The organism is Pseudomonas sp. GW821-FHT09E04 (genome assembly GCF_059416185.1).
In genome coordinates this window covers 1-55,522 of record NZ_JBWKOR010000005.1, presented here as the reverse complement: position 1 = coordinate 55,522, position 55,522 = coordinate 1, and the positions used below count along the sequence as shown (strand labels likewise).

The 55,522-nt window shown below is 61.7% G+C and carries 51 protein-coding genes and 1 pseudogene; 23 read left to right on the top strand and 29 right to left on the bottom strand.

The annotated features are described in order from the left end of the window. The first annotated feature begins 136 nt into the window (after nucleotides 1–136). Nucleotides 137–2,125 carry a pilus assembly protein TadG-related protein gene (locus AC07N4_RS19100; RefSeq protein WP_102620073.1) on the top strand — a complete coding sequence of 663 codons (1,989 nt, stop codon included), beginning with the start codon at nucleotides 137–139 and terminating at the stop codon, nucleotides 2,123–2,125. Here the strand turns inward: AC07N4_RS19100 and AC07N4_RS19095 are convergent. Together AC07N4_RS19095 and AC07N4_RS19090 are read right to left on the bottom strand one after the other, a co-directional pair. Further along, nucleotides 2,122–4,869, bottom strand: coding sequence for a PAS domain-containing sensor histidine kinase (locus AC07N4_RS19095; protein WP_493065773.1), 2,748 nt, complete (start codon nucleotides 4,867–4,869; stop codon nucleotides 2,122–2,124). The genes AC07N4_RS19100 and AC07N4_RS19095 overlap by 4 nt on opposite strands. Then, nucleotides 4,866–5,312 carry a TadE/TadG family type IV pilus assembly protein gene (locus AC07N4_RS19090; protein ID WP_096819724.1) on the bottom strand — a complete coding sequence of 149 codons (447 nt, stop codon included), beginning with the start codon at nucleotides 5,310–5,312 and terminating at the stop codon, nucleotides 4,866–4,868. The genes AC07N4_RS19095 and AC07N4_RS19090 overlap by 4 nt, the downstream gene beginning before the upstream one ends. Nucleotides 5,313–5,387: 75 nt before the next feature. Here AC07N4_RS19090 and AC07N4_RS19085 point away from each other — a divergent pair, with 75 nt between their 5' ends. Together AC07N4_RS19085 and AC07N4_RS19080 are read left to right on the top strand one after the other, a co-directional pair. Further along, entirely contained in the window at nucleotides 5,388–5,858 is a 471-nt protein-coding gene (locus AC07N4_RS19085) for an A24 family peptidase (protein WP_493065772.1), read from the top strand. 125 nt (nucleotides 5,859–5,983) lie between these two features. Then, on the top strand, nucleotides 5,984–6,760 hold the full coding sequence (locus AC07N4_RS19080; protein ID WP_102620221.1) for a response regulator transcription factor: 777 nt from the start codon (nucleotides 5,984–5,986) through the stop codon (nucleotides 6,758–6,760). Nucleotides 6,761–6,782: 22 nt separating this feature from the next. On the opposite strand, the gene AC07N4_RS19075 is transcribed toward AC07N4_RS19080, so the two are convergent. The 3 genes from AC07N4_RS19075 to AC07N4_RS19065 all read right to left on the bottom strand — a co-directional run bounded on the left by AC07N4_RS19075 (nucleotide 6,783) and on the right by AC07N4_RS19065 (nucleotide 7,790). Then, on the bottom strand, nucleotides 6,783–7,190 hold the full coding sequence (locus tag AC07N4_RS19075; RefSeq protein WP_102620071.1) for a response regulator: 408 nt from the start codon (nucleotides 7,188–7,190) through the stop codon (nucleotides 6,783–6,785). Between the two features lie 63 nt (nucleotides 7,191–7,253). Then, nucleotides 7,254–7,466, bottom strand: a complete 213-nt coding sequence (locus AC07N4_RS19070; RefSeq protein WP_096819713.1) for a Flp family type IVb pilin — start codon at nucleotides 7,464–7,466, stop codon at nucleotides 7,254–7,256. A gap of 114 nt (nucleotides 7,467–7,580) precedes the next feature. Then, a complete protein-coding gene (locus AC07N4_RS19065; RefSeq protein ID WP_255261910.1) occupies nucleotides 7,581–7,790 on the bottom strand; it encodes a Flp family type IVb pilin in 210 nt (69 codons plus the stop codon). A gap of 341 nt (nucleotides 7,791–8,131) precedes the next feature. Between AC07N4_RS19065 and cpaB the strand changes: the two genes are divergently transcribed. From cpaB to AC07N4_RS19025, 8 genes are read left to right on the top strand one after another with little or no spacing between them, the layout of a single operon-like run. Continuing rightward, the gene (gene cpaB / locus AC07N4_RS19060; protein WP_493065771.1) at nucleotides 8,132–9,073 is read left to right on the top strand and encodes a Flp pilus assembly protein CpaB; all 942 of its coding nucleotides are present in this window, start codon (nucleotides 8,132–8,134) and stop codon (nucleotides 9,071–9,073) included. Nucleotides 9,074–9,093: 20 nt separating this feature from the next. After that, complete coding sequence (locus AC07N4_RS19055; RefSeq protein ID WP_096819716.1) at nucleotides 9,094–10,317, top strand: type II and III secretion system protein family protein; 1,224 nt, start codon at nucleotides 9,094–9,096, stop codon at nucleotides 10,315–10,317. Next, the gene (locus AC07N4_RS19050; protein ID WP_102620069.1) at nucleotides 10,314–11,525 is read left to right on the top strand and encodes a CpaE/TadZ family protein; all 1,212 of its coding nucleotides are present in this window, start codon (nucleotides 10,314–10,316) and stop codon (nucleotides 11,523–11,525) included. Before AC07N4_RS19055 ends, AC07N4_RS19050 begins: the two co-directional genes overlap by 4 nt. Then, nucleotides 11,522–12,790, top strand: a complete 1,269-nt coding sequence (locus tag AC07N4_RS19045) for a TadA family conjugal transfer-associated ATPase (RefSeq protein WP_493065770.1) — start codon at nucleotides 11,522–11,524, stop codon at nucleotides 12,788–12,790. The genes AC07N4_RS19050 and AC07N4_RS19045 overlap by 4 nt, the downstream gene beginning before the upstream one ends. An 18-nt stretch (nucleotides 12,791–12,808) precedes the next feature. Continuing rightward, the gene (locus AC07N4_RS19040) at nucleotides 12,809–13,693 is read left to right on the top strand and encodes a type II secretion system F family protein (RefSeq protein ID WP_273535410.1); all 885 of its coding nucleotides are present in this window, start codon (nucleotides 12,809–12,811) and stop codon (nucleotides 13,691–13,693) included. Between the two features lies 1 nt (nucleotide 13,694). Then, a complete protein-coding gene (locus AC07N4_RS19035) occupies nucleotides 13,695–14,579 on the top strand; it encodes a type II secretion system F family protein (RefSeq protein WP_102620067.1) in 885 nt (294 codons plus the stop codon). A 22-nt stretch (nucleotides 14,580–14,601) separates the two neighbouring features. After that, nucleotides 14,602–15,324, top strand: a complete 723-nt coding sequence (locus AC07N4_RS19030; protein WP_096819721.1) for a tetratricopeptide repeat protein — start codon at nucleotides 14,602–14,604, stop codon at nucleotides 15,322–15,324. Between the two features lie 16 nt (nucleotides 15,325–15,340). Next, nucleotides 15,341–15,610 carry a DUF3613 domain-containing protein gene (locus tag AC07N4_RS19025; RefSeq protein WP_192559683.1) on the top strand — a complete coding sequence of 90 codons (270 nt, stop codon included), beginning with the start codon at nucleotides 15,341–15,343 and terminating at the stop codon, nucleotides 15,608–15,610. A 40-nt stretch (nucleotides 15,611–15,650) separates the two neighbouring features. On the opposite strand, the gene AC07N4_RS19020 is transcribed toward AC07N4_RS19025, so the two are convergent. From AC07N4_RS19020 to AC07N4_RS19005, 4 genes are all read right to left on the bottom strand, one after another. After that, nucleotides 15,651–17,321, bottom strand: a complete 1,671-nt coding sequence (locus AC07N4_RS19020; RefSeq protein ID WP_493065769.1) for a ShlB/FhaC/HecB family hemolysin secretion/activation protein — start codon at nucleotides 17,319–17,321, stop codon at nucleotides 15,651–15,653. Nucleotides 17,322–17,455: 134 nt separating this feature from the next. After that, entirely contained in the window at nucleotides 17,456–18,985 is a 1,530-nt protein-coding gene (locus AC07N4_RS19015; RefSeq protein WP_493065768.1) for a collagen-like triple helix repeat-containing protein, read from the bottom strand. A gap of 348 nt (nucleotides 18,986–19,333) precedes the next feature. After that, nucleotides 19,334–20,188, bottom strand: coding sequence for a MaoC family dehydratase (locus AC07N4_RS19010; protein WP_102620063.1), 855 nt, complete (start codon nucleotides 20,186–20,188; stop codon nucleotides 19,334–19,336). Nucleotides 20,189–20,190: 2 nt separating this feature from the next. Further along, the gene (locus tag AC07N4_RS19005; RefSeq protein ID WP_096819707.1) at nucleotides 20,191–21,543 is read right to left on the bottom strand and encodes a 3-oxoacyl-ACP reductase; all 1,353 of its coding nucleotides are present in this window, start codon (nucleotides 21,541–21,543) and stop codon (nucleotides 20,191–20,193) included. Between the two features lie 177 nt (nucleotides 21,544–21,720). Between AC07N4_RS19005 and AC07N4_RS19000 the strand changes: the two genes are divergently transcribed. Further along, on the top strand, nucleotides 21,721–22,998 hold the full coding sequence (locus AC07N4_RS19000) for an acetyl-CoA C-acetyltransferase (protein WP_085711264.1): 1,278 nt from the start codon (nucleotides 21,721–21,723) through the stop codon (nucleotides 22,996–22,998). Between the two features lie 205 nt (nucleotides 22,999–23,203). On the opposite strand, the gene AC07N4_RS18995 is transcribed toward AC07N4_RS19000, so the two are convergent. Beyond that, nucleotides 23,204–23,932 (bottom strand): methyl-accepting chemotaxis protein, encoded by a 729-nt coding sequence (locus tag AC07N4_RS18995; RefSeq protein WP_371858331.1) that lies wholly within the window; start codon nucleotides 23,930–23,932, stop codon nucleotides 23,204–23,206. A 129-nt stretch (nucleotides 23,933–24,061) separates the two neighbouring features. Continuing rightward, a pseudogene (locus AC07N4_RS18990) lies at nucleotides 24,062–24,994 on the bottom strand (cache domain-containing protein); the annotation flags it as partial. A gap of 600 nt (nucleotides 24,995–25,594) precedes the next feature. Here AC07N4_RS18990 and AC07N4_RS18985 point away from each other — a divergent pair. Beyond that, a complete protein-coding gene (locus tag AC07N4_RS18985) occupies nucleotides 25,595–26,491 on the top strand; it encodes a PA4780 family RIO1-like protein kinase (RefSeq protein WP_493065767.1) in 897 nt (298 codons plus the stop codon). A 56-nt stretch (nucleotides 26,492–26,547) separates the two neighbouring features. Next, nucleotides 26,548–27,765, top strand: a complete 1,218-nt coding sequence (locus AC07N4_RS18980; RefSeq protein ID WP_493065766.1) for an MFS transporter — start codon at nucleotides 26,548–26,550, stop codon at nucleotides 27,763–27,765. On the opposite strand, the gene cueR is transcribed toward AC07N4_RS18980, so the two are convergent. The 3 genes from cueR to AC07N4_RS18965 all read right to left on the bottom strand — a co-directional run bounded on the left by cueR (nucleotide 27,719) and on the right by AC07N4_RS18965 (nucleotide 30,994). Further along, nucleotides 27,719–28,132 carry a Cu(I)-responsive transcriptional regulator gene (gene cueR / locus AC07N4_RS18975; RefSeq protein ID WP_096819703.1) on the bottom strand — a complete coding sequence of 138 codons (414 nt, stop codon included), beginning with the start codon at nucleotides 28,130–28,132 and terminating at the stop codon, nucleotides 27,719–27,721. The two genes, AC07N4_RS18980 and cueR, sit on opposite strands and share 47 nt — an antisense overlap. Further along, on the bottom strand, nucleotides 28,129–30,519 hold the full coding sequence (locus tag AC07N4_RS18970; protein ID WP_493065765.1) for a heavy metal translocating P-type ATPase: 2,391 nt from the start codon (nucleotides 30,517–30,519) through the stop codon (nucleotides 28,129–28,131). The genes cueR and AC07N4_RS18970 overlap by 4 nt, the downstream gene beginning before the upstream one ends. A gap of 91 nt (nucleotides 30,520–30,610) precedes the next feature. Beyond that, the gene (locus AC07N4_RS18965; RefSeq protein ID WP_096819701.1) at nucleotides 30,611–30,994 is read right to left on the bottom strand and encodes a hypothetical protein; all 384 of its coding nucleotides are present in this window, start codon (nucleotides 30,992–30,994) and stop codon (nucleotides 30,611–30,613) included. 148 nt (nucleotides 30,995–31,142) lie between these two features. On the opposite strand from AC07N4_RS18965, the gene AC07N4_RS18960 reads away from it, so the two are divergent. Both AC07N4_RS18960 and AC07N4_RS18955 read left to right on the top strand, forming a co-directional pair. Then, the gene (locus tag AC07N4_RS18960; RefSeq protein ID WP_096819700.1) at nucleotides 31,143–31,340 is read left to right on the top strand and encodes a heavy-metal-associated domain-containing protein; all 198 of its coding nucleotides are present in this window, start codon (nucleotides 31,143–31,145) and stop codon (nucleotides 31,338–31,340) included. Between the two features lie 117 nt (nucleotides 31,341–31,457). Continuing rightward, nucleotides 31,458–32,660, top strand: a complete 1,203-nt coding sequence (locus tag AC07N4_RS18955) for a multidrug effflux MFS transporter (protein ID WP_493065764.1) — start codon at nucleotides 31,458–31,460, stop codon at nucleotides 32,658–32,660. A gap of 10 nt (nucleotides 32,661–32,670) precedes the next feature. On the opposite strand, the gene AC07N4_RS18950 is transcribed toward AC07N4_RS18955, so the two are convergent. From AC07N4_RS18950 to AC07N4_RS18940, 3 genes are all read right to left on the bottom strand, one after another. Continuing rightward, on the bottom strand, nucleotides 32,671–32,844 hold the full coding sequence (locus AC07N4_RS18950) for a hypothetical protein (protein WP_173861408.1): 174 nt from the start codon (nucleotides 32,842–32,844) through the stop codon (nucleotides 32,671–32,673). Nucleotides 32,845–33,010: 166 nt separating this feature from the next. Continuing rightward, the gene (locus AC07N4_RS18945) at nucleotides 33,011–34,024 is read right to left on the bottom strand and encodes a zinc-binding alcohol dehydrogenase family protein (protein WP_493065763.1); all 1,014 of its coding nucleotides are present in this window, start codon (nucleotides 34,022–34,024) and stop codon (nucleotides 33,011–33,013) included. A gap of 32 nt (nucleotides 34,025–34,056) precedes the next feature. Then, complete coding sequence (locus tag AC07N4_RS18940) at nucleotides 34,057–34,350, bottom strand: putative quinol monooxygenase (protein ID WP_102622770.1); 294 nt, start codon at nucleotides 34,348–34,350, stop codon at nucleotides 34,057–34,059. Between the two features lie 116 nt (nucleotides 34,351–34,466). Between AC07N4_RS18940 and vimR the strand changes: the two genes are divergently transcribed. The 3 genes from vimR (at nucleotide 34,467) to AC07N4_RS18925 (ending at nucleotide 37,942) form a co-directional block, all read left to right on the top strand. After that, on the top strand, nucleotides 34,467–35,396 hold the full coding sequence (vimR, locus tag AC07N4_RS18935; RefSeq protein ID WP_273535436.1) for a transcription regulator VimR: 930 nt from the start codon (nucleotides 34,467–34,469) through the stop codon (nucleotides 35,394–35,396). A gap of 306 nt (nucleotides 35,397–35,702) precedes the next feature. Beyond that, the gene (locus AC07N4_RS18930) at nucleotides 35,703–36,437 is read left to right on the top strand and encodes an ArsR/SmtB family transcription factor (protein WP_096819695.1); all 735 of its coding nucleotides are present in this window, start codon (nucleotides 35,703–35,705) and stop codon (nucleotides 36,435–36,437) included. Nucleotides 36,438–36,562: 125 nt separating this feature from the next. Beyond that, nucleotides 36,563–37,942, top strand: coding sequence for an MFS transporter (locus tag AC07N4_RS18925; protein WP_493065762.1), 1,380 nt, complete (start codon nucleotides 36,563–36,565; stop codon nucleotides 37,940–37,942). 49 nt (nucleotides 37,943–37,991) lie between these two features. Here the strand turns inward: AC07N4_RS18925 and AC07N4_RS18920 are convergent, their stop codons facing one another. The 3 genes from AC07N4_RS18920 to AC07N4_RS18910 all read right to left on the bottom strand — a co-directional run bounded on the left by AC07N4_RS18920 (nucleotide 37,992) and on the right by AC07N4_RS18910 (nucleotide 41,240). Next, nucleotides 37,992–38,945, bottom strand: a complete 954-nt coding sequence (locus tag AC07N4_RS18920; RefSeq protein WP_011332312.1) for an adenosine deaminase — start codon at nucleotides 38,943–38,945, stop codon at nucleotides 37,992–37,994. Between the two features lie 80 nt (nucleotides 38,946–39,025). Beyond that, nucleotides 39,026–39,991, bottom strand: coding sequence for a 2-oxoglutarate and iron-dependent oxygenase domain-containing protein (locus AC07N4_RS18915; protein WP_493065761.1), 966 nt, complete (start codon nucleotides 39,989–39,991; stop codon nucleotides 39,026–39,028). Between the two features lie 175 nt (nucleotides 39,992–40,166). Beyond that, a complete protein-coding gene (locus AC07N4_RS18910; RefSeq protein ID WP_192559694.1) occupies nucleotides 40,167–41,240 on the bottom strand; it encodes a BMP family ABC transporter substrate-binding protein in 1,074 nt (357 codons plus the stop codon). Between the two features lie 285 nt (nucleotides 41,241–41,525). Between AC07N4_RS18910 and AC07N4_RS18905 the strand changes: the two genes are divergently transcribed. Then, entirely contained in the window at nucleotides 41,526–42,617 is a 1,092-nt protein-coding gene (locus AC07N4_RS18905; protein WP_102622760.1) for a calcium:cation antiporter, read from the top strand. A 121-nt stretch (nucleotides 42,618–42,738) separates the two neighbouring features. Here the strand turns inward: AC07N4_RS18905 and AC07N4_RS18900 are convergent, their stop codons facing one another. From AC07N4_RS18900 to AC07N4_RS18890, 3 genes are all read right to left on the bottom strand, one after another. Next, a complete protein-coding gene (locus AC07N4_RS18900; RefSeq protein WP_249482458.1) occupies nucleotides 42,739–44,097 on the bottom strand; it encodes an 8-oxoguanine deaminase in 1,359 nt (452 codons plus the stop codon). Nucleotides 44,098–44,280: 183 nt separating this feature from the next. Further along, the gene (locus tag AC07N4_RS18895; RefSeq protein WP_273535468.1) at nucleotides 44,281–44,967 is read right to left on the bottom strand and encodes an SDR family oxidoreductase; all 687 of its coding nucleotides are present in this window, start codon (nucleotides 44,965–44,967) and stop codon (nucleotides 44,281–44,283) included. Between the two features lie 36 nt (nucleotides 44,968–45,003). Then, on the bottom strand, nucleotides 45,004–45,354 hold the full coding sequence (locus AC07N4_RS18890; RefSeq protein ID WP_096819687.1) for a MerR family transcriptional regulator: 351 nt from the start codon (nucleotides 45,352–45,354) through the stop codon (nucleotides 45,004–45,006). A gap of 83 nt (nucleotides 45,355–45,437) precedes the next feature. Here AC07N4_RS18890 and AC07N4_RS18885 point away from each other — a divergent pair, with 83 nt between their 5' ends. Beyond that, nucleotides 45,438–45,854, top strand: a complete 417-nt coding sequence (locus AC07N4_RS18885; protein WP_493065760.1) for a hypothetical protein — start codon at nucleotides 45,438–45,440, stop codon at nucleotides 45,852–45,854. Here AC07N4_RS18885 and AC07N4_RS18880 read toward each other — a convergent pair. The 6 genes from AC07N4_RS18880 to AC07N4_RS18855 form a co-directional block, all read right to left on the bottom strand. Beyond that, the gene (locus AC07N4_RS18880; protein ID WP_493065759.1) at nucleotides 45,851–46,777 is read right to left on the bottom strand and encodes an ABC transporter permease; all 927 of its coding nucleotides are present in this window, start codon (nucleotides 46,775–46,777) and stop codon (nucleotides 45,851–45,853) included. The two genes, AC07N4_RS18885 and AC07N4_RS18880, sit on opposite strands and share 4 nt — an antisense overlap. Beyond that, nucleotides 46,777–47,883 carry an ABC transporter permease gene (locus AC07N4_RS18875; protein ID WP_096819684.1) on the bottom strand — a complete coding sequence of 369 codons (1,107 nt, stop codon included), beginning with the start codon at nucleotides 47,881–47,883 and terminating at the stop codon, nucleotides 46,777–46,779. Before AC07N4_RS18875 ends, AC07N4_RS18880 begins: the two co-directional genes overlap by 1 nt. An 11-nt stretch (nucleotides 47,884–47,894) precedes the next feature. Then, nucleotides 47,895–49,445: an ABC transporter ATP-binding protein gene (locus AC07N4_RS18870; protein WP_493065758.1), complete on the bottom strand. Its 1,551-nt coding sequence runs from the start codon at nucleotides 49,443–49,445 to the stop codon at nucleotides 47,895–47,897. 537 nt (nucleotides 49,446–49,982) lie between these two features. After that, nucleotides 49,983–50,564, bottom strand: coding sequence for an IMPACT family protein (locus AC07N4_RS18865; RefSeq protein ID WP_102622765.1), 582 nt, complete (start codon nucleotides 50,562–50,564; stop codon nucleotides 49,983–49,985). 8 nt (nucleotides 50,565–50,572) lie between these two features. Further along, entirely contained in the window at nucleotides 50,573–51,223 is a 651-nt protein-coding gene (locus AC07N4_RS18860) for a TetR/AcrR family transcriptional regulator (RefSeq protein WP_102622766.1), read from the bottom strand. Between the two features lie 95 nt (nucleotides 51,224–51,318). Further along, nucleotides 51,319–52,239, bottom strand: coding sequence for a LysR family transcriptional regulator (locus AC07N4_RS18855; protein ID WP_102622767.1), 921 nt, complete (start codon nucleotides 52,237–52,239; stop codon nucleotides 51,319–51,321). Nucleotides 52,240–52,378: 139 nt separating this feature from the next. On the opposite strand from AC07N4_RS18855, the gene aptA reads away from it, so the two are divergent. Both aptA and AC07N4_RS18845 read left to right on the top strand, forming a co-directional pair. Next, a complete protein-coding gene (gene aptA / locus AC07N4_RS18850; RefSeq protein WP_096819679.1) occupies nucleotides 52,379–53,728 on the top strand; it encodes an omega-aminotransferase AptA in 1,350 nt (449 codons plus the stop codon). Between the two features lie 77 nt (nucleotides 53,729–53,805). Further along, nucleotides 53,806–55,299: a CoA-acylating methylmalonate-semialdehyde dehydrogenase gene (locus tag AC07N4_RS18845; protein WP_096819678.1), complete on the top strand. Its 1,494-nt coding sequence runs from the start codon at nucleotides 53,806–53,808 to the stop codon at nucleotides 55,297–55,299. Nucleotides 55,300–55,522 lie beyond the last annotated feature (223 nt).

The window sequence follows — 55,522 nt, the reverse complement described above, 5'->3', positions numbered from 1 at the left end:
CAGTGCAAAAAAACGGGAGCCATGGGCTCCCGTTTTTTTTGCATGGCGCGTTGCCAGCAGTCTCGTTGTGCCACGTCTACACTGACACCCACCCATGGAGGTTGCGCCCGGCTGTGCGCCGGCAAAGGAGTGCGCCATGTCGCGTCATTCACAGTGTGGCGGCCCGGCCCGGCAGCGGGGGGCCATCGGCTTGATGGCGGCTGCCACCCTCAGCCTGGCGCTGATATTGATGCTGCTGGTGGTGGACACCGGCCGGTTGTACATGGAGCAACGCAAACTGCAGCGACTGGTGGATACCGCCGCCCTGGAAGCCGTCAGCCGTGGCGGCAATTGCCTGCCGGGACTCACCGCCGCCAGCTACGCCGGGCAAAGTGCGACCCGCAACGGGTTTACCGCCGATGCCAACAACGTCATCGTGGTCGATTGCGGAACGCTGGTGACCGCTGCCAGCGGCCTGCGCACCTTTACGGTGGATGCCACGCAATCGGCGGCGGTCAAGGTCGCGGTCAACCACACCGTGACCACCAGTTTTGCCGGGGGCGTGCAGGCGCTGTTCAGTAGCACGCCGGTCAGTCTCAACACTGTGCTCTACGCCTCGGCGGTGGCCGCCCTGCCAAAGCCGACCGTCGCCCAACTGAATATCCGCAGTAACCTGGCCAGCATCAACACCGCCCAGTCGAACATCCTCAACCCGCTGTTTTCCGGATTGCTCGGCGGCAACGTCAACCTGACGGCCCTGGGCTGGAACGGCTTGCTCAACACCGACATCAACCTGCTCAGCTACCTGAATCAACTGGCGATCAACCTCAACGTGGCCGCTGGCAACTACACCCAGTTGCTCAATACCCAGGCCACGGTGACGCAACTGATTCAGGCTGCTGTCTCGGTGGTGCAACTCAATGGCGCGACAGCCGACGTGATCACTGCGTTGGGCCAGCTGCAAGTGGCGGCGACCAATGCCGCGCCGGTAAAGCTCGGTGACATCCTGCAACTGCAGACCGGCACCACGGCGGCCGGACTCGACGCCAATCTGCAATTGCTGCAACTGGTCCAGGGGGTGATTCAGTTGGCCAACAGCAAAAGTGCGGTGGCCGCGACCTTGCCGATCAGTGTGCTGGGGTTGGCGAATGTCACGGTTAGGGTCAAGGTCATCGAGCCGCCGCAGTTCTCGGCGATTGGTGATCCGGCGCTGGCGAAGGCCAACCCCTTGGGACCGAACCGGATTTATGTGCGTACCGCGCAGATTCGCACGATGCTCTCAGTGAATCTGCCGGTGTTGGCCGGGGTGACCGGGCTGAGCAACGCGGTATTGGGTTTAGTCGGCACTCTGAGCACGACCGTCAATCAGCTGTTGACCCTTAATCTGGTCTCGTTGGCTAACTCACTCCTTTGCCTCAGTTGCCAACGAATGGACCCGTTGTTGTTGCAGTCACCGACAATCGACATCAGTCTGGATGCCGGCGGCGCCATCAGCTACGTCACCGACTACAGCTGCCCGACCGACAATACCGGCACCAAAAGCCTGACGGCCCACACCATCACGTCGGTTGCCGACCTCAAACTGGGCAAGATCGACCCGACCAACGCGTTTTCATCCTCTGCCGAACCCACGGTCACCCCGTTGCCTCTGGTGGACCTGGGCATTGTGACCTGCCATACGATTTTGGGCATTGGTGGCTGCGATCCGAGTACCCACGTTCAATACGCCGCCGGCGGCATTGCGATCATGGTCAACACCAGCGTGGTGCAGAATACTCAGGATCTGGTGTTTTCCAGCGGCACGCCGTTCCCCACGCCGCCAAACCTGAAACTGCCGCCGAGCGTGATTTCCGCTGCGCCCTCCAGCAACATCGTCAACAGCCTGGCGAGCACCCTCGCCGGGATCAATCTGATCGTCTACCAACCGGTCGGCAGCAATCCCCTTGGCGCCGTTGTCGCTGGTGTGGCGGGTCTCATCAGCAGCGTCACGGCGATCCTGCAGCCGCTCATTACCAACCTCGTGAGTCCGCTGCTCGACCCGCTGCTCAACAATTTGCTCAGCGGGCTGGGGATCAATCTGATGGATGTCGACGTCGGCGCCAACATGACCTGCGGCCAGACCGGCAAGGCGTATCTGGTGATCTAGTCGTCGGGGGCGATCGGCAGTTCGATGCAGAACCGTGCGCCGTCCACCGAGTTACGCACACTGAGATGACCGCCCATGTTGTCGATGATCCCGTAACTCACCGACAACCCCAGACCGGTGCCGACACCCACCGGTTTGGTGGTGAAGAACGGTTCGAAAATCCGCTCCAGCAGTCGCGGGTCGATACCGCCGCCGTTGTCCTCGACCCACAGTCGTATCTTCGACTCGTCACGTTCGGCATAGATCGAGATCCAGGGTTTGAACCCTGAGTCGGACTCACGCTTGCCCAACAGCGCATCCCGAGCGTTGACCATCAGGTTGATCAATACCTGCTCAAGCTGATCGACATAACCGCGTACCTGAACCTCAAACGCGGTTTCACTGATGCGCAAATCCACGCCTTTGCCACGCATGCCTTCGGCCAGCAGCGACAGCGTGCCTTCGATGGCGCTGGCCGGGTTGAACAGTTGCTGCTCGATCTCGGAACGGCGGCCGAACACCCGCATGTGGTCCACAACCTTCGCGGCGCGCTGGACCTGCGCGTCGATGCGGTTGAGTTTGTCGGTCAGGTAATCGATCTGCACATCGCCGTTGCTCAGGCGCTTCTGCACGTTGACGATGGCCATGCGCATGACGTTCAGCGGCTGATTGATTTCGTGGGCGAGACCTGTGGCCATTTCGCCGAGGGTGGCCATTTTCGCGCTTTGCGTGAGTTGTTGTTGGGAGCGGCGTACTTCGGTGTTGTCGCGGCCCACCGCCTGCACTTCGATCAGTTTTCCGTGCTCATCGAACACCCCGCGATCCGACCACACCCACCACGCATGTTCGCGCCCCGGCAATTGCAGGTTGATTTCCGCGGTGCTGACGGGTGATTGCGGGGTCAGCAACGCCAGGCGCTCAACGAAGGCGGCGCGCTGAACGTCGGACATCCAGCTGCCCAGATCGACGCCCGCCAGGGCTTGCGGGGCGCATTCCAAGTACGTCGCCAGCGGCCGGTTGCCGAACGTCAGGATCAGGTCCGGGCGATAGCGGCAGATCATCGCCGGAGAGTCTTCCACCAGAATCCGGTAGCGTTCTTCACTCTGTCTGACCTGTTCGGCGGCCAGCGTCGCTTCGGTGACGTCCAGCCACAAACCGACGGCTTCCACCGGCAGGCCGAGGTCATTGCGCAGCAGCCGGGCTTCGTCGAGCAGCCAGTGATAATCGCCGCGACTGTCGCGCAACCGATAACGGGCGCGCACCGAGCCTTCGCGCAGCAGTTGTCGGGTTCGTTCGAAATACAGGGTCCGGTCATCCGGATGAATCCGCTCTGCCAGCGCACCGGCGTCGCAGTCTTCCAGGCTCCAGCCCATTAACGGTTGCAGACTGGCGCTGAAGAACGCTGGCAGCAAGGCCCCTTCGACGTAGTGCTGGACGTAAATGACCGCCGGCGAACTGGCGATCAGGTTGTCCAGCCGCGCATGGGCTGCAGCGGCCAGTTGCTGCTGGTTCTTGATGTCGCTGATGTCGAGCATGAAACCCACCAGCCGGCGGTGATCGCCGGTGCCGGTGACTTGCCCCTGAAGGCGATACCACGCCGGCATCTGACCGGCGTCGGGATGATGCAAACGCACGCACAGGTCGAGGATTTCCCCGTGCAGTTGCAGGGCTTGCAGGCGGCTGCGGACTTCTTCGCGGTCAGCGGGATGGATCAGCATCAGCCAGTTTTCCAGCGTCAGTGTCAGCCTGTCCTGTTGCAGGAGGGCGGCCAGCGTCGGAGCCAGATGAATCTGGTCGCCATTGCCGATTTCCCACCAGCCGGTGCCGAGCAATGTCTGCAAGGATTCCAATCGCTCCAGTTGCAGCTGATGCTGCTGTTCACGCAGGCGCCCGAGCAGCGGCCCTGCCAGTGCACCGGCCAGCATCAGCCAGTCGCGATCGGTCAGATACGGCGCGGTCTTGTCCACCGCATAAAAGCCGCAGAGCAACCACGCCATCACGCCTCGGTCATCGCTGTAAGGCACGGCGAAACCTTCGGCATTGCCGAACAGGCCCTGGACCCGTGAGTGTTCATACTGGCCGTAATGCGCACCCAGGCGCTGCGGGCCGGTGCCATTGAGGCTATCGAGCGGCGTGCCCAGACGCTGGCCGTCATGCCACAGCGCCGGTGCGTCATGGGCGTGGAATTGCTGGTGGATCAGCCAGCCTTGTTCCTGTTCATCGAGCAGTGCGAGTGCCAGGCACGGGATCTGCCAGCGCTGGGCGATCACTTGCAATTGTTCGCTGACAAGCATCGGCAATCGTCCCAGGCTGCAGCTGCGCAACTGTTTGCTGATCTGCTCGGCGATCAGATGGCACGCTTCGCGCTGACGTGATTGCTGGCGTTCGAGCAACAGGTCGGCAATGTCCATCAGTTGCAGCAGCCAGCCGCTGCCCAGCGGCTGGACCCAACCCCGAAGGTGCAAGGTCTGGTCGCTCAGGCCTGGGAAATCCAGATCCAGCAGTTGCCCTTGCCAGTCCAGCGGCCGGCCCTCGATGGCCAGCGTGCTGTGAGGCAGCAGGTAGTCGTGCAGTGGCAACGGTTTGTCACGGGGCGTCTGTTGCGCCAGCAGCAGGCGCAGCGGGCCGGCCATTTGCAACACGCCGCCTTCGCTGTCGAGGTGGATATGCAGGCCCGTCAAAGGCGAACCGAGCACGTCCGGCAAATCGTTGGCGAGCATGCCCCGCTTCATCAGGCGGCCGAGCAGGTTGTCACCCGGGGTCAAAATTTCAGGCTCGAGATGGCGGTCAGGTTGGTGGGCAGGCTGGGCACAGTGCCGACGCCCGGCAACACCAGAAACGGGATGACCTGATTCAGTTTGCTGACCGGGTAATTGACGCTGACGGTGAGGGTGCCAAGTGTCGGGTCATAGACCGCTGATGTATCAGTGCCGACCACCACATTCAGTGACGACGGCAGCACCGACAATTGCTGGGTCAACGCAGCATTGGCGGTACTGACCAGCACGGTCGAATAGTTGGGGATCGTGGGATCGACCGCCACGGCGCGACGTATCGCTTCGGCCGTAACCTGGTTGAACGTCTGCATCAACACAAACGGCAGGCTGTAGCTGACGAGGCCGTAAAACACCGCAAAAAAGATCACGAATACCAGGGCGAACTCGATCGCCACCGCACCTTTTTGCGCCTTCCGAGAGCCGGTTTTCATCCGTGCGTCTACCCTGACAGTCACTGCGTAGTATCAGCATAGAATCATTCAGCAAAAACGGACGGTTTTTACCGGATGCAAAGTCTTGTCCTACTGATCTGGCTGGCGGTCTGCGCGGCACAGGATGCCCGGCAACGACGGATTGCCAATGCCCTGACCCTGGGTGTCGGCACCCTGGCGCTGGTTTATCTGGTGTATTTCGGCACCACCTGGATGGGTGCCGAAGCGGGGCAGGGCGGTTGGGCTTGCCTGGTGGCGCTGGCGTTCACGTTGCCCGGGTATTTCATGGGGCGAATGGGCGCCGGCGATGTGAAATTAATGACAGCTCTTGGCCTTGCGACGGACGGCACGTCGCTGCTCGGGATTTTTATCGGTGCCGGCGCGGCGAGCCTGATCTGGATTCTGCTGGCGCCAAGAGTCTGGCTGTATATGAGTCAAGGGCTTAGGCATCGTCTTCGATATATGGCGCCATCGATGTCAAAAAAGCTGCCATTTGCGCCGTTCGTGCTGATCGGGTTTTTACTTGCACTACCCTGGATCCATTAGTCGCTAAACGCCACTAGTCTTATGTACATAGTCGGAAAGTGCGTCTACTTTCAAAGGTACTGGTTATACGGCCAACGGCTGACAGTACAGGAATGGTCAGTTTTGGCCTGGGCATGGAGTGGCACGTGAACAAGCTTACATCTGCGGTAAAAGTCCTCGTTGTCGATGATCAGCCTCTGATCGTCGAAGAACTCTGTGAATTTCTCGAGAGCAGCGGCTACCGCTGTGTTCCGTGCGAGTCCAGCAAAGAGGCGATCGAGCGTTTTACTGACGACACCGCGATCGGCCTGGTGCTGTGCGACCTGCACATGCCGGACATGGACGGCATTCAGCTGGTGCAGGAACTGCAACGGCTGGCCGGCAAACACCGGGCGTTCGAAGCGATCATGCTCACCGGCCGCGCCGACAAGCAGGACGTGATCAAGGCGTTGCGCGCCGGGATTGCCGACTACTACCAGAAACCGGTCAATCTGGACGAGTTGCTGGAGGGTCTGCAGCGTCAGGAGGTGGTGCTGCAGGAACGGCAGAAAACCCTGCAACTGGGGCACTTGAATCAGAAGCTTCAGGACCTGTCGTCGTCCATCGATGATCTGTACCAGGACCTGGACAAGGTTCGTCGCGGCCCTGCGCCCGTCAGTAACGAGGTGCCGAGCGAGGCCGATGCACTGGAGATCCCGGCGATCTTCAATCAGCTGTCGCCACGGCAACTGGATGTGGCGCGCCTGGTGGGCAAGGGCCAGACCAATTATCAGATCGCGTGCGAGTTGGGCATTACCGAGAACACCGTGAAGCTTTACGTTTCGCAGGTGTTGCGCCTGACCCACATGCATAACCGCACGCAGTTGGCGTTGGCGTTGTCGCCGGGTAACTCCGGTTTGCGTCAGCGAGTGACCGCACACTGAGACAGACTGCCGGGTAATCGCTCTACCCGGCATTCACCTTCGGTTTTGGAAACAGGTTGTCGAGGGTTTCCAGCAAACGCACGTGATAGATCGGCTTGCGGAACAGGTCCAGCACCTGCAACCGCAGCATGTCGCTCACATCCTCCATGTCTGCATGTCCCGATGTCACGATCACCGGCAGATGCTGGCGCGAGGTGTGTTCGCGCAAGCGCTTGATCAACGACATGCCGCTTTCCTCCGGCATGCGCAGATCGGTGATTACCAGGGCGATATCGGGATGGCGGGTCAGGTGATGCAGGGCGAGTTTCACCGAGGTCGCGGTATGACAGACGAAGCCCTCACCCTCCAGCAACTCCGCCAGCTCCAGCAACGCGTCCTCTTCGTCGTCAACCAGAAGCAACTGTTGGCGGGGCAGTGAGGAAGCAGTCATTGGGCAATCCCTGAGAAACTGAAGGTGGGTCCGAGTGTAGTGTGAGATTTACCAACCATCGAGTCAGGGCAACTGCGTCGGCGCAGTCTGTGACGAACCGCCCAGGGCCACGAGGATGTTGTTGAAGATCGCGAACACCTTGCCACCAACCGGCGTCACGAACACCACGACCACCACCGCGACCATTGCCACCACAATCGCGTATTCGATAGCCGACGCGGCTTCGGTACTCGTCAGAAGCAACCGGGCACGCATCATCAAGTATTCAAAGAGCATGAGAGTTCTCCTTACATGCCAGGGGCTGCCGGGCACCGGAAAGACAATGGGCGGGCAATGCCTGCGCGCTTTTTTCTCGGCAGCCGGCAGGCATGGATGGAGAGAAGGACTCGGTCAGGGGATGGTGGGTTTGGTCGGAACCGTACCATTCAGCGAGGTCATTATCGTGCTGAAGATGTTGTAGACCTTGGTGCCCATCGGGGAGACGAACACCACGACCACCACCGCCACCATGGCTACCACAATCGCGTACTCGATAGCCGATGCTCCTTCATCGCTCTTGAGGAACAGCCGCACCCTGGCCGCCAGATAGTCGAGACTCATACGAAACATACGTCTACTCCTTCGCGCCTTTGGCGCTGATGTCACGCGACAGCGGCAAGGTTCCACCGTGCCATTTGAGCATTGTCAACAAACTCCCTCCCAACAACTGTAAGAACGAACTAATCACAAAGGATTAGTCGCTTCGTCATTTCCGGTATTTCGACTGCTATTTGGCCAACACCCATACTTTCGTAGGTTATTTGCCCGCCAGTAATGGCGTTTTGGCTTGTTTCAGCTAGCTTGGAAATAGCGAAATAGTTGGATGTTCATAGCTGCCTGATTGCGATGTTCCCTTGGTAGGAAGTGCGGGCTGGTAGTGCAGCAGGATAGGGAGAGCCGTCATGAACAGTCGTGTCACCATGGGCCTTGCCGCCGTGCTTTTACTGGGGGCCATTGTTGTCGGGTATTGGGGCCTGGTGCTCAGCCGGCAACCTGCCCCGGTTGCCGAGGCCCCCGTGCCGGCGGTGGTCACCGTCGAAAAAACCGTCGCTGCCGCCGAAGACCAGACCCGCCAGCCAGTGGTGGTCCTGGTGCATGACGTCCCGCCGTTCACCCCCCTCACCGCCGCCGACCTGGCTGTTGAAAAACTGCGCAGTGCGCCTGCCGGCAGTCTCGGCACCATCGAGCAGGCCGTGGGCCGCACGCCGTGGCGCCACCTGAGTGCCGGGACCTGGCTCAACGTTGAAAGCTTCGAGGCCGGCGGAACGCTGGCGCGCATGATCCACCGCGATGAGCGCGCGCTGGCGGTGTCGGTCGATGAAGTCATCGGCGCGGCCGGGCAACTGGTTCCCGGGGATTACGTCGATGTGCTGCTGTTCCTGCGCCAGGACGCCAGCAACCCGCAGCAGTCGGCGCAGATTGTGGTGCCGGCCATGCGCGTGCTCGGTGTCGGCGAGCAATACGGCCTGACCAATGACGGTCAACCGTCCGCCCCCGCGTTGAGTGCCGACGACAAGATCAAACAGGATCAGCGCCGGATTGCCGCGCGCACCGTGGTGCTGGCGGTGCCCGAACAACTGCTGAGTCGAATGATGCTCGCCACTCAGGTCGGGACATTGCGCCTGGCGGTGCGCAGCAGCGAAGAACAGCGCCTGGCCAAGTATTGGGCCGGCGAAAGCCAGGCACCGGACAAACTGGTTGCCGCCAACAGCCAACTCTTCCAGTTCACTCAGCTGGCGCTGGGGACTGCGCCGAAAGCGCCGCCGAGCGGCGACCACGCGGGGGCGATACGGCCTGCGGTGGAAGTGATTCGCGGCAATCAGATCAACCAACAAAATCCATGACTGAGCAAGGATCCAAGTGCATGCAGAGTCGTTCCTGGCCGACCTTCAATCCCGTGCTCCGGGCCTTGCTGCTGATGGGACTGTCGATTAACGCGGCTCATGCGGCCAGCAGTAACTGCTCGGCCCTCGGGCGCCTGCCGCCGGTGATCGAAATCAACGAAGGCTGGCAACAGGACATGCAATCACCGGTGGCGATCACGCGCCTGGCCATTGGCGATCCGAAAATCGCCGACGTGCATGCCAACGGCAGTTCCTCGTTCCTGCTTACCGGCATGGCGCCGGGCGCCACCAGCCTGATGGTCTGGACGGGCTGCTCCGGCGAGCCGCGTCAGAGCATGGTGTTCGTCAAGGGCGCCGCCACCTCGGCCCTGACCAGCACGGGTGCATTGCCTTCGGATGATGCGCTGTTGCCCTCGCAAGTGCAGACCGACATTCGCTTCGTCGAAGTCAGCCGCACCAAACTCAAACAGGCCTCGGCCAAGTTGATCGGTACCCGCGGCAATTTCCTGTTCGGCTCCCCCGGGACATTGCCGCCCATCGATGGCGTGCCGCAGCCGCGACTGCCGGTGGACAACTCGCTGTTCAACTTCTCGTGGATCGGCGGCAATACCATGGCGATCATCAACGCCCTTGAGGGCAGCGGTTTCGCCTACACCCTGGCGCGGCCAAGCCTGGTAGCGCTGAACGGGCAGAGCGCAAGCTTCCTCGCAGGCGGGCAGATTCCGATTCCAGTGCCCAGTTCCGGCAGCGACAGCGTGTCCATCGAATACAAGGAATTCGGCATCCGCCTGACGCTGACGCCCACGATCATCAGCCACGACCGCATCGCCCTGAAAGTCGCGCCGGAAGTCAGTGAGCTGGACTTCAGCAATTCCGTGCAGATCGCCGGCACCACGGTGCCGGCCCTGACCATCCGCCGCACCGACACCAGCATTTCCCTGGCCGATGGCGAGAGTTTTGTTATCAGCGGTCTGATCAGCACCACCAACAGTTCCCAGGTCGACAAGTTTCCGGGGCTGGGCGATATCCCGGTGCTCGGAGCATTTTTCAAAAGCTCGCAGATCAAGCGCGAAGAGCGTGAACTGCTGATGATCGTCACCCCGCATCTGGTGCGGCCGTTGTCGGCAGACGCGCAACTGCCGTCGTTGCCGGGCGAAAAACTGCGCAACTACGACCCGAATTTCTACCGCATGTTCTTCCTGGAAAACGGCAACTTCGACAAGCGCAGCGGGTTGTCCCAATGAGCCAGAACCTGAGTCAGACCTTTCTCGCCATCACCCGCAACAGCACCGATCTGGAGTGGCTGCAAAGCGCCCTCGCGCCTTTGGGCCAAGTGGTCAGCGCCGGTGCCGGCAGCCTCGATGAATTGCTCGCACTGGTGGATGTCACCTTCGCCAGCCTGGTGTTTGTCGGCCTCGATCGCGAACACGTGGTGGCCCAAAGCGCGCTGATCGAAGGCGCGCTGGAGGCCAAGCCGATGCTGGCAATCGTTGCCCTCGGCGACGGCATGGACAACCAGCTGGTGCTCAACGCCATGCGCGCCGGAGCGCGGGATTTCGTCGCCTACGGTTCGCGCTCCAGTGAAGTGGCCGGGTTGGTTCGACGCTTGAGCAAGCGCCTGCCACCGGTGGCCAACAATGCCCAGTTGGGTGGTCTGACCGTTTTGTACGGCGTGCAGAGCAGTTCCGACGGCGCGTTACTGGCCAACCATATGGCGCTGGTGGTGCAGAAAAGCGGACAGCAGACGCTGTTGCTGGATCTCGGCCTGCCCCGTGGCGACAGCCTTGCACTGCTAGGACTGGAGAGTTCGTTCCACTTCGGTGATGCCTTGCGCCACCTGCGAAGGCTCGACGCCACGCTGATCGACAGTGCCTTCACCAGCGCTGAAGCGGGGCTGCGGATCCTGGCGTACGCCGACAATGACGAACCACTGGAAAGCACCAGCGCCGCCGAGCTGTACATGTTGCTCAGCGCCTTGCGCCAGCACTTCCAGCACATCGTCGTGAACCTCACCGGCCAGCCCGACAGCGAAGCCTTGCGTACCTTTGTCAGCCACTGCGACAAGTTGCTGTGGTACACCGACCAGAATGTGCTTGATTGCCGGCGCAACCTGGCGGTGTTCAATCTGTGGCGGGAAAAAGGCATGAAGCTCGATCACGGACGGCTGTTGGTCGACCGTTATTTGAGTAACGTCGCGCCGGATGCGGACACCCTGGGCAAGACCTTCAATCTGGAAGTGATCGCGGTGCTGGCCTTGAGTCCGGAGCTGCGCATGAACGCCAAGAACCAGGGCGTCAGCCTGTTTGAACTGGCCCCCCGGGAAAAACTCACCCAGAGCCTGCGGGCGCTTGGCGAACGCCTGGCCAAACGCTCCGAAAACATGGTCAATCGTTCAGAAGGCCTGACCAAACCCAAGTCCACCTGGTTCGACCGGTTGCGAGGCACCTCATGAGTCCGGAAAAACTCTTCGGCGCCCCCGCTCGAGGCCAGTCGGGCAACGGTGATCACGAAGGCCTGAAACTGGTCCTGCATCGCTACATCATCGATGCCATCGAGGAGTCCGGGAAAAACCTGCTGGAAGGTTCGCGGCAGTTGCTGGCGCAATTCGTCACCGACAAGGTCGCCGAATACATTGCCCGTTTGCACCTGGCGATTTCACGTTACGAGATGGAGCGGCTGGCGGAAGAAATCGTCGATGAGCTGACCGGATTCGGTCCGCTGGAAGTGTTGCTGCGTGATCCCGCCGTGACCGAAATCCTGGTCAACGGCCCGCACCGGGTATTCGTCGAGCGCGACGGGGTACTGCATCAAAGTGATCTGCGCTTTATCGATGCGCATCACGTCGAACGGGTCATGCAGCGCATTCTGGCGCCGCTCGGGCGACGGCTGGACGAGTCTTCGCCGATGGTCGATGCACGCCTGCCCGACGGCAGCCGGGTCAACGCGATCATTCCTCCCATTGCCCTTGATGGCCCGTGTCTGTCGATTCGTAAATTCCGCAAGGACATGCTCAAGAGCAGCGACCTGATCGCCATGCAGACCATCGATCTGGCGATTTTCGATTGCTTCCAGGACGCCGTGGGCAAGCGCTGCAACATCCTGATCAGCGGCGGCACCGGCACCGGCAAGACCACATTGCTGAACATCCTCAGCCAATTGATCAACCCCCACGAACGGCTGGTGACCATCGAAGACGTCGCCGAATTGCAGCTCGGCCACCCGCACGTGGTGCGTCTGGAAACCCGGCCGCCGAACGCCGAGGGCCATGGCGAGGTCAAGGCCAGCGACCTGATCCGCAACGCCCTGCGGATGCGCCCGGACCGGATCATTCTCGGCGAGATCCGTGGCGTCGAAGTGCTCGATGTACTCACGGCGATGAACACCGGTCACGACGGCTCGATGAGCACGGTGCACGCCAACAACGCCCAGGATGCGTTGCTGCGTCTGGAAACCCTGGTCGGCCTGACCGGGCGTACCGTGGCCGAACGCACCCTGCGCCAGATGATCTGCGCGGCGCTCGACGTGATCATCCAGCTGACCCGCATGCCCGATGGTCGCCGCTGTGTCAGCGAAGTGGTGGAAGTGGTCGGCGTGCGCGAAGACGTTTATGTCACCAACACGCTGTTCCGTCTTGATCGACGCACCGGTTTCGGCTTCCTGCGTGAAGCGCTCAACCCGGCCGGCGACAAGTTGCGGCACGAGTCGAGTCTGGGCTGAGCGCATGGAGCCTTCGTCATGATCGGACCGGTGATCCTGATCGTCATTTGCCTGCTGATGCTGGGGCTGTCGATTCGCCTGTTCCTGCATGGCGTGCGCAAGACCGCCAATGAACGGGTGCTGACGCGACTGGCCGCCGGGCAACCGCAGGCGGCGGTCGAAAAATCCTCGTGGGCGGGGCTGGAGCGGATGTTTCTGCGGGCGGGTCTCGGCCGGCCGAGCGAGCACTTCGGGTTATGGCTGGCGTTGTGGGTCCTGGCCATGATGCTGGGTTACCTGATGGCCGAATGGATCGGCCTGTTGATCCTGATGCTGGCGCCGCCCCTGATTCTGCGGTTGTACATCGCCTGGCTGTACCGGCGCCGGCTCAATCGCATGATCGAACAACTGCCGCAGTTGCTGGACCACACCGTGCGCAGCCTCAAGTCCGGCCGGACCCTGAGCGACGCGGTGATGGGCGGCATCGAAACCAGTGACGATCCGTTGAAGTCGGCGATGGGCCGGGTGCAGCGCAACGTGCAGCTGGGGGTCAACCTGCCGGACGCGGTGAGCGATTTCGCCGAGCTCTACGAGCAGGATGAACTGCGCATGTTCGCCCTGGGCCTGAAGGTCAATCATCGCTACGGCGGCAACGCCAGCGAATTGCTGGAGAACCTGATCAAACTGATTCGCGAGCGCGACCAAGGGGCACGTCAGTTGCGTGCCATGACAGGCGAAACCCGCATGACTGCGTGGGTGCTCGGATCGCTGCCCTTGATCCTGGTGAGCTATTTCATGCTGACCAATCCCGGCTACATGCTCGGCATGTGGAACGACTCCGGGGGCCAGACGATGCTGATTATCGCGGTGGTGCTGCAGGTGCTCGGTTGCCTGGCGCTGTGGCGCATGTTGAGGAGTGTCTGACATGGTGATGCTGGCCAGTCTCATGCTGTTGCTCGGCGCCCTGTTGCTGGTCGGCAACCACCTGTTGACCGAGCGCCGCCGGGTGCGTCAGGTCAACCAGCGTCTGCAGGGGCATCTGGTGCGCGGGAACCGTTTCGGCAACTGGTTGCGGGCGCTGGGCAACAGCCGCTTCGGCCAGCGCTCGGTCAGCATCGACAGTGAAACCCAGACCCTGCTCAGCCGCCTCGGCTGGCGTCGGGCCAGTGAACGCTCGCTGTTTGCCGCCTGCCAGATCGGCACGCCGTTACTGACGCTGGGCCTGGGGCTGTTCTTGCAGGAAGTGTTTTTCCCCCAGGCCCCCAACGGCTGGCTGGTGCCGATGATCGCTACCGGCGCCGGCTATCTGCTGCCCAAACGCCTGCTGGCGTATGCCGCTGGCCGTCGGCAGAAAATCATTTCGGTGGAAGTGTCGACGTTCATTCCTCTGCTGCGGATCCTGTTCGAGTCCGGCATGGCCGTCGAGCAGGCCTTGCGCGTGCTCAGCATCGAGGGGCAAAAGCTGCTGCCGGAACTGACCAGCGAACTGCGCCTGATTCTGGCGCGTGTCGACTCGGGTCTGGAACTCGGCCAGGAACTGAACAAGGCTGCGGCGATGCTGGCAGTGGATGAGTTCACCGACACCAGCGTGATCCTGCAACAGCTGATTCAGCAGGGCGGCGGGGCAATGAAATCGCTGCTGGCGCTCAAGCAACTGCTCGATGACCGCCGCCTGACGCGCTTGCAGGAATACATCTCGAAGATGTCGGCGAAGATGTCGGTGGTCATGATGTTGTTCCTGTTTCCGGCCTTGCTGATCGTACTGGCGGGCCCCGGATTTACCGCAATCACCCGGGCGTTTGCGTCCTGACACTGGCGATGGAGAGCATTTGATGAAAGCACTGATGGTCGTGGCAAGTTTGCTGTTGCTCGGCGGTTGCGCAACGGACGGTCAGGCGCCGTGGACGACGATGCTGGCGCCGGCCAGTTGCAGCAAGCTGAGTTCCGAGCAGGAGCTGTCGCTGAACCTGGTCGATGACCTGGCCAACGACGGCAAGTTGCACGCCAGCCTGGCCAACCTGCAAAGCCTGCCCGACAACCTCGTCGAGGTGCGGCTGCGCAAGGCCAGGGTCTACCGCCTGCTGGGACGCAGTGAAGCCGAGCCGTTGTATCGCGGCCTGCTCGGTACTTGCCTGAGCGCCGACGCCGAACATGGCCTGGGCCAGCTGTATGCCGCCCGTGGCGACAACGGTCAGGCGCAGGCCCACTTGCAACGGGCGGTGCGACTGGCGCCCACCAACGAAAATATCCGCAACGATCTGGGCGTGGTGTACCTCAATCAGCTGCGACTCCAGGACGCCCGGTTCGAGTTTCTGACGGCCATCGAGTTGAAGCAGAACAATCAACTGGCGACGCTGAATCTGGTCACCCTGTTGATCTACCAGAACAACTGGCAACAAGCCGCCGAAGTCGTCAGCCGCGCGCACCTGACCCCGGAACAGTTCACCGATGCCCAGGAGCGCGCGGAAAAACTCAAGGCTCCGGTGCCGGCCAAACCCGCCGCGAGCAATCAGGTTGCGGTGGTGGCTGACCCGCAACCGGCGACGATCAAGTGAACCTCCAGGAGGCGCCATGAATACCTTCAAGACCTTGTGCTGCCTGAGCCTGCTGAGCCTGCCGCTCGCTGCCTTCGCCATCGACGCCGGCCCGGCATCGGCCCAGCAGCAGGAAACCGAAGGCTGGCTGTTGCTGCAAAGCCGCAACAAGGCCGCGTCCCCTGACCCGCAAGCGGCCACGGCCACCGAGCGAGAACTGGCGATGCAGCGCTGGCTGAAGAAGTACAAATATGAAATCCCCGACTTCTATGACCCGGATGCGGGCGGGAAGATCGAGAAGCAGTAGTCGTGCTTCGCAGGCCACCGGAGTGGCCTGCGACAGCGACTTACAACTGATAGCTGAAACTGATGCTGTAACGCGGCCGGCGGTTGAACGTATCCAGTGCTTCATCCGACATCGGTTTGGCTGCTTCCAGCGCGATGTTGTAGTACTTGGCATCGCCGAACCTCAGGCCCACCGCGGCCGAGGACAGGCTGTTGGCCTGTATCGGCAACTGGTTGAACCAGCTGCGCGAGCGATCGAGCACCACGTAGGGTTGCAGGATCCGCACCCAGTTGCCGTCGCGGTTGAAGCTGTAGTTGATCTCGTAAGCCACCCCCCAGCCCTTGTCGCCGGACGCCTGGTCGTCGGGGTAGCCACGACCGAAATTCTGCCCGCCGAACACCGCGCGCTCGCTGTCGGGCAGGGTGTCGTCGCTCCAGTACAACGCGGCGGAAACCACGCCTTGCCAGTTGTCGAAGAACTTGTCGCTCTGTACCCCCGACAGTCGCAGACGGAAGAAATGCAGGTCGATGGCGCTGTTGTTGGTGTGTGCGCCCATGCTGTCGAAGCCTTGATAAACCCCGCCGCTGAGAATCCGCAGTTGCCGGGCGTCGGCCTTGCGCCAGTCGCTTTCGAAGGCGAGGGCGCGGATGTCGGTGCGTTCTTCGGCGCTGAGTGGATAGCCGATGACGTTGTAGCGGGTCTTGTCGTTGACCGCGTACAGGCGCGAGCCGGCCGTCAGCAATTCATTGGAGGCGGCAATCAGCGGCATGCTGAAACCGATGGAGTAACGGTCGTTTTCGCGGTGCGGCTTGAGTTCCAGACCGTTGTTCAGCAGCACGTTGGTGCCGGGGTCGGCGCGGTAACGCGAGGCGGACAGACTCAGTTGCGTGCCTTCGTCATCGAGGAACTGGCTGTAGTCCAGACGATAGTAATGCTCGTGGTCATCGCCCGGTGGAAACAGGCCGCTGAGGCTCAGCTGTTCGCCCATCGAGGTCTGTGAGTTGCTGCTGACGCCGAGCAAGGCCTGGGTGCCGTTGCGGTTGTCTTCGGTGGTACTCAGGGTGCTGGTGAACGGTTTTCGGCTGGCCTGGGCGATCAGGGTCGTTGCGCCGTCGGTGGTGCCGGGCGGTGGCACCTGGGCCTGGATCGTGACGCCGGGGATGCGGGTCATCAGCGTGGTGTAGCGCTCGAAGGTCTTGCGGGTCAGCGGGCGTTCCGCCTGGATCTTCGCCGTCAGTCTGTCGATCAGTCCCTTGACCCGGCCGATATCGCCCTGGACCTGAACATCCCGCACATAACCTTCCACCAGCACCACTCGCGCGGCACCGTCGTCGAAAGTCTGCTGCGGCAGGAAGGCGTAGGACAGCAGGTAGCCGTCGTTCTGGTAGCGACGGGTGATGTTGCGTGTCGCTTCAATCAGATCGGCGAGGCTGGTTTCGTGGCCGATCAGGGGTTTGTAGATCTCTGCCAGTTCGTTGAGCGGGTAAATCGTGCCGCCTTCGATCTGCACGGTTTTCAGGTTGATCTTCGTGCCCATCATCAACGGCTCGGCAGCCGCGGCACCGGGTTCCGGAACTTGCAGCGGCGCGGCGCTCGGACGGTAGGCGTCGGCGGGCAGATTCGGCACCGGCAGGTTGCGGATGGTTTCGTTGCTGTTGAGAAAGCTGGGAAGGGTGTCGGCGAGGGCAGCGGAACTGAGACTGAGGAACAGCAGGGATGCCATAACGCGCATAGGACACTCCATGTTCAAACCGCAGCACTTGGCGGGTTTTTTCCTAAGAAAAAAGCGGAAGACTCGTGGGAATCTTCCGCCCTCAACCAAGCGTAGGCGCTGTAGGTTAGGCCGTCGAATCGGCCAGGTGCAATTCAGCGTTTGTTGCCGCCCAAGGTGCCAGTCAGGCCACCGAGAACTCCGCCCAGACCGCCACCGGTGCCAGCGGCGGTGCCGCCGTTGACCAGCCCGCCGACGGCGGTGACGGTGTTGCCCACGGTGGCGACGGTATTGCCGACAGCGGTCACGACCGGGTTGCTGTTGGTGCCGGCGATGGCGCCACCAAGGTTACTGACTGCACCACCTGCCTGACCGGTGAGGCCGGCAAGCGGAGCGCCCAGACCGGTAGCACCGCCGACATTCTGAGTCAGGTTGGTGACGGCGGCGGTGACCGGTGCAAGGCCTGTGCCTATGTTGTTGCCCAGTGTTGCCAGAGGTGTGGTGGGCGTGGTGATCGGTGAACCCGAGCCACCGAGTGCTGTATTGAGCGAGGCCACGGTATTGCCGGCCGAGGCCAGAACATTGCCCGGTGAGCCGAGTGAGCCGTTGCCGGCACCGAGCCCGGCGCCGACATTCACGACCGCGCCACCAACGGTTTGCAGCAGACCATTGTTGCCAAGGCCACCGCCGGCACCTGTTCCGGAACCGGTGCCGTTATCCGCCAGCCCGCCGGTCTTGCCGACCGCCGAACCGACATTGCTCAGGGCGCCGCCGACGGTGTTGGTCAGGGCATTGCCATTGCCGGCGCCCGTGACGTTGTCGCCCACGCCGTCGACAGCGCTGCCGACTTTCTGCAGCACACCGTTCAGTGGATCACCCAGGCCGGTGGTGCCGCCGAGTTTGTCCGTGGTGCTTTCGACCATGGCGATCACCGGCACCAGTTTGCTGCCGACCTCTTTGGTCACCGAGCCGAGTGGGCCAGTGGTAGTGGCGGTGCTGAGGGTGTCACCGAGCATGGTGACTTTTTCACCCACCCCGTTGAGCAGCGGCGCCACTTTGGTGACCACGCCGCCGACCACAGGCACGCTGCCGGTGGCGGTCGCCAGTTTGCCGCTCAGGTCGGACACGCCGTTGCCGACATCCTGCACTACACCGCCGACGGCCGACGCGGTGACGCCCAGGCCGTTATCGGTGGTTGCCAGTTTGCCAATCCCGTTGCCGATGCCGTCGCCCAGTGTGGATACCACATTGCCGGCGGTTCTGGCCGCGCTTTGCACCACACCACCCACCACCGGCACGCCACTGAGCGAGTCGCCGACCTGACCGACACCATTGCCAACGCCGGCAACGGTGCCGCCGACATCCTGCACCAGGGTTGAGGTGATCAGAGGCTGAGGCGTGCTTGGGTTAGTGGGGTTGGTAGGGTCGGTTGGATTGGTCGGATTCGTCGGGTTTGTCGGATTGCTCGGATCCGAACCACCTGTCCCGCCGGTTACTGTGGTGCCGTCGGTTCCTGTTGTTCCGCCGCTGCCGGATGTCCCGCCAGTGCCTGCGGTGGAACTGTCCGGCGAAGAACTGCCGGAACTGCTGTGGTGACCGCCACCGCCACTGCTGCAACCGGCCAGACCGAGGGAGAGGATCAATGCCAGCGCTGTTGCTGATTTGCACCAAACTTGAGTTTTCATGATGGGTATTCCTTGCACCTGTCTCAACGTTCGTTGTCTTCGACGGCTAGCCGGTTCTGTTGCCGGCAATGCCTTCGTCCGTTGTGCTCATATCAGTCGCAAGGTTGGATCCACACCATTCTCAAGTTGGTATTAACGCCTTTATATAAGCGTGTGATTTGCTGCTTAACGACTAATGCCGAGGATATAAACGCGCAAAAAAAAGCCTTGAGAATCAAGGCTTGATGTTTGGCCGGGGGTTGGATAACGGCGGCAGAAACTTAAGTTATATACACACAATTGATCATGTTTCGCTGTTGTGATCGAACTCCGCGAGGGGCGCGGTAACGATTGGCGCGGCCTATTGATTCAGGCAATCGGCTGCCAGTGGCCGACCATGTGCTCCAGGTCCCCGGCACCGATCAGACGCAACTCCCCGCTGGAACCCGCCGCGCTGGCGAACAGCGATACCTCGCTCGGCAGGCGCACCGGTTTACGAAAATGCACGGCGATTTCCAGGTTGGCCCTGGGCAGGTGATCCGCCAGCGCGGCCAGGGTGCGGGCCTTGTTCCACAGACCATGGGCAATGGCGGTGGGGAAACCGAACAGCCTGGCACTGGCGGCGCTCAGGTGGATCGGGTTGTAGTCGCCGGAGACCTTGGCGTACTGCCGGCCGATGTCCGCCGGGGCTTTCCATTGCGCCACCTGCATCAGTGGCAGCGTGGGCTCCCACACCTGTTCGAGCGCTTCACCCTCAAGCTTCACGCCTCGACAGAGCATCTGGCTTTCGGCTTCCCATAATGGGCCGAGCTGATCGTCGAGGGTGGTCAGCAGATCGAACGTTGCGCCTTTGGGATGCGGTTGCAGGTTATGCACCCGAACGCTGACCTGCACGTGGCTGATTCCACCCATCGGCCGCAGAATGCGGATGCGATTGCTCAGGTGAATCAGCCCCAACAGCGGGAATGGAAAGTCTTTGGCCGTGAGCAACTGCATCTGCAACGCAAACGCCAGGACATGTGGATAAGTTGGCGGCAGCAGACCGTCATCGGCAAAACCGCAGACCTTGCGATAAGCCGCCAGACGTTTGCCGTCGATGTCGACCCCGCAGCGCAGACCGCTGTCGGGCAAACGGGTGCCGGTGATTTTGCGCCGGGTCGCGGCCCGGACATACAAACCCGGCAGACTCGGTTCGCGGTGCAGCGTGTGCCATTCGATGCTCATGCCTAAGCCCCCAGAACACTTTGTCCACAGACCCGCAATGCCTGTCCGGTGAAGGCACCGGTGCCCGGTTGCGCCAGCCAGGCCACGGCTTCGGCGACGTCTTGTGGCAGGCCGCCCTGACCCAGCGAACTCATGCGTCGTCCGGCTTCGCGCAGGCCAAAGGGAATGTGCGCGGTCATCTGGGTTTCGATGAAACCCGGCGCCACGGCGTTGATGCTGATGCCACGCTCCAGCAGCGTCGGTGCCCAGGCCTGGGCCAGTCCGATCAGCCCGGCCTTGCTCGCCGCGTAATTGGTTTGCCCGCGGTTGCCGGCGATGCCGCTGATCGAGGCGAGCAGAATCACCCGCGCGTTATCGCGCAGGGTGCCGCTGTCGAGCAGCGCCTTGGTCAGCACTTGCGGGGCATTGAGATTGACCGCCAGCACCGCGTCCCAGAACTCGGGCGTCATGTTGGCCAGGGTCTTGTCGCGGGTGATGCCGGCGTTGTGCACCAGAATGTCGAGGCCGTCGGGCAACTGTTCGATCAGTTGCGCGGCGGCGTCTTCGGCGCAGATGTCGAGGGTGATGGCGCGCCCGCCGAGGCGCGCGGCCAGGGCTTCCAGATCGGTCTTGGCCGGCGGCACGTCGAGCAGAATCACCTCGGCGCCATCACGGGCCAACGTCTCGGCGATGGAGGCGCCGATACCCCGCGCCGCGCCGGTGACCAGCGCCTTGCGCCCGGCCAGCGGGCGCGTCCAGTCGGTCACCGGCGTGGCACAAGGATTCAGACGAATCACCTGCCCGGAGACAAATGCGCTTTTCGGCGAGAGGAAAAACCGCAGCGGCCCTTCGAGCTGATCCTCGGCACCTTCGCCCACGTAGATCAATTGCAGGGTGCCGCCGCTGCGCAGCTCCTTGGCCAGCGAGCGGGAGAAACCTTCAAGTGCCCGCTGAGCACTGGCGGCGAACGGTTCGCGCAGGGTTTCCGGGGCGCGGCCGAGGATCACCAGGTGCGCGCTGCTGTCGAGGTTCTTCATCAATGGCTGGAAGAACTCGCGCAGTTGCTTGAGCTGGTCGGTGTGCTGCAATTCACTGGCGTCGAACACCACCGCCTTGAGTTTCGGGCCATGGCCGGGAATCCATTGGGTGGCGGCCGCTGGCTGATCGCCGTAGCGATAAATGGCATCCGTCAGCCGGTTGGCGAAGGCGCTGACCCGTTCGGCCAGCGGCCCGCCGCCGATCAGCAGCGCACCCTCCACCGGCCGCAGGCGCCCGGCCTGCCAGCGTTCCAGCCGCACCGGCGACGGCAGGCCCAGGGCCCCGACCAGACGGTGGCCGATGGACGAGTTGGCGAAGTCGATATAGCGGTCAGACATGGAACGCTCTCCAGAAGATGGGGTTCAAAGTGTGGACTGCGAAGGGCAATCAATCGTTCGATCCACGCAATAAGGCCTACGCTAGAACAGCAGAGTAGTTTGCCCCCGGTGTTTTTGGGGCCCGGCGGGATTTTCAGTGCCCGATTTTCAGACTGGATATTTCACAAGGAGTTTTTCATGAGTCAGCTGCGCCGCGTCGCGATCATTGGTGGCAACCGCATCCCATTCGCCCGTTCCAACGGGCCGTATGCCACCGCGAGCAATCAGGTGATGCTCACCGCCGCCCTTGAAGGCCTGATCGAACGCTACAACCTGCACGGCCAGCGCATGGGCGAAGTGGTCGCGGGGGCGGTGCTGAAACTGTCACGGGATATGAACCTGACCCGCGAATGCGTGCTCGGCTCGCGCCTGTCGCCGGCAACGCCTGCCTATGACATTCAGCAGGCCTGCGGCACCGGCCTGGAAGCCGCGTTGCTGGTGGCGAACAAGATTGCCCTTGGCCAGATCGATTGCGGCATTGCCGGCGGCGTCGACACCACGTCTGACGCGCCGATCAGCGTCAGTGAAGGCCTGCGCAAGATTCTCCTGCAAGCCAATCGCGCCAAGACCACCGGCGACAAGCTCAAGACCTTCCTGCAATTGCGTCCGAAACACCTGATCCCCGAATTCCCGCGCAACGGCGAACCGCGCACCGGCCTGTCGATGGGCCAGCACTGTGAACTGATGGCACAGACGTGGAACATTCCTCGCGAAGAGCAGGATCAACTGGCACTCGAAAGCCACCACAAACTTGCCGCGTCCTACAGCGAAGGCTGGCACAACGACCTGATGACGCCGTTCCTCGGCCTGACCCGCGACAACAACCTGCGCCCGGACCTGACCCTGGAAAAGCTCGCGACCCTGAAACCGGCCTTCGAGAAAAGCGCCAAGGGCACGCTGACCGCCGGCAACTCCACGCCACTGACCGATGGCGCATCGGTGGTGTTGCTGGGCAGCGAAGAATGGGCCAAAGAAAGAGGCTTGCCGATCCTCGCGTATCTGCGCGATGGCGAAGCGGCGGCGGTGGATTTCGTCAACGGCGCCGAAGGGCTGCTGATGGCCCCGGTGTATGCGGTGCCGCGCTTGCTGGCGCGCAATGGTTTGACCTTGCAGGATTTCGACTACTACGAAATTCACGAGGCATTTGCCGCGCAAGTGTTATGCACACTGAAGGCCTGGGAGGATCCGGAGTACTGTAAGACCCGGTTGGGGCTTGATGCGCCGTTGGGGTCGATTGATCGCAGCCGCTTGAACGTCAAGGGCAGCTCATTGGCGGCGGGGCATCCGTTTGCGGCGACGGGCGGGCGGATCGTGGCCAATCTGGCGAAGCTGCTGGATGCGGCGGGGCGGGGGCGTGGGTTGATTTCGATTTGTGCGGCGGGGGGGCAGGGTGTCACCGCCATTATCGAGCGCTAAAAGCAGCCCTCACCCCAGCCCTCTCCCGGAGGGAGAGGGAGCCGACCGTGTTGTCTGGCGTTATACATCGACCTGAAAAACCGTGTCGATTATGGATTCGGTAAAGCAGGATCAAGTCGATGCATCTTTAAAGCATCCCCCAATCAGTCCCCTCTCCCTCCGGGAGAGGGTTAGGGTGAGGGGGCTTTTTAGGTTGCCCCCAATCTCAAGTCCGGAACCTTCGCACCAACCCATCCAGCTCATTCGACAACCCCGCCAGACTCTGCGAATCCAGCCGCGCCGAATTGGCCAGCTCCGCCACCAACTGCGCATCACCGTGAATCTGGCTGATATGCCGATTGATGTCCTCGGCCACCTGATGCTGCTCTTCGGCGGCCGTGGCGATCTGGGTATTCATGTCACGAATCACATCCACCGATTCACGGATCTGACCAAAACTCGCCCGCGCCTCGCCGATTCGCGTCACCGATTGCTGCGACACATCGAGGCTGGCGCGCATTTGTTGGGTCACGGCGCTGGTGCGCTTGGCAAGGTTGCCCAGCAGACCGTCGATTTCCGCCGTCGAATCCGCCGTACGTTTGGCCAGTGCGCGAACCTCATCGGCCACCACCGCAAAGCCACGGCCTTGCTCACCGGCCCGCGCCGCCTCGATGGCGGCGTTGAGCGCCAGCAGGTTGGTCTGTTCGGCGATGGAACGAATGGTGCCGAGGATCGACTGGATGTCGTTACTGTCGCGCTCCAGTTGTTGCATCGACTGCGCCGACTGCTCCAGTTCCTGGCTCAGTTGATCGACGCTGTGCACCGCCGCATCGATCTGCTGCTGACCTTCGCGGGCCTGGCGCTGGCCGCTGTCGGCCGACTCCGCCGCCTGACTGCACGAGCGGGCGACTTCGTTGGCGGTGGCGACCATTTCGTGGAACGCAGTCGAGACCATGTCCACGGCTTCACGCTGGCGTCCGGCGGCTTCGGCCATGTCGCCGGAAACCCGGGTCGAACTCTGCGAGGTGGCGAGGATTTTTCCGGCCGCGCCACCGATGTGCTGGATCAGGCTGCGGATCGCGGTGAGGAACTGGTTGAACCAGTTGGCCAGTTGCGCGGTTTCGTCGTTGCCACGGATATCGAGGTTCTTGGTCAGATCGCCTTCGCCCTGGGCGATGCCTTCCAGACCGCTGGCCACGCTGCGGATCGGGCGTACGATCAGGCTGGCGAAACTGGCGCCGACCACGGCGAACAGCACCGCCAACACAGCCGCGATAATCGCGATCAGCCAGGTCAACTGAGTGGCCGAGCTCATCACGTCGTTCTGTTTGATCAGGCCGATGAAGGTCCAGCCCAGTTGCTCCGACGGCCAGACGTTGGCCATGTAGCGCTCGCCGTTGAGTTCGACTTCCACCAGCCCTTTGCCGGCCTTGGCCAGTTGCGCGTAACCGTCGCCGAGGCTGTCGAGGGGCTTGAAGTTGTGCTCGGGCTGTTTCGGATCGACCAGCACCATGCCGCTGTTTTCCAGCAGCATCAGGTAACCGGTTTCGCCGAGCTTGATCTGTTTGACGATCTCGGTGAGCTGCTTGAGCGTGACGTCGATACTGACCACGCCGCCGTTGCTACCGAGTTTGTTGTCGATGGTGCGCACGGTGCTGACATAGGTTGCATCGTCCTGCGCCCAGTAATAGGCGGCGGTGCGCAACGGTTTGCCGGGTTTGGCCTGAGCGGCCTTGTACCAGGGACGCTGACGCGGATCGTAGTTGCTCAGCTTGGGATCGTCGGGCCAGGAAACGTAACCACCGGCAGCGGTGCCGACGATCGCGTAGGCGTAGGCCGGGTGGCTGTTGCCCAGATCCTGCAGGAAGGAGAAGACCTTTTTGTCCATCTCGCCCTGCGGGACGCTTTCGGCGTTGGCGCTCATGTAGGTCTTGAGGCTGTCGTCGGTGTTCTTGATCAGCGGTTGCGTCGCCAGGTAATCGACGTTCTGGCTGATACCGTCAAAAAAAAGCTGCATGGCGTTGCTGACCTGACGGATCTCGCGTCCGCTGCCGTCGACAAAACCTTCCCGGGCATCGCTGCGCAGGTTGAGTACCACCAGCGTGGCGACCAGCACCACGGGCAAGCAGGCGATGATTGCAAACGCCCACGTCAACTTCTGTTTGATGTTCATCCGCGCTCCAGATTTTCTTGTAGGCCCACGCAGTGCAGATGACTCGCGGTTTATTGGCAGCCGAAAACGGTGTTTTCCACTCCATTCCCTGAGTGCGACATCGAAGCTTTTTCGGAACGATTGTCGGACAAATTCCTCTGTCTCTGAGGGCTTCGGCTGCCGGAGAGGGAAATTGAGGCCTTCAGAGAAAAATCTTGCGAAGCACGTGCAGCCCGATGTCAGATTCTGTCGCAAATGCCCTCAAGTCCTTGCGCCAACAAGTTCGGCAGGCTCGGCTATGATTCGCAGCGGTCGATACAAGAGCGGCGGATTGGCCCGTTTGATCCGGCACAGTGTGTGCATCCACAGGTTCACAGGTCGGCAACCCCTCCCCGTGATGCGAGGATTGCCGTATAACGAATGACATTCGCGTGTTTGGTAATAAAGGACCCACAATAAAAGCTGATGAAGACTCCAAAACGCATTGAACCCCTGATCGAGGACGGTCTGGTCGACGAAGTGCTGCGTCCACTCATGAGTGGCAAAGAAGCAGCTGTTTATGTGGTGCGCTGCGGCAATCAGTTACGTTGCGCAAAGGTCTACAAGGAGGCGAACAAACGCAGTTTCCGCCAGGCGGCCGAGTATCAGGAAGGCCGCAAGGTTCGTAACAGCCGACAGGCCCGGGCGATGGCCAAGGGTTCCAAGTTCGGGCGCAAGGAAGCCGAAGACGCCTGGCAGAACGCCGAAGTCGCGGCGCTGTTCCGCCTGGCCAACGCCGGGGTGCGGGTGCCCAAGCCGTACGACTTCCTGGAAGGCGTGCTGCTGATGGAGCTGGTGGCCGATGAATACGGCGATGCCGCGCCGCGTCTGAACGACGTGGTGCTGGAGCCGGATCAGGCCCGCGAATTCCACGCGTTCCTGATTTCGCAGATCGTGCTGATGTTGTGTACCGGCCTGGTGCACGGTGACCTCTCGGAGTTCAACGTGCTGCTGACGCCGACCGGCCCGGTCATCATCGACCTGCCGCAAGCGGTGGACGCGGCGGGCAACAACCACGCGTTCAGCATGCTGGAGCGTGACGTCGGCAACATGGCGTCGTACTTCGGCCGGTTCGCCCCGGAGTTGAAGAAGACCAAATACGCCAAGGAAATGTGGGCGTTGTACGAAGCGGGTACGTTGCACCCGGCCAGCGTGCTGACCGGCGAGTTCGACGATCCCGAGGACCTGGCCGATGTCGGTGGGGTCCTGCGCGAGATCGAAGCGGCGCGTCTGGATGAGGAGCGCAAGCAAGCCATCCGTGCGGCGGACGACGAGCCCAAGGGCAAGTCCGACGAACCGCCTCCGCCACCGTGGATGCAGTAAGCATCTGAAAAAGAAAACCCGGCTTCGGCCGGGTTTTACACATTCAAGGATTGATTGTGACCACCACCTCCCGCAATGCCCGGCTGATCATCACGGCGCGGCTGATTTCCGATTTCGGCGCTTTCCTCAACATGGTTGCGCTGGCCACTTATGTCTACCTGCTGAGCAACAGCGCCATGAGCGTCGGGATTTTCCTGGCCAGTCGTGTGGGCGGCGGGATTTTCGCCAGCCTGATCGGCACCGCGTTTTATCGCCGATGCAGCGGTCGCTTGCCGTTGATTGCCTTCGATCTGCTGCGCGCCGCTGTGCTCGGGTTGTTGCTGATCGTGCCGGTCAGCCAGCAGGCGTTGTTGCTGCCGCTGATTGCGTTCGGCCTGGGCTTTGGCAATTCGATGTTCGCCATCGGCCTCAACAGCCAGTTGCCGCGCCTGATCGAGCCTGCGCAGTTGCTCAAGACCAATGCCTGGATCACGTCCGCCTCTTCCATGGCGATGGTCGGCGGCAGTCTGGTGTCCGGGCTGCTGGTCGCAGGGTTTGGTTTTGAAACGGTGTTCGCGTTGAATGCGCTGACCTATCTGCTGGCGGCGGTGTTGATTGCGCCATTGCGGTTCAGCGCACCGGAGGCCGTCGGCCAATCCAGCGCTAAACAGGGTGAATGGTCGGCGTTGTTGCAAGGCCTGCGCAGCGCCCCGGTGGTGGCGGCGATGCTGGCTGTCACGATGGCCGACACTTTGGGTAGCGCTGCGCACAACGTCGGATTTCCGATCATTTCCAAACTGCTGACACCGGACTCGGCGAGCACCACGCTGGGCCTGATGCTCGCGGTATGGGCCAGTGGGAAATTGCTGGGCGCGCGAATCGCCAGTCGCTTGAAGGGCTCGGAAAACATCCATCTGGAGCGCAGGTACTTTGGCGGGGTGTTGCTGATGTCCTGCGGCTTCATCCTGATGTTCCAGCAGCACAGCGTCGTCGGGCTGTTGCTGTTTTCGCTGCCGGCCGGATTGGGTGACGGGTTCTCGGAAGTCGGCCTGATGTCACGTCTGCAACGGGAACCGGAGCCCCTGCGCCTGCCGATCTTCAGTTTCCTGACGCTGTTGCAGATGACCGGGTTCGGCGTCGGCATGCTGATCGCCGCACCGTTCTATTCGTGGTGGGCGCCGGGTGCCGTGGTGCTGCTGTTCCACGGCATTCCCCTCGCCACGGTGCTGTCGATGAAAGTCCTGCTGCTCAGGCGCGAGCGGGTTGCGCGCAGCAGCCCGACGCCAGTTCCTTGAGGATCGGGCAGTCCGGGCGATGGTCGCCCTGGCAGTGTTCGACCAGATCCTGCAGGGTGTCGCGTAGTTCGCCGAGTTCGCGAATCTTCTGATTCAGCTCGTCGATGTGCTGGCGGGCCAGGGCCTTCACATCGGCGCTGGCGCGCTGGCGGTCCTGCCAGAGGGTCAGCAGTTTGCCGACTTCCTCCAGCGAAAAGCCCAGGTCCCGCGAGCGCTTGATGAACGCCAGCGTATGCAGGTCATCGTCTCCATAGACGCGATAGCCGCTGTCAGTGCGATGGGCGGCCTTGAGCAGGCCGATCGACTCGTAATAACGGATCATCTTCGCGCTCAGGCCACTGTGGCGGGCCGCTTGGCCGATGTTCATCGGTTGTCCTCCAGATCCTCGGGTTTCCAGGTTTTCAACAGTAGCGCATTGCTCACCACGCTGACGCTCGACAGGGCCATCGCCGCGCCGGCCAGCACCGGATTGAGGAAGCCGAACGCCGCCAGCGGAATGCCGATCAGGTTGTAGACGAAGGCCCAGAACAGGTTCTGCCGGATCTTCGCGTAGGTCTTGCGGCTGATCTCCAGCGCTGCCGGCACCAGCCGTGGGTCGCCGCGCATCAGGGTGATGCCGGCGGCGTGCATGGCCACGTCGGTGCCGCCGCCCATGGCGATGCCGATATCGGCGGCGGCCAGTGCCGGGGCGTCGTTGATGCCGTCGCCGACCATGGCCACGACGCCGGTCTTTTTCAGCTCGGCGACGGTGGCGGCTTTGTCCGCCGGCAGCACTTCGGCGTGGACGTTTTCGATGCCCAGCGCTTCGGCCACCACACGGGCACTGCCTCGGTTGTCGCCGGTCAGCAGGTGGCTGTGGATATGTCGCGCAGCCAGTTGTTGCACCGCGTGCAGCGCGCCGGGCTTGAGGGTGTCGCCGAAGGCGAACAGGCCGAGTACGCGGGGCTCCGGACTTTGCTCGATCAACCACGACAGCGTGCGACCTTCGGTTTCCCAGGCCTTGGCGGATTCGCTCAGGTTTCCGGCGTTCAGACCGCTTTCTTCCAGCAAGCGCCGGTTGCCCAGCGCCAAGCGCCGGCCGTCGAGGTTGCCGGCGATGCCGCGCCCGGTCAGGGACTGGCTGTCGCTGACATCGGGCACGTTCAGGCTACGTTCGGCACAGGCATCCAGCACGGCTTTGGCCAAGGGGTGTTCACTGCCGCGTTGCAGCGCGCCGGCCGCTGTCAGCAGGGCGTTCTCATCACCGTCGATCGCACTGAAATGCGCGATGCGCGGGGTGCCGGAGGTCAAGGTGCCGGTCTTGTCGAACACCACGCTGCTGACTTCATGGGCGCGCTCCAGCGCTTCGGCGTCCTTGATCAGAATCCCGTGGCGTGCTGCCACGCCGGTGCCGGCCATTATCGCGGTCGGTGTCGCCAGACCGAGGGCGCAGGGGCAGGCGATCACCAGCACCGCGACGGCGTTGATCAGCGCGGTTTCCAGCGGCGCGCCGTACAGCCACCAGCCGATCAGCGTGGCGAGAGCCAGCAGCAGAACCGTCGGCACGAACACCTGACTGACTTTATCCACCAGTTTCTGGATCGGTGCCTTAGCCGCCTGAGCGTCCTCCACCAGACGGATGATTCGCGCCAGTACGCTTTCCGCACCGAGTGCCGTGGTGCTCACCAGCAAGCGGCCTTCACCGTTGATTGCACCGCCGGTGACCTTGTCGCCCGGTTGCTTGGGCACTGGCAGGCTTTCGCCGCTGATCAGCGCTTCATCGGCATGGCTCTGGCCTTCCAGCACTTCGCCGTCCACCGGGAAACGTTCGCCGGGTTTGACCAGTACAAGGTCACCGAGGCGCAGGGCGCTGATGGCGACGTCTTGTTCGCGACCATCAATGACTTGAATCGCTCGCTCCGGGCGCAAGGCTTCCAGTGCGCGGATGGCACTGGCGGTCTGGCGTTTGGCGCGGCTTTCGAGGTATTTGCCAAGCAGCACCAGAGCGATGACCACCGCCGAGGCCTCGAAATACAGATGCGGCATGCGCCCGTCAGCGGTCGCCCATTCATAGAGACTCAGGCCGTAACCGGCGCTGGTGCCCAGGGCCACCAGCAAGTCCATGTTGCCGGCACCGGCGCGCACGGCTTTCCATGCGGCCACATAAAAACGTGCACCGAAGATGAATTGCACTGGGGTAGCGAGAGCGAATTGCGCCCAGGCCGGGAGCATCCAGTGAATGCCGAACGGTTGCAGCAGCATCGGCAATACCAGCGGCAAGGCGAGGGCGATCGCGCAGATCAGCGCCCAGCGCTCATGGTTCAGGCGTTGCTGGCGATTGTCGGTCTGGTGTTCAAGTTCGAAGAGGCTGGCCGAATAACCGGCCTTGCTCACGGCGGTGATCAGGAGCTGCGGATCGACAGCGCCAAGCAGTTCGAGGTGGGCGCGTTCATTGGCGAGGTTGACGCTGACGCTTTTCACCCCCGGAACCTTGTTCAGGGCGCGTTCGACACGGCCGACGCAGGAGGCGCAGGTCATGCCGTCGATGTTCAATTCCACGGTTTGCTGCGGCACGCTGTAACCGGCACGTTCAACCGCCTCCATCAGCGCTGGCAGGCTGTCGCCGGGTGCCTGCACGCGGGCCTGTTCGGTGGCGAGGTTGACGCTGACGGCACTGGTGCCGCTGACTTTGCTCAAGGCGCGTTCGACGCGGCCGGCGCAACTGGCGCAGGTCATGCCGCTGATGGGCAGATCGAACGTGATGGAATCGGACATCGGTCGTACTCCCTGTAGTGGATGCCTACAGGATCAACCTTGCCATGCTGGCAAGGTCAAGCGCCAGATTCCGCCGCCCGATCCGGATGAGTCAATAACCGAGGCCGGTTGGCTTGAGGTACATGCCTTCCGCATTCATCGCAATCCGGAACTTCAGGATGTCACCTGCATGCAGTTTGATCTCCTGCGAGCCCGGCGCGAGCATGCCCGGGTTGCAGCCCGGCATTTGCCCCGGCAGCAGTTTCAGGCGCAGCGAGACATTGCCCGGCGGCAGGTTGAACGAGGTGCTCTGTTCCTGGAACAGTCGCGCCGACAGTTGATCCTGGATGTACACGCCGATCTCGCAGGAGGTCGCGACTTCCAGGCGCTCGCGGGAAATGATCAGCACCCCGAAATCTTCCCCGGCGGCATGCACCGAAGGGATCGCGGCAAAGAGGCTGAGTAAGCCAAACAGGCTGAAAGCTGACCAGCGCATGGCTGAATCTCCTGAATTTATGTCATTGATGCACGCAGCTTGGCCGAGCGCGGCGCCGATTGCCAGCCCGGCAGTTTTTTGCAGAACTTGACCTTGCCATCGTGGCAAGCTCGAAACTGCCGGCAACCTCACTCAAAGGAGTCATTCCATGCAAGTGTTCACTGTTGAAGGCATGTCCTGCGGTCACTGCGTCAAGGCCGTCACCCAAGCGGTCCAGAGCAAGGATCCGGCGGCCAGCGTGCGGGTCGATCTGGCAGCGAAGGAAGTCGGCGTCGAAAGTGCGTTGAGCGCCGAGCAGGTGATCGAGGCGATCAGCGAAGAAGGCTATGTCATTAAACTCGCCTGATCTTTTTAATAGTTAGCGAGCTACCGGAATGTTCAAGGCGTCCTCGCGCGGCTAGACTGTCGGGCTGCACTCTCTCCTGAAGTGCCCGCCCAATTGCCTGTCGAACCTGGACGCCTGATGAACTTCCGTACCATTCTGATTCTCGGTGCCTTGACCGCTTTCGGTCCGTTGGCGATCGACTTCTATCTCCCCGCGTTTCCCACCATGGCGCTGGCGTTCGGCACCGATGAGAAACACGTCCAGCTGACGCTGTCGGCTTACTTCTTTGGCCTGTCCATCGGTCAACTGGCCTACGGTCCGGTGGCGGATCGTTTCGGGCGGCGGATTCCATTGCTCACCGGCCTGGTGCTGTTCACCCTGGCGTCATTGGCCTGCGCTTATGCACCGAATCTGGAATGGCTGATTGGTGCGCGGTTCGTTCAGGCACTGGGCGGATGCGCCGGGATGGTGATTTCCCGGGCGGTGGTCGCTGACAAATGCGACGCGGTGGGCTCGGCGAAAGTCTTTTCGCAATTGATGCTGGTGATGGGGCTGGCGCCAATCCTGGCGCCGATGCTCGGCGGTCTGCTGGTCAATACGACGGGTTGGCAGTCGATCTTCCTGGTGCTGACCGGGTTCAGTGCCCTGGCCGGCCTGGCGGTGGCCCTCGGCCTGCCGGAAAGTCTGCCGGCCCATGTTCCGCGCCAGCGACTGTCCGGTGCTCTGCGTCAGTACGGTCGACTGCTGACCGACCCGGTCTACATGGGCCATGCCCTGACCGGCGGCATCGCGATTGCCGGGATGTTTGCCTACATTGCCGGCTCGCCTTTCATTTTCATCAAACTGTATGGCGTCCCGGCCGAGCATTTCGGCTGGCTGTTCGGCACCAACGCGGCGGGCTTCATTCTGGTGGCGCAGGTCAATGCGCGACTATTGGCCAAGCGTGGCCCGGCGTTTCTGCTGTCACGGGCGGTCTGGGTTTACTTCGGCGCCGGACTGACGCTGCTCGCGGTCAGTGCCCTGCACACCGAGGCACTGTGGCCGCTGCTGATTCCATTGTTCATTTGCGTGGCGAGTCTTGGTTGCATCAGCCCCAATGCGGCGGCGAGTGCGATGAACGGGCAGGGCGCTCGCGCCGGCAGTGCGTCAGCGTTGCTCGGCAGCATGCAGTTCAGCGTCGCCGCCGGGGCTTCGGCGCTGGTGGGGGTTTTGCACGATGGCACAGCCGTGCCGATGGCCATGGTCATCAGCCTGTGCGGTCTGTTGGTGGTCAGCGCGGCAATGCTTACCCGGCGCATACAGAATGCCCGGGCGCTGGCAAAGGCGCAGGCCGAAGTCTGAACGGAAGAACTCAGCCGACAGCGCGTTGCTGGCCGAGGTCGGGAATCTGATGGGGCGCGTACAGACGCGCTTCGAGGGTGCGGGTGAAGGCCCGAGCTTCGGCCTCACTGCGGAATGTCACGGCGTGCTGGTCGAGACGAACTTGCCACTGGGACTTTGCCACTTCTTTTATCAGGATCTTCATTGCTGACCTCCCGGACGTAAAAGATTGCATCGCAGAGGTTTCGATTGTAGACCCGAATACGATCGCAATTGTGACAAGGGTCAAGCATCTGACTGACGGCAAAAAGCGACCGCAGCCCCCGAGTCAACCACGTCTGGCGCTGACAAAGGCTGCGGCCTCCGAAGTTTTAGAAACTTTCTAAAACAATTTTTCCCTTGGCCTTGCCGCTTTCCAGCAATTCATGGGCTCGGCGCAGATTGCTCGCGTTGATCGTGCCGAAGTGCTCGCCCACCGTGGTCTTCAACGTCCCGGCATCGATCAGCTCGGCCACTCGGTTGAGCAGTTTGTGCTGCTCGATCATGTCCGGCGTTTCGAACAGCGAGCGGGTGTACATGAACTCCCAATGCAGCGACAGGCTCTTGCGCTTGAGCTTGGTCACGTCCAGCGACTTCGGATCATCGATCAGCGCCAGTTTGCCTTGCGGCGCCAGGGCCTCGACCAGTTGGTCCAGATGCTGGTCGGTCTGGGTCAGGCTGGCGACGTGGGTCACATGGGGGTGGCCGGCGCGTTTCAGTTCTTCGCTCAACGGCTGGCTGTGATCGATCACCAGGTCAGCGCCCAGCTCGTTTACCCAGTCGCGGGTTTGCGGACGGGAGGCGGTGCCGATCACTTTGAGCCCGGTCAGCTGGCTGGCCAGTTGGGTCAGGATCGAACCCACGCCACCGGCCGCGCCGACGATCAGCAGGCTCTGGCCTTCATCGGTGTTGCCTTCGCGGATTTGCAGGCGTTCGAACAACAGCTCCCACGCCGTAATGGCGGTCAGCGGCAGGGCGGCGGCCTCTGCGAAACCGAGGGTTTTCGGCATATGGCCGACGATCCGTTCATCCACCACATGCAGTTCACTGTTGCCACCGGCCCGGGCGATGGAGCCGGCGTAGAAGACCTTGTCGCCGGCCTTGAACAACGTCACTTCACTGCCGACTGACTTGACCACACCGGCCACGTCCCAGCCCAGCACTTTGGCGGCACCGCCTTCTGGCGCGACGTTCTGGCGGACCTTGGTGTCGACCGGGTTGACCGAAATCGCTTTGACTTCGACCAGCAGGTCGCGCGGGCCGGCCACTGGCTCCGGCAGTTCGATGTCTTGCAGGGATTTTTCGTCGCTGATCGGCAGCGATGCGTAATAGGCGATGGCTTTCATGGATGACTCCGAAAGATGCTTGAAGGAAGGATTCAGACGATGGCGCGCAGACGCTTGAGCTCGAAGTGTTCGAGGAAGCCTGCGGCCTGCGCCCGGAAATGCTGGATATGCGCACTGTCGTCGTGGGCCTGCAGGGCTTCGTCACTGGCCCACTGCTCGATCATGTAGAAGGCCAGCGGGTTGGCCATGTCCTGGTGCAGGTCGTATTGGCCGCAACCGGCTTCCGCGCGGGTCGGTTCGATCAATGCGCGCAGATGTTGTTCGAGGGCGTCCTGCTGGCCAGGTTTGGCGATCAGGGTGGCGATGGCGGTGAATGGCTGGGACATGTTCGACTCCGGAACGGGATGAATTCGATGGGAGGCATGATTGGCTATTTCTACGCGAGATAAAACCGGCTAAAAGAGCAGTCTCTTTCAATATTTTTTTGATAATCGAGGCTGAAATGCTGCGTTTCGATGACTTGCAGTTGTTTGTCCGGGCGGCGGATCTGGGCAGCCTGTCGGCGGCGGCCCGGGTGATGGACATGTCCGCCGCCGTGGCCAGCGCGGCGCTCAAGCGTATCGAACAACAACTCGGGGCACGGTTGCTGGCGCGTTCCACCCGCAGTTTGCGCCTGACCTCCGAGGGTGAAGGCTTCCTCGAATACGCCCGGGCGGCGCTGAGCAACCTGGATGAAGGCCGTCGTCTGCTGGCCAGCGGTCAGGACCAGGTCAGCGGGATTCTGCAACTGTCGGCACCGTCGGATTTCGGCCGCAACCTGCTGTTGCCGTGGCTTGATGCGTTTCAGCGTGAACACCCGAAATTGACGGTGCGTCTGCTGTTGGGCGACCGCATCGCCGATCTGTTTCGCCAACCGGTGGACATCGCCCTGCGTTATGGCGAACCGGAGGATTCCAGTCTGGTCGCATTGCCCATCGCTGCGCAGAACCGGCGGGTGCTGTGTGCCTCTCCCGGCTATCTGGCGAAACACGGCGAGCCGACTCAACTGGAACAGCTCGCGCAGCACAATTGCCTGTTGTACATGCTGGGCAGTCGGGTGCATGACCACTGGAGTTTTCATGACGGCAAACGCGAAGTCAGCCTGACCGTCAGTGGCGACCGCTTCAGCGATGACGCCGACGTGGTGCGGTTATGGGCCGTCGCGGGGGCGGGCATCGCCTACAAATCCTGGCTGGATGTGGCCGACGATGTGCTCGCCGGGCGATTGAAAGTGCTGTTGCCCGGCCTGCTCTGCGAGCGGGCTCCGCTGAATCTGCTGTGCGCCCATCGCGCACAATTGAGTAAGCCGGTGAACCTTCTGAGGGAGATGCTCGCCAGCCGTTGCGCCGAACTGAGTAGCCGATTTCCCGTTTTTCCGCAGGTTGATCATTAGTCGCAGGTAAATAGCGAAATTTCTGTCAGGAACAATCACCAGCCGTACCCGCTCCGGCGCAGGACGCCGCGAGCAACCCGCTTATACTAGCGACCGCCTGAAGCCTGCACCGGCACGCGGGAACAGGCTCGCTCGGACCGGCACTGACCGGGCAGCGGTGAGGGTTGCATCAATTACTGCGAATGCCGGGTGGCAGTGTGTTGCCTTGCCTCGGATCAAGGCGTTTTGCGCGGCTTGGCCGACGACTGATTACTGGTCAAGATGTCTCTGAGCAGTAGACGATACGATTCAACAGGGAGTGAATACATGGAACATGCACCTTGCATCAGCCAGATCGCCACGTTGCTGGCCGATCCCAAACGCAGCGCAATGATGTGGGCGTTGATGGATGGCTCGGCCCGGCAGACCGAGGAACTGGCTCTGTTGGCGGGGCTGTCGCCCTCGTCGGCCAGCGCGCATCTGGGGCGCTTGTCCACGGGCGGTCTGTTGAAGGTCGAGGCTCGCGGGCGCAAGCGCTTCTTTCGCCTGGCGGCTCCGGAAGTCGGCGCGGCCATCGAGGCCCTGGCCAGCGCCACGCTTGCCAGCGCGCCGCGGGAGGTTCCCGACGTGTTCAAGCGCGCCACACCCATTGCCAGACCACAGGCCGCGCCGTCTTCCCTGCTGCGTGCGCGTTTTTGCGACGATCATCTGGGCGGTACGCTGGCGGCCGACCTGTACCAGCGCCTGCTCGATGCCGGCTGGATCGAACAGCTTGAACATCGGGTGGTAGTCACCCACAAGGGCTCGACACAGTTGGCCAGTCGCGGGGTCTTCATCCAGGCGCTGGCTCATCGCAATGTTCAGGTGGCTTGCGCGTGCCCGGACTGGAGCGAGCGACGCCCGCACATGGGCGGTTCGCTGGGGGCGGCGTTGTTGCAGCTGTTCATGCAGTCCGGCTGGTTGATGCTGCCCAACGATTCCCGCGCCCTGCAACTGACGGCGGCGGGGCAGCGGGAAATTCATCGATTCGCCCGGGAAACCGAGCTGGAAATGGCATTGTAGAGCGCTGTGTACCATTGCCCGGATGACTGGCGTCGCCTACGGCTGCGAACAGGTCGCATCTGGCACAAAGGCTGAACGGCTATCGCGCACACTCGATCCGCAGATATTTCGGATGGAGGGGTGGCATGGACACGGGAAGCTTCAGCGCGGCGGATCGACTGGAACGCCTGCCGGTCAGCGGTTATCACCGGATCATATTCATCATCATCGCCCTGGCGTTTTTCTTCGATTCCATGGATCTGGCGATGATGACCTTCCTGCTCGGCTCGATCAAAACCGAATTCGGCCTGAGCAGCGCCGAAGCCGGGCTGCTCGCCAGTTCGAGTTTTTTCGGCATGGTGCTGGGCGCATCGCTGTCCGGATTGCTGGCTGATCGTTTCGGCCGTAAACCGGTGTTTCAGTGGAGCATCGTGTTGTGGGGGGTGGCTAGTTACCTGTGCTCTACGGCGCAAACGGTCGAGAGTCTGACCCTGTTCCGCATCCTGCTGGGGATCGGCATGGGCATGGAGTTTCCGATTGCCCAGTCGATGTTGTCCGAGCTGATTCCGGCCCGGCGTCGCGGGCGCTACATCGCCTTGATGGACGGCTTCTGGCCGCTGGGGTTTGTCGCTGCTGGCGTGCTGTCGTATTTCCTGCTGCCGCTGATTGGCTGGCGCGACATCTTTCTGGTGTTGGCGGTGCCGGCGGTATTTGTATTGGCGATCCGCTTTTTCATTCCCGAATCACCACGCTGGCTGGAGCAGGCGGGTAAGCATGACGCGGCGGACAAGGTGTTGTGCGCCATTGAGGACCGGGTACGGGCGTCGCTTGGCGGGGCTGCGTTGCCGGAGCCGGTTCGCCTGCCTCGGGTGATCACGCCACCGGGCAACTTCCTTTCGGCCCTCGGCCAGATCTGGTCGCCGCTGTACCGCCAGCGCACGATGATGCTCTGGAGTCTGTGGTTCTTTGCATTGCTCGGGTTCTACGGACTGACGTCCTGGCTCAGCGCGTTGCTGCAACAGTCGGGGTTCGCGGTCACTCAGTCGGTGTATTACACGGTGCTGATTTCCCTCGGCGGGATACCCGGGTTTCTGATGGCGGCGTGGCTGGTGGAGCGCTGGGGGCGTAAACCGGTGTGCATCGTCACGTTGCTGGGCGGCGGGGTGATGGCGTTTCTGTACGGCCAGAGTGCGGTGTTCGGCGGCAATGTCGGGCTGCTGATCGGCTCGGGCCTGTTGATGCAGTTTTTCCTGTTCGGCATGTGGGCGGTGCTCTACACCTACACGCCGGAGTTGTACCCGACATCGGCACGTGCGACGGGCTCGGGTTTCGCCTCGGCCATCGGGCGCGTGGGTTCGCTGCTCGGGCCGCTGATCACTGGTCTGGTGTTCCCGATCACCGGGCAGGGCGGGGTATTTGCGTTGGGGGCGTTGTGCTTTGCGGTGGCGGCGGGGGTGGTGTGGCTGTTCGGGATGGAGACCCGGGGCAAGACGCTGGAAGAGTTGACTGAAGCGGTTGTGCGCTGAGACCTGAAAAGCCGTTCGAACACGGGCGTGTTCGAACGGCTTTGTGCTGTTACGGTTTTACCAACCGCGCATCCAGGCTGTTTTGTGCCAGGCGTTTGGCCTGATCCTGGGTCATGCCCAGATGTTCGTGCAAGGCATGGAAGTTTTCGGTGACATAACCCCCGAAGTACGCCGGGTCATCGGAGTTCACCGTGACCTTCACGCCGCGCTCGAGCATGTCGAGGATGTTGTGCTGGGACATGTGATCGAACACGCAGAGTTTGGTGTTCGACAGCGGGCACACGGTCAGCGGGATCTGCTCGTCGATGATCCGCTGCATCAGGCGCTCGTCTTCGATGGCGCGAACGCCATGGTCGATGCGCTGGATTTTCAGCAGGTCGATGGCTTCCCAGATGTACTCCGGCGGGCCTTCTTCGCCAGCATGGGCGACGGTCAGGAAGCCTTCGTGACGGGCACGGTCGAACACGCGCTGGAACTTGCTCGGCGGGTGACCCATCTCGGAACTGTCCAGGCCCACGGCGACGAATGCATCGCGGAACGGCAGTGCCTGGTCGAGGGTTTTCTGCGCTTCGTCTTCGCTCAGGTGGCGCAGGAAGCTCAGGATCAAACCGCTGGTGATGCCCAGTTGCTGCTCGCCATCCTTCAGCGCGGCGGCGATGCCGTTGAGCACCACTTCGAACGGGATGCCACGGTCGGTGTGGGTCTGCGGATCGAAGAACGGTTCGGTGTGGATCACGTTCTGTTCTTTGCAGCGCAGCAGGTAGGCCCAGGTCAGGTCGTAGAAATCCTGGGAAGTGCGCAGCACGTCGGCGCCCTGGTAATACAGGTCGAGGAATTCCTGCAGGTTGTTGAAGGCGTAAGCCTTGCGCAGTGTCTCGACGTCGCTCCACGGCAGGGCGATCTTGTTGCGTTCGGCCAGGGCGAACAGCAGCTCGGGCTCCAGCGAGCCTTCGAGGTGCAGGTGCAGTTCGGCCTTGGGCAGGGCGTTGAGCCAGTCGTACATATTCTTTTCTCATCAGGTGCAATGACGGCATTCTACAGATGCGCGCCGAAACAATTGGCAAAACCTGACCAACCGATCCATCACACCGCTTCCTGCTCCCTTCGATAGGCGTAGGTATCGGCGAAGCGTGACAGCAGGAATTCGGCGCAGGTGGTGGTCGGATATTTCGCCGGATGCTGTGCGTCCTGGCAACCGGGCAGGCATTCGATACTCGTGTCCGGATGCGGCTCGGCGAAGAACGGCATCGAATAGCGATCCACGCCGAGCGGGCTGATGACCCGGTGCGGGGTCGAGCGATAACGGTCGTTGCTCCAGCGCGCCATCATGTCGCCGAGGTTGACCACGAACGTGCCGTCGATGGGCGGTGCGTCGATCCACTGGCCTTTTACGTTTCTCACCTGCAAGCCGCCGGCCGCGTCCTGATACAGCAGAGTGATACAGCCGTAATCGGTATGCGCACCGGCCCCCTGCTGTTCGGCGGAACTGGCGGTGTGACGCGGCGGGTAATGGATCATCCGCAGTACGCTGACCGGCTCGTTGAAGCGCGTGTCGAAGAAGTCGCGCTCGATGTCCAGTGCCAGGGTCATGGCTCGCAGCAGGGTTTGCGCGAGGGCCTGCATGTCGAGGTAGTGCTGCTCCATCAGCGTTTCCCAACCGGGAATGGCCGGATGGCGGTTGGGGCCGCGCAAGGGTTTTTCCGCCAGCACCTCGGGATGATCGGCCGGCAAGTGCAGACCCATGTCGAAGGTTTCCTTGAGGTCGCTGGGTTTGTCCGGGTCGAGCTGCTCGGTGGCGATGGCGCCGTAGCCGCGGTGATGGACAGTCTGGGTGATGTCGATCTTGAGTTTTTCTTCTGCCGGTTGCGCAAAGAAGCGCTGTGCGTGATCGAGCAGGGATTCGATTCGCTGCGCAGAAATCGGGTGACCCTTGATGTAGAAGAAGCCCCATTCGCGGCAGGCGTGGTCGATCTGTTCGGCGACGGCGGACCAAGCGTTCTGGTCGTCGGAGTAGAGCGGGCTGATGTCGATGATTGGAAGCTGATCCATACAAAATCCTTGAAAGGTAAAAGGGGGATCGTTCCCACGTCGAGGCGTCGAACCGTCCGCGTGGGAATGCCTCAATGGACGCTCCGCGTCCGCTTTGGCAGGGACGCGGAGCGTCCCGGGCTGCATTCCCACGCAGAGCGTGGGAACGATCAGGGTCAGGTCGGCGTCAGGTGGATTACTTCGGCATCTCGGCCTTCATGCCTTCGACGTAGTAGTTCATCGACGCCAGTTCCACATTGGTCGCGCTCACACCCGCCGGGATTTTCTCGACCCCGGCCTGATCCTTGATCGGCCCGGTGAACGGTTGCAAGGTGCCGCTCTTGATGTCCGCGATGATCTGCTCGGCTTCGGCCTTCACCGGCGCCGGCACCAGATCGCTGATCGGCAGTTCGACCGTGCCTTCCTTCAACCCGCCCCAGTAGTCCTGGGATTTCCAGTTGTGGTCGATCACGCTCTGGGTCGCCTGAATGTAGTGCGGTGCCCAGTCGTTGACGATCGAGGTCAGCACCGCTTTCGGGCCGAAGTGCGCCATGTCGGAAGCGTAGCCCACGGCATAGACGCCGCGCCGTTCGGCGGCCTGAATCGGCGCCGGGCTGTCGGTGTGCTGGAACACCACGTCCACGCCCTGGTCGATCAGCGCGTTGGCGGCGTCGGCCTCTTTACCCGGATCGAACCACGAATTGACCCACACCACTTTGATTTCGGTGCCAGGGTTGTACTTGTTCAGGGCCAGCTGGATGGCGTTGATGTCGCGGATCACTTCCGGGATCGGGAACGAGGCGACGTAGCCGATCTTCTTGGTCTTGGTCATTTTCGCCGCGAGGAAACCGCCGACGTAACGGCCTTCGTAGGTACGCGCGAGATAGGTGCCGAGGTTCTTGTCCTGTTTGTAGCCGGTGGCGTGTTCGAAGGTCACCTTGGGAAACTGTTTGGCGACTTTCACCGTCGGGTTCATGTAGCCGAAAGACGTGGTGAAGATCAGGTCGTAGTTGTCCTTGGCCATGTTGCGGATCACCCGCTCGGCATCGGCACCTTCGGCGACGTTCTCCACGTAGTTGGTGGTGATCTGCGTGCCGAGTTTTTCCGCCAGCGCCTTGCGCCCCTGTTCATGCTGATACGTCCAGCCGTGGTCGCCGATGGGGCCGATGTAGACGAAGCCGACTTTCAGTGGATCGGCGGCACTGGCGCTCAGGCTGAGGCCAAGGCCCATGGCGATGCACAGCAGTGTTTGCAGTGGACGTTTTTGCATGAACGCGAACTCCCTTTTGTTGTGTGTGGGGAGGGCAATGCAAAAGGCTGACCAAGCGGACAACAAATAGAGTTGAAATCGAGGCGAGGCCTTTGCGAGCAAGCTCGCTCCCACATGGGAGCACGATCACCCGTGGGAGCGTGCTTGCTCGCGATGAGGCCGCCAAGGCCAATAAAGTGCACCTGCCGAACCGGCTGCCATTCCGTGGTGCGCTAAGGTGTAACGAACTATTAGCGCCGCCCCGCAGTCAGTCACTCATTCGTCCCCAGCGCCCGCAGGCCCGCCATGCTCACGATCCTCAAGCAAGAAAGCTTTCTGCTGCTGGCCCTGATCGCCGCTCTCGTGGCCTATCCGCTGGAACACTGGTTGCTGCACAGTGGCCAGGTCGTCGCCTTGACCGGCGGGCTGGTATTGATCGCGTTTATCGTCGCCGCCTCGATGCGCGTCGCCCATCAGGCCGAATTGCTCGCGGAAAAAGTCGGCGACCCTTACGGCACGATGATCCTGACCCTCGCCGCCGTGCTGGTTGAAGTGGTGATCCTGGCGATCATGATGAGCAACGAAGCCTCGCCGACGCTGGTGCGCGACACGATCTATTCGGCGGTCATGCTCGACATCAACGGCATCCTCGGTCTCGCCGCATTGATGGGCGGGATCAAGCATGGCGAGCAGTCCTACAACGATGATTCGGCCCGCAGTTACAGCGTGATGATTCTCACCGCCATGGGTGTGTCGATGGTGGTACCGGAGTTCATTCCCGAGGCCGACTGGAAAATCTATTCGGCGTTCACCATCGGCGCGATGGTGGTGCTTTATACGTTGTTCCTGCGCATGCAGGTCGGCCCGCACAGCTACTTTTTCAGCTACAGCTACCCGGATAAACGCCGCAAGAAAGAGCCGGTGGAGCAGGAGCCGAAACCGGTCAGCCTGGCGCTGTCGATCGGCATTCTGGTGTTCGGTGTGGTGGTGATCGGCGCACTGGCCGAGGTGATGTCCAAGACCCTCGATCTGGGCCTGGAAGGGACGGGCGCACCGCCGGTGATCACGGCGATTCTGGTGGCGGCGATTTCGGCGGCGCCGGAGATCCTGACCGCGTTGCGCGCGGCGCTGGCCAATCGCATGCAGTCGGTGGTCAACATTGCGATGGGCGCGTCGTTGTCGACAGTGATCCTGACGGTGCCGGTGATGGAAGCGATGGCGCTCTACACCGGTCAGCCGTTTCAGATGGCGATGACCCCGGTGCAGACCGTGATGATCTTCATCACGCTGATCGTCAGCGCGATCAACCTCAATGACGGGGAGACCAATGCCATTGAGGGCATGACCCATTTTGTGTTGTTTGCGACGTTCATCATGTTGTCGCTGCTGGGGTTGTGATTGATCGTTCCCACGCTCTGCGTGGGAATGCCGCAAAGGACGCTCCGCGTCCTACGCTGGGACGCAGAGCGTCCCGGTATGCATTCCCACGCGGAGCGTGGGAACGATCAGAGGGGGGAGATCAGGTGCCGGCGATCAACTGGCGAGCCGCCTGGCTGTGATCGGCAATCAGGCCTTTGAGGTCCAGCCCCTCAACCTGCCCGTCAACCACGCGCCACTTGCCGCCGACCATCACGCGATCCGCGCGGTCCGCGCCGCACAACAGCAACGCCGAAATCGGGTCATGACTGCCGGAGAAGCGCAGTTCATCCAGCTTGAACAACGCCAGGTCCGCCTGCTTGCCAACCGCCAGTTCGCCGATGTCGGTACGACCCAACAGACTCGCCGAGCCCTTGGTCGCCCAACCCAGCACGCGTTCCGGGGTGATCTTCTCGGCGCCGTAACGCAGGCGCTGGATGTACAGGGCCTGGCGGGCTTCGAGGATCATGTTCGACGCATCGTTGGACGCCGAACCATCCACACCGAGACCGAACAGTGCGCCGGCATCAGTCAGGTCGATGCTCGGGCAGATGCCGGACGCCAGACGCATGTTCGAGCTCGGGCAATGGCAGATACCGGTGCCGGCCGCGCCGAGGCGGGCGATTTCGTCGGGGTTGAAGTGGATGCCGTGGGCCAGCCACGTGCGCGGGCCGAGCCAGCCGACGCTGTCCAGATAATCCACGGTGCGCAGGCCGAAGCGTTGCAGGCAGAAGTCTTCTTCGTCGAGGGTTTCGGCGAGGTGAGTATGCAGACGCACATCGAGTTTGTTCGCCAGTTCGGCGCTGGCGGACATGATTTCCGGGGTCACCGAGAACGGCGAGCACGGCGCCAGGGCGATCTGGATTTGCGCGCCGTCACCACGTTCGTGGTACTCGTGAATCAGCCGCTGGCTGTCGTCGAGAATCACCTGGCCTTCCTGCACGGTCTGCTGCGGAGGCAGGCCGCCATCCTTCTCGCCGAGGCTCATCGAACCGCGCGTGAGCATGGCGCGCATGCCCAGTTCGCGCACGGTTTCGACTTGCACGTCGATGGCGTTTTCCAGGCCATCCGGGAACAGGTAATGGTGGTCGGCAGCGGTGGTGCAACCCGACAACAGCAACTCGGCCAGCGCGACTTTGGTGGCGAGGGCGAGTTTTTCAGGCGTCAGGCGCGCCCACACCGGGTAGAGGGTTTTCAGCCACGGAAACAACGGCTGGTTGACCACCGGCGCCCAGGCGCGGGTCAGGGTCTGATAGAAGTGGTGGTGGGTGTTGATCAGGCCCGGCAGGATCACGTGTTCACGGGCGTCGAACACTTCATTGCACGGGGTCGACGGTTGCTGGCCGGCGCCGAGCACTTCGGTAATCACACCGTCTTGCAGCACCAGACCGCCACGGGCGTCGAGACCGTTGGCCGTGAAAATGGCGAGGGGATTTTTTAACCAGATACGGGTCGCAGGCATTGTGGCCGGCTCCTCTGAAAGTTGGGTTCAGGGTTGCCAGCTCAGTGTTGCCCTGTCTGCTGATCCAGGGTCGCCGCGAAGGACGAGGTGCGGAGTTTCGAACAAAATGTTGCGACGGGCAAGCCCAACCCGACCAGACACCGGGATAACCCTGTGGGAGTGAGCCCCCACAGGGTCCAGTGTTTACCAGGGAATGGTTTCACCCTTGTAGTTCACAAAGTGATGGCCGCCCTTGCCGGCAAACGCGTCCACCTGATCCACCAGGCCGCGGGTGCTGGTGTCGACGTCAATGTCGGCGCCTTCGCCGCCCATGTCGGTTTTCACCCAGCCCGGATGCAGCGACAGCACAGTCAGTTTCTGATCGCCCAACTGCGTGACGAAGCTGTTGGTCATCGAGTTCAGCGCCGCTTTGCTGGCCTTGTACAGCGCCAGTTCCGGCGCGTCGGGCATGGTCACGCTGCCGAGCACCGAACTCATGAACGCCAGCACGCCGCTGCCGTCGCGAATCTGCCCGACGAAACGCTGGGCCAGGTTGATCGGCGCCACGGCGTTGGTGAAGAACAACTGACCGACTTCCGCCAGCGTCGCGCCGCCCGGGGTCTGCACTTCAGGGCCTTTGACCCCGGCATTGACGAACAGCAGGTCGAAGGTCTCGCCCTTGAGTTGCTGGCTCAGGGCGATCACGGCTTGCTGGTCGTCCATGTCGAGTTTTTCGATCTGCACGTTGCCCAGTGATTTCAGCGCCTCGGCGTTCGCAGGATTGCGAACCGTGGCGGTGACTCGCCAGCCGTCGGCCAGCAGGGTTTTCACCAGACCCAGACCCAGGCCCCGGGAGGCGCCGATGATCAGTGCGTGCTTGGCAGGATTCAGTGCGGACATGATTGGCTTTCCTTGAAAGTTGAAAGATCACGGGTTCAATGGACAACGTTGACCGAGCCGATGCTGCAATTCCTGGCGCAGCTCACCGAGTTCAGCCATGCGGGTTTCGACCAGCTTGAGTTTGTCTTGCAGCAGTTGCGTGACGGTGGTGTCGGGGTTTGGCGATTGCCACAACGCGCCAACGCTGCTGCCGATCTCGCCAAGGGTAAAGCCCAGACGCTGCGCCGTTTTGATGTAGAGCACCAGTTGCACCATTTCCGGCGGATAGTCGCGATAACCGTTGGCGCTGCGTTGCGCCGCAATCAATCCGCGCTCCTCGTAGAAACGCAGCGTGTCACGGCTGACATCGCAGGTCTGGGCTAACTCACCGATGCGCATCTTGCAGGTCTCGAAAGTGTTTGACCCTGGAGCATACTCCAGGCTTTACCGTGATTGCTCCCTGAATTTTCGGAGCAAGGATGATGTGGACTTCAACGCAGTATCGACAGTTGGTGCGCGGCAGTGCCTGGTATGACTTGATCGTGACAGTGGCGTTTGTCACGCCATGGAGTTTTGCTGTGTTGCATGGGTTGTTGACGGCGTTGAGTCAGGCGCTGGAATTGCCCGGTGAGTTGCCGGCGTTCGAACCTGCGCATCTGTTGATGGCGAATCTGTTCGGTTCTGTGGTGTGCATGTGGTCGGTGCTGCGGATTCGTGATCCGCAGCCGGTTTATGGGCGCTATGACGCGGTGACGCGATTTCTGTTCGCGGCGTGGATGGCGTATGCCCTGGCCCACGGCGCCAGTTCGTTGGTGGTGGGTTTCCTGGTTCTCGAAGTGGCGTGGGGCATTGCTCAGGCGTTGCCTGTTCGGTCGCTGTCGCGGGCCGTCACGGCTTAATGTCCGGCTTGCCACGGCTGTCCCAGTGACACCGGCGCGTACAACCGTGTACGCACCGCATCCCGCGACAACAACACCAGCACCAGAATGGTTGCGACGTACGGCAGCATCGCCAGCAAGCTTGAAGGAATCGCCAGCCCCAACCCCTGCGCCACCAGGTGCAGGATGCTGGCGAGTCCGAACAGATACGCCCCGAGCAACAGTCGCCACACCCGCCAACTGGCGAACACCACCAGCGCGAGCGCGATCCAGCCACGCCCGGCGGTCATGTTCTCGGCCCACATCGGCGTGTACGCCAGCGACAGATAAGCCCCGGCCAGTCCGGCCATCGCCCCGCCGAACAATACGGCCAGCGTACGCACGGTCAGCACCGGCAAACCCATGGCACTGGCCGCATCAGGATTCTCGCCGACCGCTTGAATGATCAGCCCGATACGGCTTTTCACGATAACCCACGCCACCAGCGCAAACAGCGCGAACGACAGGTACACCAGCAGATCCTGGGCAAACAGCATGCGGCCGATCAGTGGGATTTCGCTCAAGTAAGGAATCGCCAGCGGCTCGAATCCCGCCAGCGGTTTGCCAACCCACGCAGCGCCGACAAAGGTCGACAGGCCCACACCAAAAATCGTCAGCGCCAGCCCGGTCGCCACCTGATTGGCGTTGAACACCAGCGCCACCAGGGCAAACAGCGACGACAACAGCATCCCGGCAAGCATCGCCAACACCACGCCCAGCCACAGGTTGCCGCTGTTGAACGCGACGATGAAACCGATCACCGCACCAAACAGCATCATCCCTTCCTGCCCGAGGTTGAGAACGCCGCTCTTTTCGCAGATCAGTTCACCCAGCGCCACCAGCAGCAGTGGCGTACCGCAACGCACCATGGCGTAGAAAACATTGCTCAGCAGATCGATGTCCATCACAGCGCTCCGGCGGTTACGGCGGTGGTTGAAGTGCGTCGGGCCCAGCGCAGGTTCAGTCGGGGTCGGTAGAGGATCAGCACGTCACAGGCCAGCAGGAAAAACAGCATCATTCCCTGAAACAACTGGGTGATCGCCTGCGGCAGGTTCAGCGTCATCTGCGCGCTCTCGCCGCCGATGTACAGCAGCGCCATCAACAGGCTGGAAAACAGAATGCCGATGGGATTGAGCCTGCCGAGAAACGCCACGGTGATCGCCGCATAGCCGTAGCCCGGCGAGACCTGCGGCACCAGTTGCCCGATCGGTCCGGTGACTTCGCAGACCCCGGCAAGTCCCGCCAATCCTCCGCTGATCAGCAGTGCGAGCCAGATCAGACGCTTCTCGCGAAACCCGGCAAATCCTGCCGCGCGTTTATCCAGCCCGAGCACTTTGATCTGGAAGCCGACAAAGCTTTTCTGCAACAACACCCACACCGCCACCAGCGCGAGCAGGGCGAAATACACCCCGGCGTGAACCCGACCATCCTCCATCAACAGCGGCAAGCGGCTGGCGTCGCCAAACATCGCCGACTCGGGAAAGTTGTACCCGGCCGGGTCCTTCAACGGCCCGTGGACGCAGAACAGCAGCAGGTTCAGCGCGATGTAATTGAGCATGATGCTGGTGAGGATTTCGTTGGCATTGAAGCGCGTGCGCAACCAGGCGGTTAGCCCGGCCCACGCGGCGCCGGCGAACGTGCCGGTGAGCAGGATCAACACCAAGGCCCAACGGCTCTGCATATCGATGATGTTCACCGCCAGCGCACTGCCGGCCAACGCACCGAGCAACAATTGACCTTCGGCGCCGATGTTCCAGATTCGCGCCTGATAGGCCACCGCCAGACCGAGGGCACAGAGCAGGATCGGCAACGCCTTGACCAATAATTCGGAGACGCCATACAAGTCGCTGACCGGCGCGATCAGCAAGGTGTGCAAGGTTTGCAGCGGATCATGACCGAGGGCGATGAACAGCAGCGAGCCACAACCGAGGGTCAGCACCGCCGCCAACAGCGGCGAGCACCACAGCATCAGGCGCGATTGCCGGCCACGGGGTTCGAGGGAAAGCAGCATGGGAAACTCCGTTAAACCGTGGCGGGTTGTGGTTGAGGGCTGTGGAACTGGCCGGCCATCCAGCCACCGACATCGCTGATTCGGGTTTGCACCGTGTCTTGCAGCGCCGACATTCGCCCGCCGCAGAGCGCACCCAGGCGGTCGCTGATCTGGAACAGTTCGTCGAGGTCTTCGGAAATCACCAGGATCGCCGCGCCGGCATCGCGCAGGGCGATCAGGGCGCGATGGATCACGGCCGCCGCGCCGACGTCCACGCCCCAGGTCGGGTGCGCCGCGATCAGCAGTTTCGGTTGCTGAAGAATTTCCCGACCGAGGATGAATTTCTGCAGGTTGCCGCCGGACAGGCTGCGGGCGGCAGTTTGGGTGTCCGGGGTTTTCACGCCGAAGCGCTGGATGATCAACTCGGCGAGGGATTCGACTTTGTTGCGCTCGATCAACCCGTGGCTGACCAGCCCTTGTTGAAAGGCTGTGAGCAGGGCGTTGTCCGCCAGGCTCAACTCCGGGACCGCGCCGTGCCCGAGGCGTTCGGCGGGGACGAAAGCCAGGCCGAGTTTGCGTCGCGCCTCCGGACGTAGATCAGCGACGGCGCGTTCTCGGAAACAGATGGTTTGCGCTGCATCGCGGGGCAGGATTTGCTCGCCGCTCAGCAGTGCCAGCAATTCATCCTGACCGTTGCCCGCCACACCGGCTATGCCGACGATTTCGCCGCTGCGCACTTGCAAGTCGATGTCGATCAACGAACAGCCGAACGGATCGGGGTTGTGCCAGTTCAATCCGCTGACCTGCAAAAATGTCGCGCCGCCACTGGTTTTCGGATACTCGCTGATCAATGCCGCCGACTCGCCGACCATCAGTTGCGCCAACTCTCGGTCGGAACATTCGGCCGGTACGCATTGCCCGGCCACCCGGCCGCTGCGCAGAACCGTGGCGCTGTGGCACAAGGCACGCACCTCGCCGAGTTTGTGGCTGATGAACAGAATGCTGCAGCCCTCGGCCGCGAGCCGGCGCAGGGTGATGAACAGTTCCTCGGCCTCCTGCGGCGTGAGCACTGAAGTCGGTTCGTCGAGAATCAGCAGGCGAATGTCCTGCATCAGGCAACGGACGATCTCCACTCGCTGGCGTTCGCCGATCGACAGGCTGTGGACAAGTCGCTCCGGTTCCAGCGCCATGCCGTAACGCCGGGACACCTCACGGATTTTCGGTTCAAGCTGTTTCGGCGTCCCGGCCGCCGGGCCCATCGCCAGCGCAATGTTCTGCGCCACGGTCAGGGTTTCGAACAGCGAGAAATGCTGGAACACCATGCCGATGCCCAACTGCCGGGCCTGGGCCGGGTTGCGCATGTTCACCGGTTGCCCTTGCCAGAGCATTTCACCCGAGTCGGCCTGGATGACGCCGTAGATGATCTTCATCAGCGTGCTTTTACCCGCGCCGTTTTCACCCAGCAGGGCGTGGATTTCACCGGGGGCGATGCTCAGATCGATGGCATCGTTGGCCAGACAACCGGGATAACGTTTGCTGATGCGGCGCAGTTGCAGGCGCGGGGTGGGCGTGGCGTTGTGCATGACAGGCTCGGCTTGCTTGGAGTTGTGCCTGTGGATAAAGCAATTTCCTGGCCATTGAGTCAGGAACCCGTCAGACCCTTGCCCGGCGACCCTTTGCGTAGAGCATCGAATGCAAAATTGCCCGGATGGGCAGCACCAATTGAGCGCAAAGCCGTTGATCAGGCTCCAGTTTTGTTCGTGAAAATCTGGTTAAAAAACGAGCAATACCGCCGGAGCCAAGCAGCACCTGCGGCTAAGGGAGTCATGAACGGGTTATCCACAGGTTGCTCCACAGTATTTGTGCGCAATCGGAAAACCTTGGCATAAGCGCATCGGTGCTATCTCCCAATGGCGATAAACAGATCTAACTGATTGTTTTTGCTTGGAATTAAACTTTTTTCACGTGGTTTGGGCGAAAAGTGAACAAATCGCGCAAAGCCACGTGACAGAAGGGTTACAGCGGTGTGTGCTCAGGTTATCCACAGTCGGGTGCACAGCTGATGTGGGCAACTCGGTGGAATAAGCGAATCGTGTCGTGCCCCGAAATATTGCAGGTGTTCAGCGCTGGAGCAGGATGCGTCCACGGCTGAGATCCGCCAGTTGGTTTTGCAGCAACGGGATCTGCGCTTCGCCCACTGCCAGCTGTAATTCGACACCGTTGGCGGTGAAGTTTTCCTCCACCACCAGACCGCCGAGATCCGCCACCCGCAACTTCACCAGCGCCAGTTCGGCAAACCCGCAGGCACAACGCAGGGGCACACGGCTGATCAGTTCGACTTTCGCTGCAGCTTGCAGGCACTTGTTGGCCCCGCCGCCATAGGCCCGGGCCAATCCGCCGGTGCCCAGTTGAATGCCGCCGTACCAGCGGATCACCAGTACTGCGACCTGATCGCAGTCCTGCGCTTCGATGGCCGCGAGAATCGGCCGTCCGGCCGTACCGCCCGGTTCGCCGTCGTCGTTGCTACGGTACTGATCACCGAGTTTCCATGCCCAGCAATTGTGCGACGCGTTCAAGTCGCTGTGCTGCTCGATGAAGGTTTGCGCGTCGGCAGGGCTGCCGATCGGTGCGGCGAAGGTGATGAAACGGCTTTTGCGAATCTCTTCGCGAAATTCGCAGAAGCCGCTGAGGGTGAATGGCATAAAACGACTTATATAGAAGAAGTGAGGCCGCAGCCTTTGAGGATGATGCGGATCAGGTTGGTGCCGGCGTCGTCCATGTCCTGTTTGGTCAATTTGCTGCGACCGGTCACTCGGCAGATCTGTGTGGCGAAGTCGGCGTAATGCTGCGTACTGCCCCACAAGAGGAAGATCAGGTGCACCGGATCCACCGGGTCCATCTTGCCGGCATCGATCCACGCCTGGAACACCGCGGCCCGGCCCTGGAACCAGGCGCGGTAGTCCTGGTTGAAATACTCGGTCAGGCATTCACCGCCGCTGATCACTTCCATCGCAAAGATCCGCGACGCTTGCGGCTGACGGCGGGAAAACTCCATTTTCGCGCGAATGTAGCGGGTCAGGGCTTCGGCCGGATCGTCCTCGGCGGTCAGGGTGTTGAAGGTGCTGTCCCACAGCTCGAGGATGTTGCTCAGCACCGCCACGTACAACCCGAGCTTGTTGGTGAAGTAGTAATGCAGATTCGCCTTGGGTAACCCGGCCTTGGTGGCGATGGTGTTCATGCTGGTGCCTTTGAACCCGTGACGGGCGAACTCGTCTTCGGCGGCTTTGATGATGGTCTCTTCGTTCTTCTGACGAATGCGGCTGGCAGGTTTGCCGCCGTGAGCGGGGACTTCAAAGGTCATAGGCACTTCCGGGTTTGTCTGTGGGGTGCAACCAGTTGCGTTGATAGCGCAACCATCGGCCTGCGACAAGCCCCGGGCGAATAAAACCCCGGTCGTCAGCGCGTGGCGGCCAGGCTTTCGAGAAAGCTTTCCAGCACCAGATGCGGACGCCGGCCTTTGCGGGTGACCGAGGCGAGGCTCAAATCATAGAAACGCGTGTTGGCCTTGAGCGCGCGCAGCCGCCCCTGTTGCACCCAGAGGCTGGCGTAATGATCCGGCAGATAGCCGATGTAACGCCCGGTCAGAATCAGGAACGCCATGCCTTCACGGTCGGAAGCGCTGGCCGTGCAATTGAGCGCCTGATAGTGCGCCTGTATCTCCGCCGGCAAACGGAAGGTCGGGGCGATGGCGTCCTGGCTGTTCAGGCGGTCGTCGTCCAGCTGTTTGTCATCGACATAAAACAACGGATGGCCGACCGCGCAATAAAGCAGCGAGCGTTCGCTGTACAGCGGCTGATATTCCAGCCCCGACAGCGCACTGGCCTGCGGCACCACGCCGACATGCAGGCGACCGTCGAGCACACCTTGTTCGACTTCATTGGGGGCGATCATGCGGATCTGGATCTGCACGTCCGGCCCGCGCTCTTTCAACTGTGCGAGCGCGTGGGTGATGCGCATGTGGGGCAGGGTGACGAGGTTGTCGGTCAGACCGATGATCAGCTCGCCGCGCAAGTGCTGGTGCAGGCCGTTGACCTCGGTGCGGAAACTTTCCAGCGCACTTAAAAGCTGCAGCGCCGATTGATAGACCTCGCGACCTTCTTCGGTCAGGGAGAAACCGGCGCGCCCGCGCTGGCACAGACGCAGGCCCAGGCGTTGTTCGAGATCGCTCATTTGCTGGCTGATCGCCGAGCGACCGATGCCGAGCACGGTTTCCGCTGCGGAGAAGCCGCCGCACTCGACCACACTGCGAAAAATCCGTAGCAGGCGAATGTCAAAGTCACTGACCTGGGCCAGTGGATCGGGGCGGCGGCTGCTCATGCTGTTGTTCTCATTGTTTAGCAGGGTTCTAACTGAAGGTTAGAAAAGTTGGATTTCACCGACTTTATCCCCGTGGCAATTTAGCTGCAACAACGCTTTCTATCTCCCTGAAGCTTATTGCCCTGCGAGGTTTTGCCCGATGAACATGCCTGAAAACGCGTCGTCGCCACTGGCCAGCCAACTGAAGCTGGACGCGCACTGGATGCCGTACACCGCCAACCGCAACTTCCAGCGCGACCCGCGTCTGATCGTCGGTGCCGAAGGCAGCTGGCTGATCGACGACAAGGGCCGCAAGGTGTACGACTCGCTGTCCGGTCTGTGGACCTGCGGCGCCGGGCATACCCGCAAGGAAATCCAGGAAGCGGTGGCCAAACAGTTGGGCACCCTCGATTACTCGCCGGGCTTCCAGTACGGTCACCCGCTGTCGTTCCAACTGGCCGAGAAAATCACCGAGCTGACTCCGGGCAACCTGAATCACGTGTTCTTCACTGACTCCGGTTCCGAGTGCGCCGATACCGCGGTGAAAATGGTCCGTGCCTACTGGCGTCTGAAAGGTCAGTCGACCAAGACCAAAATGATCGGCCGTGCCCGTGGCTACCACGGTGTGAACATCGCCGGCACCAGCCTCGGCGGCGTCAACGGTAACCGCAAGCTGTTCGGTCAGGCGATGATGGATGTCGATCACCTGCCGCACACCTTGCTGGCGAGCAATGCCTTCTCCCGTGGCATGCCGGAGCAGGGTGGTATCGCCCTGGCCGATGAGCTGCTGAAGCTGATCGAACTGCACGATGCTTCGAACATCGCTGCGGTGTTCGTTGAACCACTGGCTGGTTCCGCTGGCGTACTGGTGCCGCCACAGGGCTACCTCAAGCGCCTGCGCGAAATCTGCGATCAGCACAGCATCCTGCTGGTGTTCGACGAAGTGATCACCGGTTTCGGCCGTACCGGCAACATGTTCGGTGCCGACACCTTTGGCGTGACCCCGGACCTGATGTGCATCGCCAAGCAAGTCACCAACGGCGCGATCCCGATGGGCGCGGTGATTGCCAGCTCCGAGATCTACCAGACCTTCATGAACCAGCCGACCCCGGAATACGCCGTGGAATTCCCGCACGGCTATACCTATTCCGCGCACCCGGTGGCTTGCGCCGCTGGCCTGGCGGCACTCGACCTGCTGCAAAAGGAAAATCTGGTACAGAGCGTGGCCGAAGTCGCACCGCATTTCGAAAATGCCCTGCATGGTCTGAAAGGTGCGAAGAACGTCATCGACATTCGTAACTATGGTCTGGCCGGTGCGATCCAGATCGCGGGTCGTGACGGCGACGCCATCGTGCGTCCATTCGAAGCCGGTATGGCGTTGTGGAAAGCCGGGTTCTACGTGCGCTTCGGCGGCGACACCCTGCAGTTCGGCCCAACCTTCAACAGCAAGCCGCAAGACCTTGATCGTCTGTTCGACGCGGTCGGCGAAGTGCTGAACAAGCTCGACTGATTTTTCCTTCTATATAGATACGCCAATAGCAGGCGCCCCTCGCGGGCGTCTGCGCACAAGAATTCAGGAGTTCCCCGATGAGCGTTATCCCGCATTTGATCAATGGCGAACTGGTGACCGAGAACGGTCGCGCAGTTGATGTGTTCAACCCTTCCACCGGTCAGGCTATCCACAAGCTGCCGCTGGCCAGCCGCGAAACCATCCAGCACGCCATCGATGCCGCCAAGGCTGCGTTCCCGGCCTGGCGCAACACGCCACCGGCCAAACGCGCCCAGGTGATGTTCCGCTTCAAGCAGCTGCTGGAGCAGAACGAAGCGCGCATCTCGCAATTGATCAGTGAAGAACATGGCAAGACGCTGGAAGATGCTGCCGGTGAGCTGAAGCGTGGTATCGAGAACGTTGAGTTCGCCTGCGCAGCGCCGGAAATTCTCAAGGGCGAATACAGCCGTAACGTCGGCCCGAACATCGATGCCTGGTCTGACTTCCAGCCGCTGGGCGTGGTGGCCGGCATCACGCCGTTCAACTTCCCGGCGATGGTGCCGCTGTGGATGTATCCGCTGGCGATCGTTTGCGGTAACTGCTTCATCCTCAAGCCGTCCGAGCGTGATCCAAGCTCGACCCTGCTGATCGCTCAACTGCTGCTGGAAGCCGGTCTGCCGAAAGGCGTGCTGAGTGTCGTGCACGGTGACAAGACTGCGGTGGACGCGCTGATCGAAGCGCCGGAAGTCAAAGCGCTGAGCTTCGTGGGTTCGACGCCGATTGCCGAATACATCTATTCCGAAGGCACCAAGCGTGGCAAACGCGTGCAGGCTCTGGGCGGCGCGAAGAACCACGCAGTACTGATGCCGGATGCGGATCTGGACAACGCGGTCAGCGCATTGATGGGCGCTGCTTACGGTTCCTGCGGCGAGCGCTGCATGGCGATTTCGGTGGCCGTGTGTGTGGGCGACCAGGTAGCCGACGCACTGGTGGCCAAACTGGTTCCACAGATCAAGGCGCTGAAAATCGGTGCCGGTACTTCGTGTGGTCTGGACATGGGGCCGCTGGTCACCGGTCAGGCGCGCGACAAGGTCAGCGGTTATGTCGAAGATGGCGTGGCGGCGGGCGCGACCCTGGTGGTCGATGGTCGTGGCCTGAGCGTGCCAGGTCATGAGGAAGGCTTCTTCCTGGGTGGCTGCCTGTTCGACAACGTCACCCCTGAGATGCGCATCTATAAAGAAGAGATCTTCGGGCCGGTGCTGTGCGTCGTTCGGGTGAACAGCCTGGAAGAGGCAATGCAACTGATCAACGATCACGAATACGGCAACGGCACCTGCATCTTCACCCGTGACGGTGAGGCGGCACGTCTGTTCTGTGACGAGATTGAAGTCGGCATGGTCGGTGTCAACGTACCGCTGCCAGTGCCGGTGGCTTACCACAGCTTCGGCGGCTGGAAGCGTTCGCTGTTCGGCGACCTGCATGCCTATGGTCCGGATGGCGTGCGCTTCTACACGCGTCGCAAGGCGATCACCCAGCGCTGGCCGCAGCGTGCGAGCCATGAGGCTTCGCAATTCGCTTTCCCTAGCTTGTAAGTAGAAGGGCAATGCAAAGAAGGCCGACCTTTTAAGGTCGGCCTTTGCGTTTCAGGGCTTTTTTGACCGATATGACAGATTTATGAAAATAGAGGTTGACGGCAGATTCTGGAGGCCTATAATTCGCCCCACTTCCGGCGCAGTCAAAACGAAAAACTCCTTGAAACTCAATGAGTTACGCAGTTTTCGACAGCGGCTTGCTTCAGGTCATCGAAGCCTGGAA

What these genes read in the sequence shown, in the direction of transcription:
- AC07N4_RS19100 (WP_102620073.1), top strand. Translation starts at nt 137, where the DNA reads ATGTCGCGTCATTCACAGTGTGGCGGCCCGGCCCGGCAGCGGGGGGCC.
- AC07N4_RS19090 (WP_096819724.1), bottom strand. Translation starts at nt 5,312, where the DNA reads ATGAAAACCGGCTCTCGGAAGGCGCAAAAAGGTGCGGTGGCGATCGAG.
- AC07N4_RS19085 (WP_493065772.1), top strand. Translation starts at nt 5,388, where the DNA reads ATGCAAAGTCTTGTCCTACTGATCTGGCTGGCGGTCTGCGCGGCACAG.
- AC07N4_RS19075 (WP_102620071.1), bottom strand. Translation starts at nt 7,190, where the DNA reads ATGACTGCTTCCTCACTGCCCCGCCAACAGTTGCTTCTGGTTGACGAC.
- AC07N4_RS19070 (WP_096819713.1), bottom strand. Translation starts at nt 7,466, where the DNA reads ATGCTCTTTGAATACTTGATGATGCGTGCCCGGTTGCTTCTGACGAGT.
- AC07N4_RS19065 (WP_255261910.1), bottom strand. Translation starts at nt 7,790, where the DNA reads ATGAGTCTCGACTATCTGGCGGCCAGGGTGCGGCTGTTCCTCAAGAGC.
- cpaB (WP_493065771.1), top strand. Translation starts at nt 8,132, where the DNA reads ATGAACAGTCGTGTCACCATGGGCCTTGCCGCCGTGCTTTTACTGGGG.
- AC07N4_RS19055 (WP_096819716.1), top strand. Translation starts at nt 9,094, where the DNA reads ATGCAGAGTCGTTCCTGGCCGACCTTCAATCCCGTGCTCCGGGCCTTG.
- AC07N4_RS19050 (WP_102620069.1), top strand. Translation starts at nt 10,314, where the DNA reads ATGAGCCAGAACCTGAGTCAGACCTTTCTCGCCATCACCCGCAACAGC.
- AC07N4_RS19045 (WP_493065770.1), top strand. Translation starts at nt 11,522, where the DNA reads ATGAGTCCGGAAAAACTCTTCGGCGCCCCCGCTCGAGGCCAGTCGGGC.
- AC07N4_RS19040 (WP_273535410.1), top strand. Translation starts at nt 12,809, where the DNA reads ATGATCGGACCGGTGATCCTGATCGTCATTTGCCTGCTGATGCTGGGG.
- AC07N4_RS19035 (WP_102620067.1), top strand. Translation starts at nt 13,695, where the DNA reads ATGGTGATGCTGGCCAGTCTCATGCTGTTGCTCGGCGCCCTGTTGCTG.
- AC07N4_RS19030 (WP_096819721.1), top strand. Translation starts at nt 14,602, where the DNA reads ATGAAAGCACTGATGGTCGTGGCAAGTTTGCTGTTGCTCGGCGGTTGC.
- AC07N4_RS19025 (WP_192559683.1), top strand. Translation starts at nt 15,341, where the DNA reads ATGAATACCTTCAAGACCTTGTGCTGCCTGAGCCTGCTGAGCCTGCCG.
- AC07N4_RS19020 (WP_493065769.1), bottom strand. Translation starts at nt 17,321, where the DNA reads ATGCGCGTTATGGCATCCCTGCTGTTCCTCAGTCTCAGTTCCGCTGCC.
- AC07N4_RS19015 (WP_493065768.1), bottom strand. Translation starts at nt 18,985, where the DNA reads ATGAAAACTCAAGTTTGGTGCAAATCAGCAACAGCGCTGGCATTGATC.
- AC07N4_RS19010 (WP_102620063.1), bottom strand. Translation starts at nt 20,188, where the DNA reads ATGAGCATCGAATGGCACACGCTGCACCGCGAACCGAGTCTGCCGGGT.
- AC07N4_RS19005 (WP_096819707.1), bottom strand. Translation starts at nt 21,543, where the DNA reads ATGTCTGACCGCTATATCGACTTCGCCAACTCGTCCATCGGCCACCGT.
- AC07N4_RS19000 (WP_085711264.1), top strand. Translation starts at nt 21,721, where the DNA reads ATGAGTCAGCTGCGCCGCGTCGCGATCATTGGTGGCAACCGCATCCCA.
- AC07N4_RS18995 (WP_371858331.1), bottom strand. Translation starts at nt 23,932, where the DNA reads ATGGTCTCGACTGCGTTCCACGAAATGGTCGCCACCGCCAACGAAGTC.
- AC07N4_RS18985 (WP_493065767.1), top strand. Translation starts at nt 25,595, where the DNA reads ATGAAGACTCCAAAACGCATTGAACCCCTGATCGAGGACGGTCTGGTC.
- cueR (WP_096819703.1), bottom strand. Translation starts at nt 28,132, where the DNA reads ATGAACATCGGCCAAGCGGCCCGCCACAGTGGCCTGAGCGCGAAGATG.
- AC07N4_RS18970 (WP_493065765.1), bottom strand. Translation starts at nt 30,519, where the DNA reads ATGTCCGATTCCATCACGTTCGATCTGCCCATCAGCGGCATGACCTGC.
- AC07N4_RS18965 (WP_096819701.1), bottom strand. Translation starts at nt 30,994, where the DNA reads ATGCGCTGGTCAGCTTTCAGCCTGTTTGGCTTACTCAGCCTCTTTGCC.
- AC07N4_RS18960 (WP_096819700.1), top strand. Translation starts at nt 31,143, where the DNA reads ATGCAAGTGTTCACTGTTGAAGGCATGTCCTGCGGTCACTGCGTCAAG.
- AC07N4_RS18955 (WP_493065764.1), top strand. Translation starts at nt 31,458, where the DNA reads ATGAACTTCCGTACCATTCTGATTCTCGGTGCCTTGACCGCTTTCGGT.
- AC07N4_RS18950 (WP_173861408.1), bottom strand. Translation starts at nt 32,844, where the DNA reads ATGAAGATCCTGATAAAAGAAGTGGCAAAGTCCCAGTGGCAAGTTCGT.
- AC07N4_RS18945 (WP_493065763.1), bottom strand. Translation starts at nt 34,024, where the DNA reads ATGAAAGCCATCGCCTATTACGCATCGCTGCCGATCAGCGACGAAAAA.
- AC07N4_RS18940 (WP_102622770.1), bottom strand. Translation starts at nt 34,350, where the DNA reads ATGTCCCAGCCATTCACCGCCATCGCCACCCTGATCGCCAAACCTGGC.
- vimR (WP_273535436.1), top strand. Translation starts at nt 34,467, where the DNA reads ATGCTGCGTTTCGATGACTTGCAGTTGTTTGTCCGGGCGGCGGATCTG.
- AC07N4_RS18930 (WP_096819695.1), top strand. Translation starts at nt 35,703, where the DNA reads ATGGAACATGCACCTTGCATCAGCCAGATCGCCACGTTGCTGGCCGAT.
- AC07N4_RS18925 (WP_493065762.1), top strand. Translation starts at nt 36,563, where the DNA reads ATGGACACGGGAAGCTTCAGCGCGGCGGATCGACTGGAACGCCTGCCG.
- AC07N4_RS18920 (WP_011332312.1), bottom strand. Translation starts at nt 38,945, where the DNA reads ATGTACGACTGGCTCAACGCCCTGCCCAAGGCCGAACTGCACCTGCAC.
- AC07N4_RS18915 (WP_493065761.1), bottom strand. Translation starts at nt 39,991, where the DNA reads ATGGATCAGCTTCCAATCATCGACATCAGCCCGCTCTACTCCGACGAC.
- AC07N4_RS18910 (WP_192559694.1), bottom strand. Translation starts at nt 41,240, where the DNA reads ATGCAAAAACGTCCACTGCAAACACTGCTGTGCATCGCCATGGGCCTT.
- AC07N4_RS18905 (WP_102622760.1), top strand. Translation starts at nt 41,526, where the DNA reads ATGCTCACGATCCTCAAGCAAGAAAGCTTTCTGCTGCTGGCCCTGATC.
- AC07N4_RS18900 (WP_249482458.1), bottom strand. Translation starts at nt 44,097, where the DNA reads ATGCCTGCGACCCGTATCTGGTTAAAAAATCCCCTCGCCATTTTCACG.
- AC07N4_RS18890 (WP_096819687.1), bottom strand. Translation starts at nt 45,354, where the DNA reads ATGCGCATCGGTGAGTTAGCCCAGACCTGCGATGTCAGCCGTGACACG.
- AC07N4_RS18885 (WP_493065760.1), top strand. Translation starts at nt 45,438, where the DNA reads ATGTGGACTTCAACGCAGTATCGACAGTTGGTGCGCGGCAGTGCCTGG.
- AC07N4_RS18880 (WP_493065759.1), bottom strand. Translation starts at nt 46,777, where the DNA reads ATGGACATCGATCTGCTGAGCAATGTTTTCTACGCCATGGTGCGTTGC.
- AC07N4_RS18875 (WP_096819684.1), bottom strand. Translation starts at nt 47,883, where the DNA reads ATGCTGCTTTCCCTCGAACCCCGTGGCCGGCAATCGCGCCTGATGCTG.
- AC07N4_RS18870 (WP_493065758.1), bottom strand. Translation starts at nt 49,445, where the DNA reads ATGCACAACGCCACGCCCACCCCGCGCCTGCAACTGCGCCGCATCAGC.
- AC07N4_RS18865 (WP_102622765.1), bottom strand. Translation starts at nt 50,564, where the DNA reads ATGCCATTCACCCTCAGCGGCTTCTGCGAATTTCGCGAAGAGATTCGC.
- AC07N4_RS18860 (WP_102622766.1), bottom strand. Translation starts at nt 51,223, where the DNA reads ATGACCTTTGAAGTCCCCGCTCACGGCGGCAAACCTGCCAGCCGCATT.
- AC07N4_RS18855 (WP_102622767.1), bottom strand. Translation starts at nt 52,239, where the DNA reads ATGAGCAGCCGCCGCCCCGATCCACTGGCCCAGGTCAGTGACTTTGAC.
- aptA (WP_096819679.1), top strand. Translation starts at nt 52,379, where the DNA reads ATGAACATGCCTGAAAACGCGTCGTCGCCACTGGCCAGCCAACTGAAG.
- AC07N4_RS18845 (WP_096819678.1), top strand. Translation starts at nt 53,806, where the DNA reads ATGAGCGTTATCCCGCATTTGATCAATGGCGAACTGGTGACCGAGAAC.